The sequence below is a fragment of the Streptomyces sp. M2CJ-2 genome, assembly GCF_016757295.1.
Lineage (GTDB): Bacteria > Actinomycetota > Actinomycetes > Streptomycetales > Streptomycetaceae > Streptomyces.
This window is the reverse complement of record NZ_JAESIF010000013.1, coordinates 1-57,671: the sequence shown is the minus strand read 5'-3', so window position 1 is coordinate 57,671 and position 57,671 is coordinate 1. Positions and strand designations below refer to the sequence as shown.

49 protein-coding genes, 2 tRNA genes and 2 pseudogenes (1 of these 53 running past the window's edge) are annotated in these 57,671 nt (G+C 69.9%); 42 read left to right on the top strand and 11 right to left on the bottom strand.

The window, feature by feature from the left end; translation table 11 throughout:
* Both JL475_RS13360 and rfbC read left to right on the top strand, forming a co-directional pair.
* Window positions 1-479, top strand: partial view of a glycosyltransferase family 2 protein gene (locus tag JL475_RS13360; protein ID WP_202277807.1) — the final stretch only. Its footprint begins 1,501 nt before the window's first position; 479 of the gene's 1,980 nt are visible here — the last part of the coding sequence; the start codon falls outside the window, past its left edge; its stop codon occupies window positions 477-479.
* 11 nt (window positions 480-490) lie between these two features.
* On the top strand, window positions 491-1,084 hold the full coding sequence (gene rfbC, locus JL475_RS13355) for a dTDP-4-dehydrorhamnose 3,5-epimerase (RefSeq protein ID WP_202277806.1): 594 nt from the start codon (window positions 491-493) through the stop codon (window positions 1,082-1,084).
* A 267-nt stretch (window positions 1,085-1,351) separates the two neighbouring features.
* Here the strand turns inward: rfbC and JL475_RS13350 are convergent, their stop codons facing one another.
* Complete coding sequence (locus JL475_RS13350; RefSeq protein ID WP_202277805.1) at window positions 1,352-1,765, bottom strand: Fur family transcriptional regulator; 414 nt, start codon at window positions 1,763-1,765, stop codon at window positions 1,352-1,354.
* Between the two features lie 192 nt (window positions 1,766-1,957).
* Here JL475_RS13350 and JL475_RS13345 point away from each other — a divergent pair, with 192 nt between their 5' ends.
* The 9 genes and pseudogenes from JL475_RS13345 (at window position 1,958) to JL475_RS13305 (ending at window position 12,969) form a co-directional block, all read left to right on the top strand.
* Window positions 1,958-3,421, top strand: coding sequence for a catalase (locus tag JL475_RS13345; RefSeq protein ID WP_109379081.1), 1,464 nt, complete (start codon window positions 1,958-1,960; stop codon window positions 3,419-3,421).
* Between the two features lie 145 nt (window positions 3,422-3,566).
* Window positions 3,567-3,953 carry an ankyrin repeat domain-containing protein gene (locus JL475_RS13340; RefSeq protein WP_202277804.1) on the top strand — a complete coding sequence of 129 codons (387 nt, stop codon included), beginning with the start codon at window positions 3,567-3,569 and terminating at the stop codon, window positions 3,951-3,953.
* A gap of 231 nt (window positions 3,954-4,184) precedes the next feature.
* A complete protein-coding gene (gene rplU, locus JL475_RS13335) occupies window positions 4,185-4,505 on the top strand; it encodes a 50S ribosomal protein L21 (RefSeq protein ID WP_202277803.1) in 321 nt (106 codons plus the stop codon).
* Between the two features lie 14 nt (window positions 4,506-4,519).
* The gene (rpmA, locus tag JL475_RS13330) at window positions 4,520-4,774 is read left to right on the top strand and encodes a 50S ribosomal protein L27 (RefSeq protein ID WP_057615924.1); all 255 of its coding nucleotides are present in this window, start codon (window positions 4,520-4,522) and stop codon (window positions 4,772-4,774) included.
* A gap of 117 nt (window positions 4,775-4,891) precedes the next feature.
* Window positions 4,892-6,328 (top strand): GTPase ObgE, encoded by a 1,437-nt coding sequence (obgE, locus tag JL475_RS13325; RefSeq protein ID WP_202277802.1) that lies wholly within the window; start codon window positions 4,892-4,894, stop codon window positions 6,326-6,328.
* A 198-nt stretch (window positions 6,329-6,526) separates the two neighbouring features.
* Window positions 6,527-7,299: pseudogene (locus JL475_RS13320) on the top strand (PhoD-like phosphatase N-terminal domain-containing protein).
* Between the two features lie 438 nt (window positions 7,300-7,737).
* On the top strand, window positions 7,738-9,234 hold the full coding sequence (locus tag JL475_RS13315; protein ID WP_202277801.1) for a bifunctional cytidylyltransferase/SDR family oxidoreductase: 1,497 nt from the start codon (window positions 7,738-7,740) through the stop codon (window positions 9,232-9,234).
* 185 nt (window positions 9,235-9,419) lie between these two features.
* A complete protein-coding gene (locus JL475_RS13310; protein WP_202277863.1) occupies window positions 9,420-11,507 on the top strand; it encodes a hypothetical protein in 2,088 nt (695 codons plus the stop codon).
* Between the two features lie 232 nt (window positions 11,508-11,739).
* A complete protein-coding gene (locus JL475_RS13305; RefSeq protein WP_202277800.1) occupies window positions 11,740-12,969 on the top strand; it encodes a glycosyltransferase family 2 protein in 1,230 nt (409 codons plus the stop codon).
* 7 nt (window positions 12,970-12,976) lie between these two features.
* Here JL475_RS13305 and JL475_RS13300 read toward each other — a convergent pair whose 3' ends face one another.
* Complete coding sequence (locus JL475_RS13300) at window positions 12,977-15,040, bottom strand: CDP-glycerol glycerophosphotransferase family protein (protein ID WP_237407020.1); 2,064 nt, start codon at window positions 15,038-15,040, stop codon at window positions 12,977-12,979.
* Between the two features lie 1,048 nt (window positions 15,041-16,088).
* Between JL475_RS13300 and JL475_RS13295 the strand changes: the two genes are divergently transcribed.
* The 7 genes from JL475_RS13295 (at window position 16,089) to JL475_RS13265 (ending at window position 23,316) form a co-directional block, all read left to right on the top strand.
* Window positions 16,089-16,754: a trypsin-like serine protease gene (locus JL475_RS13295; protein ID WP_202277799.1), complete on the top strand. Its 666-nt coding sequence runs from the start codon at window positions 16,089-16,091 to the stop codon at window positions 16,752-16,754.
* 237 nt (window positions 16,755-16,991) lie between these two features.
* Window positions 16,992-18,143, top strand: coding sequence for a phospholipase D-like domain-containing protein (locus tag JL475_RS13290; protein WP_202277798.1), 1,152 nt, complete (start codon window positions 16,992-16,994; stop codon window positions 18,141-18,143).
* 178 nt (window positions 18,144-18,321) lie between these two features.
* A complete protein-coding gene (gene proB / locus JL475_RS13285) occupies window positions 18,322-19,428 on the top strand; it encodes a glutamate 5-kinase (protein WP_202277861.1) in 1,107 nt (368 codons plus the stop codon).
* Window positions 19,429-19,561: 133 nt separating this feature from the next.
* Complete coding sequence (locus tag JL475_RS13280) at window positions 19,562-20,029, top strand: hypothetical protein (protein ID WP_307825037.1); 468 nt, start codon at window positions 19,562-19,564, stop codon at window positions 20,027-20,029.
* A gap of 162 nt (window positions 20,030-20,191) precedes the next feature.
* A complete protein-coding gene (locus JL475_RS13275) occupies window positions 20,192-21,478 on the top strand; it encodes a glutamate-5-semialdehyde dehydrogenase (protein ID WP_202277797.1) in 1,287 nt (428 codons plus the stop codon).
* A gap of 49 nt (window positions 21,479-21,527) precedes the next feature.
* Window positions 21,528-22,157: a hypothetical protein gene (locus tag JL475_RS13270; protein ID WP_202277796.1), complete on the top strand. Its 630-nt coding sequence runs from the start codon at window positions 21,528-21,530 to the stop codon at window positions 22,155-22,157.
* A gap of 88 nt (window positions 22,158-22,245) precedes the next feature.
* Complete coding sequence (locus JL475_RS13265; RefSeq protein ID WP_202277795.1) at window positions 22,246-23,316, top strand: hypothetical protein; 1,071 nt, start codon at window positions 22,246-22,248, stop codon at window positions 23,314-23,316.
* Window positions 23,317-23,380: 64 nt separating this feature from the next.
* On the opposite strand, the gene JL475_RS13260 is transcribed toward JL475_RS13265, so the two are convergent.
* The gene (locus tag JL475_RS13260) at window positions 23,381-24,523 is read right to left on the bottom strand and encodes a M48 family metallopeptidase (protein WP_202277794.1); all 1,143 of its coding nucleotides are present in this window, start codon (window positions 24,521-24,523) and stop codon (window positions 23,381-23,383) included.
* 367 nt (window positions 24,524-24,890) lie between these two features.
* Between JL475_RS13260 and JL475_RS13255 the strand changes: the two genes are divergently transcribed.
* From JL475_RS13255 to JL475_RS13215, 9 genes are all read left to right on the top strand, one after another.
* Window positions 24,891-25,055 (top strand): hypothetical protein, encoded by a 165-nt coding sequence (locus JL475_RS13255; RefSeq protein WP_202277793.1) that lies wholly within the window; start codon window positions 24,891-24,893, stop codon window positions 25,053-25,055.
* 106 nt (window positions 25,056-25,161) lie between these two features.
* The gene (nadD, locus tag JL475_RS13250; protein ID WP_202277792.1) at window positions 25,162-25,920 is read left to right on the top strand and encodes a nicotinate-nucleotide adenylyltransferase; all 759 of its coding nucleotides are present in this window, start codon (window positions 25,162-25,164) and stop codon (window positions 25,918-25,920) included.
* Window positions 25,921-25,936: 16 nt separating this feature from the next.
* Complete coding sequence (locus JL475_RS13245) at window positions 25,937-27,784, top strand: LCP family protein (protein WP_202277791.1); 1,848 nt, start codon at window positions 25,937-25,939, stop codon at window positions 27,782-27,784.
* 115 nt (window positions 27,785-27,899) lie between these two features.
* Window positions 27,900-28,358, top strand: a complete 459-nt coding sequence (gene rsfS / locus JL475_RS13240; protein WP_202277790.1) for a ribosome silencing factor — start codon at window positions 27,900-27,902, stop codon at window positions 28,356-28,358.
* Window positions 28,349-29,023 carry a histidine phosphatase family protein gene (locus JL475_RS13235; RefSeq protein ID WP_202277789.1) on the top strand — a complete coding sequence of 225 codons (675 nt, stop codon included), beginning with the start codon at window positions 28,349-28,351 and terminating at the stop codon, window positions 29,021-29,023. Before rsfS ends, JL475_RS13235 begins: the two co-directional genes overlap by 10 nt.
* 93 nt (window positions 29,024-29,116) lie before the next feature.
* A tRNA-Ala gene (locus JL475_RS13230) sits at window positions 29,117-29,189 on the top strand.
* A gap of 237 nt (window positions 29,190-29,426) precedes the next feature.
* On the top strand, window positions 29,427-29,609 hold the full coding sequence (locus JL475_RS13225; protein WP_202277788.1) for a hypothetical protein: 183 nt from the start codon (window positions 29,427-29,429) through the stop codon (window positions 29,607-29,609).
* Window positions 29,610-29,612: 3 nt separating this feature from the next.
* Window positions 29,613-29,846: a hypothetical protein gene (locus JL475_RS13220; RefSeq protein ID WP_015660434.1), complete on the top strand. Its 234-nt coding sequence runs from the start codon at window positions 29,613-29,615 to the stop codon at window positions 29,844-29,846.
* A 104-nt stretch (window positions 29,847-29,950) separates the two neighbouring features.
* A tRNA-Ala gene (locus JL475_RS13215) sits at window positions 29,951-30,023 on the top strand.
* Between the two features lie 140 nt (window positions 30,024-30,163).
* On the opposite strand, the gene JL475_RS13210 is transcribed toward JL475_RS13215, so the two are convergent.
* On the bottom strand, window positions 30,164-31,771 hold the full coding sequence (locus JL475_RS13210) for an NADH-quinone oxidoreductase subunit NuoF family protein (RefSeq protein WP_202277787.1): 1,608 nt from the start codon (window positions 31,769-31,771) through the stop codon (window positions 30,164-30,166).
* A gap of 334 nt (window positions 31,772-32,105) precedes the next feature.
* Window positions 32,106-33,392: a ferric reductase-like transmembrane domain-containing protein gene (locus JL475_RS13205; protein ID WP_202277786.1), complete on the bottom strand. Its 1,287-nt coding sequence runs from the start codon at window positions 33,390-33,392 to the stop codon at window positions 32,106-32,108.
* A 585-nt stretch (window positions 33,393-33,977) separates the two neighbouring features.
* Here JL475_RS13205 and leuS point away from each other — a divergent pair.
* From leuS to JL475_RS13155, 10 genes and pseudogenes are all read left to right on the top strand, one after another.
* On the top strand, window positions 33,978-36,875 hold the full coding sequence (leuS, locus tag JL475_RS13200) for a leucine--tRNA ligase (RefSeq protein ID WP_202277785.1): 2,898 nt from the start codon (window positions 33,978-33,980) through the stop codon (window positions 36,873-36,875).
* 175 nt (window positions 36,876-37,050) lie between these two features.
* Complete coding sequence (locus JL475_RS13195) at window positions 37,051-37,761, top strand: hypothetical protein (RefSeq protein ID WP_202277784.1); 711 nt, start codon at window positions 37,051-37,053, stop codon at window positions 37,759-37,761.
* A 95-nt stretch (window positions 37,762-37,856) separates the two neighbouring features.
* A complete protein-coding gene (locus JL475_RS13190) occupies window positions 37,857-38,702 on the top strand; it encodes a DegV family protein (RefSeq protein WP_202277783.1) in 846 nt (281 codons plus the stop codon).
* A gap of 115 nt (window positions 38,703-38,817) precedes the next feature.
* On the top strand, window positions 38,818-39,858 hold the full coding sequence (locus tag JL475_RS13185) for a ComEA family DNA-binding protein (protein ID WP_202277782.1): 1,041 nt from the start codon (window positions 38,818-38,820) through the stop codon (window positions 39,856-39,858).
* 65 nt (window positions 39,859-39,923) lie between these two features.
* A pseudogene (locus JL475_RS13180) lies at window positions 39,924-41,855 on the top strand (ComEC/Rec2 family competence protein); the annotation flags it as partial.
* A 119-nt stretch (window positions 41,856-41,974) separates the two neighbouring features.
* Entirely contained in the window at window positions 41,975-43,438 is a 1,464-nt protein-coding gene (locus JL475_RS13175) for a hypothetical protein (RefSeq protein ID WP_202277781.1), read from the top strand.
* 130 nt (window positions 43,439-43,568) lie between these two features.
* Entirely contained in the window at window positions 43,569-45,374 is a 1,806-nt protein-coding gene (locus JL475_RS13170) for a hypothetical protein (RefSeq protein ID WP_202277780.1), read from the top strand.
* On the top strand, window positions 45,371-47,470 hold the full coding sequence (locus JL475_RS13165) for an integrase (protein ID WP_202277779.1): 2,100 nt from the start codon (window positions 45,371-45,373) through the stop codon (window positions 47,468-47,470). Before JL475_RS13170 ends, JL475_RS13165 begins: the two co-directional genes overlap by 4 nt.
* Entirely contained in the window at window positions 47,467-47,913 is a 447-nt protein-coding gene (locus JL475_RS13160) for a hypothetical protein (RefSeq protein WP_202277778.1), read from the top strand. The genes JL475_RS13165 and JL475_RS13160 overlap by 4 nt, the downstream gene beginning before the upstream one ends.
* Window positions 47,914-48,078: 165 nt before the next feature.
* Window positions 48,079-48,309 carry a hypothetical protein gene (locus JL475_RS13155; RefSeq protein ID WP_202277777.1) on the top strand — a complete coding sequence of 77 codons (231 nt, stop codon included), beginning with the start codon at window positions 48,079-48,081 and terminating at the stop codon, window positions 48,307-48,309.
* A gap of 47 nt (window positions 48,310-48,356) precedes the next feature.
* Here JL475_RS13155 and JL475_RS13150 read toward each other — a convergent pair whose 3' ends face one another.
* The 4 genes from JL475_RS13150 to JL475_RS13135 form a co-directional block, all read right to left on the bottom strand.
* Window positions 48,357-49,820, bottom strand: coding sequence for a UvrD-helicase domain-containing protein (locus JL475_RS13150; RefSeq protein WP_202277860.1), 1,464 nt, complete (start codon window positions 49,818-49,820; stop codon window positions 48,357-48,359).
* Window positions 49,821-49,895: 75 nt separating this feature from the next.
* The gene (locus JL475_RS13145) at window positions 49,896-50,372 is read right to left on the bottom strand and encodes a hypothetical protein (RefSeq protein WP_202277776.1); all 477 of its coding nucleotides are present in this window, start codon (window positions 50,370-50,372) and stop codon (window positions 49,896-49,898) included.
* Window positions 50,369-51,247: a DUF6083 domain-containing protein gene (locus JL475_RS13140; protein WP_202277775.1), complete on the bottom strand. Its 879-nt coding sequence runs from the start codon at window positions 51,245-51,247 to the stop codon at window positions 50,369-50,371. The genes JL475_RS13145 and JL475_RS13140 overlap by 4 nt, the downstream gene beginning before the upstream one ends.
* Before the next feature lie 161 nt (window positions 51,248-51,408).
* Window positions 51,409-51,681, bottom strand: a complete 273-nt coding sequence (locus tag JL475_RS13135) for a helix-turn-helix transcriptional regulator (protein ID WP_202277774.1) — start codon at window positions 51,679-51,681, stop codon at window positions 51,409-51,411.
* Between the two features lie 166 nt (window positions 51,682-51,847).
* Between JL475_RS13135 and JL475_RS13130 the strand changes: the two genes are divergently transcribed.
* Window positions 51,848-52,858 carry a hypothetical protein gene (locus JL475_RS13130; RefSeq protein ID WP_202277773.1) on the top strand — a complete coding sequence of 337 codons (1,011 nt, stop codon included), beginning with the start codon at window positions 51,848-51,850 and terminating at the stop codon, window positions 52,856-52,858.
* A gap of 76 nt (window positions 52,859-52,934) precedes the next feature.
* Here the strand turns inward: JL475_RS13130 and JL475_RS13125 are convergent, their stop codons facing one another.
* Window positions 52,935-53,288 carry a hypothetical protein gene (locus JL475_RS13125; RefSeq protein ID WP_202277859.1) on the bottom strand — a complete coding sequence of 118 codons (354 nt, stop codon included), beginning with the start codon at window positions 53,286-53,288 and terminating at the stop codon, window positions 52,935-52,937.
* Between the two features lie 393 nt (window positions 53,289-53,681).
* Between JL475_RS13125 and JL475_RS13120 the strand changes: the two genes are divergently transcribed.
* From JL475_RS13120 to JL475_RS13105, 4 genes are all read left to right on the top strand, one after another.
* Entirely contained in the window at window positions 53,682-54,317 is a 636-nt protein-coding gene (locus tag JL475_RS13120; RefSeq protein WP_202277772.1) for a hypothetical protein, read from the top strand.
* Window positions 54,262-55,446, top strand: a complete 1,185-nt coding sequence (locus JL475_RS13115; protein WP_272932922.1) for an XRE family transcriptional regulator — start codon at window positions 54,262-54,264, stop codon at window positions 55,444-55,446. Before JL475_RS13120 ends, JL475_RS13115 begins: the two co-directional genes overlap by 56 nt.
* Window positions 55,447-55,543: 97 nt before the next feature.
* Window positions 55,544-56,053, top strand: a complete 510-nt coding sequence (locus JL475_RS13110) for a hypothetical protein (RefSeq protein ID WP_202277770.1) — start codon at window positions 55,544-55,546, stop codon at window positions 56,051-56,053.
* A complete protein-coding gene (locus JL475_RS13105) occupies window positions 56,050-57,111 on the top strand; it encodes a serine/threonine-protein kinase (protein WP_202277769.1) in 1,062 nt (353 codons plus the stop codon). The genes JL475_RS13110 and JL475_RS13105 overlap by 4 nt, the downstream gene beginning before the upstream one ends.
* Here JL475_RS13105 and JL475_RS13100 read toward each other — a convergent pair.
* Complete coding sequence (locus JL475_RS13100; RefSeq protein WP_202277768.1) at window positions 57,057-57,464, bottom strand: hypothetical protein; 408 nt, start codon at window positions 57,462-57,464, stop codon at window positions 57,057-57,059. The two genes, JL475_RS13105 and JL475_RS13100, sit on opposite strands and share 55 nt — an antisense overlap.
* Between the last annotated feature and the right edge of the window lie 207 nt (window positions 57,465-57,671).

Genomic DNA, 57,671 nt, shown 5'->3' with positions numbered 1-57,671 from the left:
CGGGCAACCTCTCCCTCGACGTCGATCAGCACACCAACAAGCTGGAGCGCGAGGCGGTGGCCCTGATGGACCCGGCCGAGGCCGTGGTCGACGGCTCCACCGTACGGCTCCCGTTGCCGCTGCACGTCGCGGCGGACGCCGGGGACCCGGTGCAGCTCCGCTTCGAGCGCAAGAACGTGGGCAAGTTCCCGGCCGACGCAGAGGTGTCCGGCCGCACCGTGAGCGCCACGCTGCCGTCGGAGAAGCTCACCGGAATGCGCTGGGCCGTCCGGATCGGCGTGCCGTCCGTCGGCCGCGGCGAGAGGAAGTGGACCCGGCTCCCGGTCGACGTGGTGGTCGCCGCCGACGGCACCGCCCGGGTGATCGACCGGCACACCCCGCCGGCCGCGCCGAAGAGGACCGCCCCGCCCCGTCCCCTGTGGCGCCGGGCCGCTGGGCACCTCAAGCGTTCACTGACGAACCGGCCGAAGAAGAACTGAGGACCCCTTTGATGCGACCCCTTTCCCTCTCCGGCGCCTGGGTGCACGAGCCGAAGATCTTCCCCGACGGCCGGGGCAGCTTCCACGAGTGGTTCAAGGCCCCGGTCTTCACCGAGGCGGCCGGCCACCCGCTCACGCTCGCCCAGGCCAACCTGTCCGTGTCCAACCGGGGCACCCTGCGCGGCATCCACTTCGCCGACGTGCCGCCCGGCCAGGCCAAGTACGTCAAGTGCGTGCGCGGCGCGGTCCTCGACGTGATCGTGGACATCCGGACCGGCTCGCCCACCTTCGGCCAGTGGGAGATCGTCCGCCTGGACGACCGGGACCATCACGCGGTCTACCTCTCCGAGGGCCTCGGCCACGGCTTCATGGCGCTCACCGAGGACGCCACCGTGATCTACCTCTGCTCCGAGGGATACGCACCCGAGCGCGAGCACGGCATCCACCCGCTCGACCCGGCGCTCGGCATCGACTGGCCCGAGGACCTCGAGCCGCTGCTCTCCGCGAAGGACGAGCAGGCACCCACCCTGGCCGAGGCCCGGGAGCAGGGTTTGCTGCCCTCCTACGAGGAGTGCGTGGCCTACCGGGAGAGCCTCGGCGGCTGAACCGGCGGGCCGGGCCCGCCCCGGCCGGTTCGGCCCGCGCAGGAACCGGACCGGTCACCGCCGTCGTCCGGGCCACCGCCGGCAGTACACGGCGATCGACCGGAGGCTTTCGCGAGGCGGACCCCACTTCCCCGGCGGGAGGGCGGGTCCGCTTTCGCGTGTCGACCGGGAAACGACCATGAAACGCGCGCATGTCCCCGAGGGCGTGGGCGTCATCGTGCGCATCCCCGCCGAGGGCGCGAGGCCGACGCGATGACTGCTGCGGTGTCAGGCCGTGCAGTCCGGACAGGTTCCGCGGTAGGTCAGCTCGACGTCGGAGACCGCGTACCCGAAGCGTTCCGACTCCGGAAGGTCGGAGAGGGGGTTGCCCGCCGGGTGCACGTCGCGGATGGTGCCGCAGCGGTCGCAGAGCAGGTGGTGATGGCGCCGGTGCGCGTTCGGGTCGTAGCGCGTGGCGCGGTGGTCGGTCGAGACCTCGACGAGTTCGCCCAGTGCCACCAGTTCGCCCAGGGTGTTGTAGACCGTCGCCCGGGAGATCTCGGGCAGCCGCTCCACCGCGCGCGCGTGCACCTCGTCGGCGGTCAGATGGATGTGGTCCCCGCCGAGAACCTCGGCCACGACGCGTCGCTGCGCGGTCAGGCGCCAGCCGCGTTCCCGAAGCCTCTTCAAGAGATCACTCATGTACGTCACCCTAACCAGCGATTGATCCCATCTCAAGAACAGATATGGTTCTGAATGTCGCCTTGACTTAGACCATGTCTAACATAGGGTGGGTCCTGATGCGGGCTGCGGAGCAGTTCGCGCGGACACTCGGACGGCCAGGACCGTCAGGCCTTGACCCCCCGCGAAGAACCACACACCGAGGAGCGAGCTTTGACCGAGAACAACCAGAAGCCGTTGACCACGGCTGCCGGCGCGCCGGTTGCCGACAACCAGAACTCCCTGACGGCCGGTCCGCGCGGTCCGATGCTCCTGCAGGACGTGTGGTTCCTGGAGAAGCTCGCACACTTCGACCGCGAGGTCATCCCGGAGCGCCGGATGCACGCCAAGGGTTCGGGCGCGTTCGGCACCTTCACGGTGACCCACGACATCACGCAGTACACGAGCGCGAAGATCTTCTCCGAGATCGGCAAGAAGACCGAGATGTTCGCCCGGTTCTCCACCGTCGCCGGTGAGCGCGGTGCGGCCGACGCCGAGCGCGACATCCGCGGCTTCGCCCTGAAGTTCTACACGGACGAGGGCAACTGGGACCTGGTCGGGAACAACACCCCGGTCTTCTTCTTCCGCGACCCGCTGAGGTTCCCGGACCTCAACCGCGCGGTGAAGCGCGACCCGCGCACCAACCTCCGCGACGCCGAGAACAACTGGGACTTCTGGACCAACCTCCCCGAGGCCCTGCACCAGGTCACGATCGTGATGTCCGACCGTGGCATTCCCGCCTCGTACCGGCACATGCACGGCTTCGGTTCGCACACCTACAGCCTGATCAACGCCGAGGGCGAGCGGTTCTGGGTCAAGTTCCACCACCGCACCCAGCAGGGCATCAAGAACCTGACCGACGCCGAGGCCGAGGCCCTGGTCGGCAAGGACCGCGAGTCCCACCAGCGCGACCTCTACGAGGCGATCGAGAACGGCGACTTCCCGAAGTGGAAGCTGTTCATCCAGGTCATGCCGGAGGCCGACGCGGAGAACTACCGCTTCCACCCCTTCGACCTCACCAAGGTCTGGTCGAAGAAGGACTACCCGCTGATCGAGGTCGGCGAGTGGGAGCTCAACCGCAACCCCGCGAACTACTTCGCGGACGTCGAGCAGGCCGCCTTCACCCCGGCGAACGTGGTTCCGGGCATCAGCTACTCGCCCGACAGGATGCTGCAGGGCCGCCTCTTCTCCTACGGCGACGCCCAGCGCTACCGCCTCGGTGTGAACCACCACCAGATCCCGGTCAACGCCGCGAAGAACCCGGTGAACACCTACCACCGCGACGGCGCCATGCGGGTCGACGGCAACCAGGGCTCCACCCCGGGCATCGAGCCCAACTCCTACGGCCGCTGGGCCGACCAGCCGGCCTACCGCGAGCCGAGCCTGGCCGTGGGCGCCGTCGCCGACCGGTTCAACTTCCGTGAGGACGACGACAACTACTTCGAGCAGCCCGGGAACCTGTTCCGCCTGATGAGCCCCGAGCAGCAGAAGGTTCTCTTCGAGAACACGGCGCGCGCCATCAACGGCGCCTCGGAGCAGACCGTCGAGCGGCACATCGCCAACTGCACCCAGGCCGACCCGGCCTACGGCGAGGGCGTCCGCAAGGCGATCGAGGCGCTGGCCGCCGGCAACCTCTGAGCCTCGCCGCTCGAGGGAACCGCGGTACATGCCGCACCGCGCCCGGGCGCGGGCCACTCGGTGGCCCGCGCCCGGGCGCGCGCCGTCACCGTCCGGCGTCCTCGCGGACATGACCGGCACCACCACGTGACCAGGAGGGATTCACATGAGCAGGGGTGGTCTGACTCCTGAACAGACGGAACGCGTCGTGGCCATCGCCATGGACCTGGCCCGGAAGGGCGACACCGGGGAACTGGCGGGGTTCGTGGAGCACGGGCTGCCGGTCGACGTGACCGACGAAGCCGGCAACACCCTGCTGATGCTCGCCGCCTACCACGGCCACGCCGACACCGTGCGGGCTCTGCTCCGGCTCGGCGCCGACCCCGACCTGCGCAACGCCCGGGACCAGGCACCCATCGCCGGCGCCCTGTTCAAGGGCGCGGACGAGGTGGTCGAGGTGCTGCGGGAGGCCGGTGCGGATCTGGACTCCGGCACGCCGACCGCGCGGGTCGCGGCGGCCATGTTCGGGCGCGCCCACCTGCTCGCGAGCTGATCCACCGGGCGGGGCCGCCCCCGCCCGGCACGGTGTCCACCGATCGACCGGGCCCGGTTTGACCGGTCGGGGCACGTCCCCGTAACCTTGACCGTCGGCGTGTCCATCGGGACGCCACATCCCCGTAAACCTCTTCCTCCCGGGCGCGGGTCGGCTCGGGAGAGGTTGCCCGTGTGTCTGTCGGGCGGCTGGCCTGCGGGGTGCCGTTCATCGAGTGAGAGAGAGATCCGCGTGTACGCCATCGTGCGCAGCGGTGGTCGCCAGCACAAGGTTGCTGTCGGCGACATCGTTGAGGTTGACAAGATTTCCACCGCCAAGGTCGGCGACACGGTCGAGCTCTCGACCCTGCTCCTCGTCGACGGCGACGCCGTGACCAGCGACCCGTGGGTGCTGGCCGGTGTCAAGGTCCAGGCCGAGGTCGTGGACCACCACAAGGGCCAGAAGATCGACATTCTGCGCTACAAGAACAAGACCGGCTACCGCCGTCGTCAGGGCCACCGCCAGCAGTACACGGCGATCAAGGTCACTGAGATCCCCACGGCTGCGAAGTAAGGGACTGAGGAGAGATGGCACACAAGAAGGGCGCATCGTCCACCCGGAACGGTCGCGACTCCAATGCCCAGCGGCTCGGCGTGAAGCGCTTCGGCGGTCAGGTCGTCAACGCGGGTGAGATCCTCGTCCGCCAGCGCGGCACCCACTTCCACCCCGGCGCCGGCGTCGGCCGTGGCGGTGACGACACGCTGTTCGCCCTGGAGGCCGGTTCGGTGCAGTTCGGCACCAGCCGCGGCCGCAAGGTCGTGAACATCGTTCCGGTCGCCTGATCGGAAGCTTTCGCGAGGCGGACCTCACTTCCCTGGCGGGAAGGCGGGTCCGCCTTTCGCGTGTTGACCCAGGAAACACGTACCCACGTACACCCCACTGTCTCTGGAGGCACCCCCATGACCACCTTCGTGGACCGCGTCGAGCTGCATGTCGCCGCGGGTAACGGAGGCCACGGCTGTGCCTCCGTCCACCGTGAGAAGTTCAAGCCGCTGGGCGGACCGGACGGCGGGAACGGCGGGCGGGGCGGCGATGTCGTCCTGACCGTCGACCAGTCCGTGACCACGCTCCTCGAGTACCACCACTCCCCGCACCGCAAGGCCACCAACGGCAAGCCCGGCGAGGGCGGCCACCGCAGCGGCAAGGACGGCCAGGACCTGGTCCTGCCGGTGCCGGACGGGACCGTCGTCCTCGACAAGGCGGGCAACGTGCTCGCCGACCTGGTCGGGAACGGGACCTCGTACGTCGCCGCCCAGGGCGGCCGGGGCGGGCTCGGGAACGCCGCCCTCGCCTCCGCGCGGCGCAAGGCGCCCGGATTCGCGCTGCTCGGTGTGCCGGGGGACCTGCAGGACATCGTCCTGGAGCTGAAGACCGTCGCCGACGTGGCGCTGGTCGGCTATCCGAGCGCGGGGAAGTCCTCGCTGATCTCCGTGCTCTCCGCGGCCAAGCCCAAGATCGCCGACTATCCGTTCACCACCCTCGTGCCCAACCTGGGCGTCGTCACCGCCGGGTCGACCGTCTACACCATCGCCGACGTGCCGGGGCTGATCCCGGGCGCCAGCCAGGGCAAGGGCCTGGGGCTCGAGTTCCTGCGGCACGTGGAGCGGTGCAGCGTGCTCGTGCACGTGCTGGACACCGCGACGCTGGAGTCGGACCGCGACCCCGTCTCCGACCTCGACATCATCGAGGAGGAACTGCGGCAGTACGGCGGCCTCGACGACCGTCCTCGCATCGTCGTCCTCAACAAGACCGACGTGCCGGACGGCAAGGACCTCGCCGAGATGGTCCGACCCGACCTGGAGGCGCGCGGCTACCGCGTCTTCGAGGTGTCCGCCGTAGCCCACCTCGGGCTGCGGGAACTGTCGTTCGCGCTCGCCGAGTCGGTGGCCCGGGCGCGGGCCGCCAGGCCGCAGGAGGAGGCGACCCGCATCGTCATCCGGCCCAAGGCCGTGGACGACTCCGGGTTCACCGTCACCCGCGAGGACGACGGGCTGTTCCGGGTACGCGGCGAGAAGCCCGAACGCTGGGTCCGCCAGACCGACTTCAACAACGACGAGGCCGTCGGCTACCTCGCCGACCGGCTCAACCGGGTCGGTGTGGAGGACGCGTTGGTGAAGGCCGGCGCCCGGTCCGGCGACGGGGTCGCCATCGGCCCCGAGGACAACGCGGTCGTCTTCGACTGGGAGCCGACGGTGACCGCCGGTGCGGAGATGCTCGGCCGGCGCGGCGAGGACCACCGCTTCGAGGCGCCCCGCCCGGCTGTCCAGCGACGCCGCGAGCGGCAGGCCGAACGGGACGAGTCCGAGCAGGAGTACGACGACTTCAAGCCGTTCTAGGCCGGCCCCGGGCCGGACGGGCCCCAGGACCCGTCGTGCGGAGCGTGCCGGGTTCGCGGCACGCTCCTGACGGATCACGGCGACCGGACCGGGTGGCCGGTGCCGCGGCCCCGTCGTCCGCCGCTCACCTTCAGGACCCGCCCGGGCAACGCGGTGTTCCCGCGCCGGGGCGGGTTTTCCGTCGCCTTTCTTGTTGTCATGTATGCGCATCGTCGTGTTCAGTGCGTTCTGACCGCCGGCGCCGCCGTGCGCGGCGCCGCGGCCTCCGCCCAGCTGTGGCTGCCGACCACCGCTCGGGCCGTGGAGCGGAGACCGTTGCCCGACGGGGTGTTCAGCCTCGGTGTCGCCTCCGGCGACCCTCCCCCGCTGCCTTGAAGGCGTGGGGCCCCCACCCCGACGGGATCGTGCTGTGGACGCGACTCGCTCCCGATCCCCTGAACGGCGGGGGCATGCCGGACCTCCCGGTGTCCGTCGAGTGGCAGCTCGCCCAGGACGCCCGCTTCAAGAAGGCCGTCCGCCGGGGCACCGCCTGGGTCAGGCCCGCCCACGGGCACAGCGTCCACGTCGACGTGCGCGGCCTGCGCCCCGACACCCGGTACCGCTTCCGCGTCGAAGGGCAGCTCTCGCGCACCGGCCGTACCCGTACCGTGCCCCCGGCGCACAGCGCGGGCGGCAGTCCGCGGACCGCGCTCGCCTCCTGCCGGAACCGGCAGCACGGCTACTTCACGCCGTACGCCGACATGCTGGAACAGGACCCGGGCGTCGTCGTGTTCGTCGGCGACTACATCTCCAGCAACGGCGACCAGGACCAGGCCGCCTTCCGTGCGCAGTGGGACCCGCGGCGCGCGGACACCCCGCATTGGAAACTGCTCGACGCCCACCGCGGTCACCACCTGCTCGACGCCCACCGCGAGGGCGTCGACGCACGGGTGAGGGTGGAGGCGGGCCGCCCCGGTGTCCACCTGGTGTGACCGCCGGCCGTCGTCCCGCCCCCGCCGATACCGAAAACCGCCGGATCTTCATATGGAATTCCCACGCAAAGAGCGGGCGGACCAGCCGAATTTCAGGTTGTCGGGCGCTTCATCCTTTGCGGTGCTCCCGCGTACGAAGAAATGGCGCAGTCCCGCCCCCGGAGGGTGAAGATCCGCGGTTCCCGGGCCGGGGCGCGGCCGTCGGCCGGCCCGGCCCGCCGCCGTGCCCGCCCGGGGCGCCCGCCGTGGCAGGCCGGTGACCTGTGCAGTTACTCACAGCAATTTCCGGGGCGTTCGGGGAACCGATGCAGACCACCTGGGGGTCCCAGGTGAATGACAGGTGGCGCGTACATATGCGACGGAGGTCGCTCACCTTGCATTGCGGTAACCACAAGTGGGACCATTTTGCAGTTCCCTGATGCCCAAGGTAGGTCACCTGTGTCACAGCACATAGCCAAGCCCCGTACCACCGCAGTGATTCTGGCCGGTGGCACCGGCCAGCGGGTGGGTCTGTCGATCCCCAAGCAATTGCTGAAGATCGCCGGCAAGGCAGTCATCGAGCACACCCTGACCACCTTCGAGAACGCCGAATCGATCGACGACATCATCGTGCTGATGGCGCCGGGCTACGTGCCCGACGTGGAGAAGATCGTCGCCAAGGCGGGATTCACCAAGGTCACCCGGGTCATCGAGGGCGGCTCGACACGGAACGAGACCACCGAGCGGGCCATCTCGGCCCTCGGCGAGGGCCTGGCCGAGGGGGAGGACCGCAACGTCCTCTTCCACGACGCCGTCCGCCCCCTGCTGTCACAGCGCGTCATCGACGACTGCGTGAGCGCCCTGGAGCGCTACCAGGCGGTCGACGTGGCCATCCCGTCCGCGGACACCATCATCGTCACGCGGACGCACGGCGACGACGGCGAGTTCATCACCGAGATCCCGGACCGCTCCCGGCTGCGCCGCGGCCAGACCCCCCAGGCCTTCAAGCTGTCCACGATCCGCCGCGCCTACGAGGTCGCCGCCGGCGACCCCAACTTCCAGGCCACGGACGACTGCTCCGTCGTGCTCAAGTACCTGCCCGACGTGCCGATCCACGTCGTCGCGGGTGACGAGTACAACATGAAGGTCACCCAGCCCGTCGACGTCTTCATCGCGGACAAGCTGTTCCAGCTCGCCTCCACGGCGGCGCCCGAACAGATCGGTGAAGAGGCCTACCGCGAGCTGCTCACCGGCAAGACCCTCGTCGTCTTCGGCGGTTCCTACGGCATCGGCAAGGACGTCTGCGACCTCGCCGAGTCCTACGGCGCCACCGTGTACCCGCTCGGGCGGTCCACCACCGGTACCCACGTCGAGAACCCGGAGGAGGTCGACGACGCGCTGTCCAAGGCGTACGCGGAGACCGGCCGCATCGACTACGTCGTCAACACGGCCGGAGTGCTGCGCATCGGGAAGCTGGCCGAGACCGACAACGCCACCATCGAGGAGGCGCTGAAGGTCAACTACCTGGCCCCGGTGCAGATCGCCCGGTCCGCGTACAAGTACCTCGTCGAGACGAAGGGGCAGCTGCTGCTCTACACCTCCAGCAGCTACACCCGCGGACGCGCCGAGTACAGCCTGTACTCCTCGACCAAGGCCGCGATGGTGAACCTCACCCAGGCCCTGTCCGACGAGTGGGCCGGCGACGGTGTCCGCGTCAACTGCGTCAACCCGGAGCGCACCGCCACGCCGATGCGCACCAAGGCTTTCGGTCAGGAGCCCGCGGGCAGCCTGCTGTCCTCCGAGGCGGTCGCCCGCACCTCCCTGGACGTGCTGCTCTCCGAGCTCACCGGCCATGTCATCGACGTACGGCAGCAGGACCCGACCGCGGGCGCGGCCCGCGCCACCGGATTCGAGCAGGCACTCGCGTCGGTGCTGGATCGTCAGGACGGCGTGTAATAATCGGCGCAAATAGACCTCGCTGACTCAGGCCTCTGTGACCCCTCCCGTTCACGCAGTTCGCGCGCGGGTGTTCACGGGGGCCTGAATCCTTCACCCACACACTATCTACAGGCGCAAACCGGCACTCACCCCCACAAGAGCAGGTTTATCCGTTGATATCCACCGCTATTCGCGTCGCCCGGGTGGGCAGCGCGGCCGAACTGGCCGCGGCGGTCCTCATGATGCTGGCCTTCCCCTGCCTCATGCTGGCCGCGCTCGTCCCGAGCGTCCCCACCTTCGCGGCAGCGGCCGCCGTGACGTACCTGGCGGATCACTATCTGCACCACAAGGGCAGCTACCTGGTCAACTGCCTCAGCAAGGTGCGGGCGGGCCTGTCGATCCGCTTCCTGATCCGGCAGCTGCTGCTGATCCTGCTGCTGGCCCGCCTGTCGCTCGCGGACAACCTGATCTACTACGGGGCGATCGCCTGCTTCATCGCCTTCTACGGTCTACAGGCCCCGCACGGCGCGCTGACCACGCTGATCCGCAACCGCCGACGCATGCCGGTGGCCACCCGCAACATCGACCTGGCCTCCCGCGTCCACATCCCGGACGCGCCGCCACGCGCACTGATGCACCGCGCCGCCGAGAAGATGCTCCACCTCGACCTCGCGGCGGTCGTCGGCATACTGGTCGCCGCGGCGCTGGACTCGGCCGCCATCGGCTTCGTCGGTATCGGAACCACGGTGCTCCTGGGTCTCCTGTACGTGCTGGCCCTGATGCCCTACGTGCGGGGTCGGCGGATACCGCCGAACGCCGAGCAGGTGCTGGAGGCGGTCGACGGCTGGCTGAGCGACTACCGGCCGGAGACCGTGCTGTACTTCTCCGGCTCCAAGGACTCCGCCTATCAGGTCAACATGTGGCTGGAGACCATGGAGCAGTTGGTCACCCGCCCGATGATCATACTGCGTGAGCGGGCAATAATGAACAACCTGGCTCCCACCAAGGTTCCCGTCATCTGCGTGCCCGGAGGGGTGCACCTGATGAACCTGGACCTGTCCACGGTGCGCGTCGCGTTGTACGCGGCGAACGTCGGCAAGAACATCCACCTGCTGCGCGTTCCCACCATGAAGCACGTCTTCATCGGCCACGGCGACAGCGACAAGATCGCCAGCGTGAACCCGTACAGCAAGGTCTACGACGAGGTGTGGACGGCCGGCCGCGCGGGCCGCGACCGCTACGCCATCGCCGACGTCGGCGTCCGCGACGACGACATCGTCGAGGTCGGCCGCCCCCAGCTGGCCCCCATCGAGGGCGCCCGCGGCGAAGCCGCCGACGGGCACTGTCCGACGGTCCTGTACGCACCCACCTGGGAGGGCTGGGACGACGACCCAGGCAACACCTCGATCCTGCTGGCCGGCGAGAACATCGTGAAGCGGCTGCTCGCGGCCGACCCCGCGGTCCGTGTGCTCTACAAGCCGCATCCGTTCACCGGAACCCGCAGCGCGCAGGCCGAGGCCGCCGACCAGCGGATCACCGCGCTGGTCGAGAAGGCCGCCGCCGAGCGCGCCGCCGACCCCCGCTACACCGCGGACACCGCGGACACGGCGGCCCAGGAGCGGGCCGCGGCCGAGCTGACGCGCATCGAGGCCCGGCTGGCCGAGCTGGCCGACGACTCCGAGGGCGGCGACGAGGCCGAGACCAGCCGCGACGGCCTGGTCGACGTGGCCCGGCACGAGGAGACCGCCCGGCTGCGTGCCGAGTGGAACACCGCGTACTGGCGTTCCTTCCCCGACTGGGAGCACCGCGTCATCACGGGCCCCCAGCCGCGCCTGTACGACTGCTTCAACGTCTCCGACGCGATGGTCTCCGACATCTCCAGTGTCGTCTCCGACTTCATCGCCAGCGGCAAGCCGTACGCGGTGACCGACTCCGCCGGGCTGGGGGCGGAGGAGTTCAAGCGGCAGAACACGGCGGTGCGCGCCGCGGTGATCCTGTCCAACGACGCGGCCGGACTCGACGAGCTGCTCGCCGCCGTCCGGGCTCCCAAGAGCGATCCGCTGGCCGCGGAGCGGGGCGAGCTCAAGCGCTACCTGCTGGGACCGGACGAGCCGAAGTCCATCGACCAGTTCAACGCCGCGGTGGGCCGACTGGCCCGGAAGGCCGAGACGCGCAACCTCGGCCAGGAGTCCCGGACCGCGGTCGGCGGACCGGACGTGGAGCCGGCGGACGCGCTGCCCGCGCAGGCGGCGTCGGTGGCCGGCGAGGCGGAGGGCGCCGGTGCGGGCTGACCCGATCCGGGCACTCGTCCGGCACCCACTCGAACACCCCCCCCACAGGCTCGGCCCCCGAGGAGTTGCTCCTCGGGGGCCGAGCTCTTTCGCGTCGGCCCGCGGCCGGCCGGACTCCCGTGTGACATGGATCACTTGAAGGGTCGTTCGAGGCAACCTCCTGTCTCGAACACCCGTCTAGCAGGTGGCGAATGAGGCGATGCGAGGGAAACGCCTGCAGCAAGGGGGGAGCGTGACCGTGGCGCAGCCTGATGTCACCGTGGTCATCGGGGCGTACGAGGCGATGCCGTATCTGGTCGAGTGCCTCGCCTCCTTGGAGGCGCGGACCATCGACCCGGAGCGCATCGAGGTCATCGTCGTCGACGACGGCTCGACGGACGGCACGGGGGAGTGCCTGGAGGAGTTCGCGGGCCGTGCGCCCATGCCGGTCACCGTGATCCGGCAGGCGAACTCGGGCGGTCCCAGCGGCCCGCGCAACGTCGGCCTGGGCGAGGCCACCGGGCGGTACGTCTTCTTCCTGGACGCCGACGACCGGCTGGGCCACGAGGCCCTGCAGCGGATGGTCGCCATGGCCGACCGGGCCGGCACCGATGTGGTCCTCGGCCGGGTCGAAGGCGTCAACCGGGGTGCCCCGAAGTCCATGTGGGGCCGCACCCTGGAGCGTACGGACGTCCACTCCTCCAACATCAAGTACACGCTCAGCGCGCAGGAGCTGTTCCGCCGCGAGTTACTCGTCCGGCACGGCATACGGTTCGACGAATCGCTGTTCACCGGCGAGGACGCGCTGTTCACCATAAAGGCGTACCTCAGGGCGAACGGCGTCTCCGTGATCGCCGATCACACCTGCTACTACCTGGTGGGCCGCGAGGACGGCAAGCACGTGACCAAGAGCGGGAGTCACACCCCGCGCTTCGAGTCGGCCCGCCGCCTGGCGGACCTGATCGCCGGCCTGGTCCCCGAGGGCCCCCGGCGTGACCGGCTCATGGTGCGGCCCTTGACCGTCACCCTGCTCCCGCAGTTCGGCCCCCGGTTCCTCAGGGACAGCGACCGGGTGCGGCGGCACAAGCTGGAGCCGGCGAAGCCCCTGATGGACGCCCACTGGAGCGACGACGTCGCCCGACACCTGAAGGTCGAGGAACGGCTGAGGCTGCACCTGGTGGCCGAACAGCGGCTCGAACTCCTCCTCGCCGCCGTGACGTTCACGGCGTCGAGGAAGCAGGTGCCGGCCCTGCTGGAGCGGCGGGGCCGACGCGTCTACCTCGTGTATCCGCACTTCCGTGACCGTGCGGCGGGCGTCCCCGACTCCGTCTACCTCGCCTCGCCCCGGGAGGCCCGCACCTTCCCCGGCTACCGCGAGGGCGGCACGGCCACCGTCCTGCGCCGCGCCGCCCACCGGGCCCGCCACCTGCTGGCCTCGCCCGGGAGGCCCGCCCCGGAGTCGAAGACCCCGACAGCGGCATGACGTCCCCCTACCCCTGGCCGCCCCGGGCCCCGGTGTCGGCTCCGGCTCCGGCTTCGGGGCCGGTTCCCGGGTGGGTGTCGGGGTTCTGGCGTGGGGCGGGGAGCAGGGCCTCCTGGGGGAGAGGGGACATGCGCGTCCTGTGGTGCAGCGCGGCCGTGGACAGGGCGCGCAGGGCCGCGTTGCAGCGGTCCTGGGCCGTCGGCTCGTCGGGGCCCAGCAGCCTCAGTTTCAACTCCGCGCGCGCATCCGCCAGCTCGTCCTTCTCCGGGTGCCGGACCGAATCCAGCAGGGCCGGCACCCCGCCCGCGTCCGGCGTCAGTACGGTCGCCGCCGCCACCGTCGGGAACTCCGCTCGGAACGCCTCCTCGGACAGCCCGCCGGTGTTCGCCACCGCGTACGGCTTGCCGCTGGCCAGGAAGTCGCTGATGACGCTCGACACATCGCTGATCAGCAGGTCGGCGACGTCGAAGCAGGCGTACAGGGCGGGCCGTACGCCGGTGACGATCTGGTGCTCCCCCTCCGGCAGCGATGCCCAGTACGCCTCCTCCCAGGCCGCCGTGGCCCTCCTCACCGCCTCGGCCCGGCCCGACGGCGGGGCGGACTGCGCCAGCATCCGCTCGACCTGGTCGGCGCCCGGGCGGACCCCGGCCGCCGTGAGCCGGTCCAGCTCCGCGGTGAGCCGGTCCAGTTCCGAGGTGGAACGCGTGGGCCGGACGGCTCCCGCGGACCGCTCCCGGTTCGCCGCCCGGATCAGCTCCCGGATGCGCTGGTCGGCGGCGCCCGCCCGCGGATCCACCGAACCGGTCAGCGGGTGCGGCTTGTACAGCAGCCGTACGCCCGGGTCCGTGAGCAGCGCCCGTACGAGGTTCTCCCCGGCCGCGAGCACCGAGGTGTTGCCCGGGTTGCCGTCCCAGCCCTCCCAGGTCGGCGCGTACAGCACCGTGGTGTACGGACCGGTCGGCGGGCCCGCGTACGGGCGCACGGCGTCCAGCTGGGGACGGCCGATCTCCACCACGTCCTTGTCCTCGACCCCCACCTCGGCCCGCGCGTACCGCTCACGCGCCTCGGGACCGGCCACCCAGACCTCGTCGTAGGCCTTCGCGTACGGGTTGCAGGACGACAGCTTGTCGCTCTCGCCGTGGTTGACGAAGGCGTGCTTGATCGTGGGGATGCGCAGCACCTGCGAGGTCTTGCCGGAGTTCGACGGGTGGATGAGGACCCGCAGCGAGGAGTGCTCGAGCCGCATCAGGGTGGCCACCTTCGGCAGGCACACGACCGGGATGTCGGTCGCCGCGATCTTCGCCACCATGAACCGCTCACGCAGGATGATCACCGGCCGGCCGTCGAGCCTGCTCATCGTCTCCAGCCACATGTTCGCCTGGTAGGCGGAGGAGACCCCGCCGGAGAAGTACAGGCCGACCGTGGGCCGGTAGTCGTCCAGCCAGGCGTCGAACCAGTCGAGCACCTCCTGTTCGCCCGCCGGCCGCCGGGAGGGCAGCAGGCGCAGCAGCAGTGCGCCCAGGCCCGCCGCCGCGAGTACCAGCGACAACGCGATCCCGGCCGCCGCGGGCAGGGGGGTTTGGGTCACCGCCGTCGCGGCCAGGCCGGCCGTCGTGGGCAGGCCGAGGAGCAGCAGCCGACGGCCGGGGTGGCGCAGCAGCGTGGCCGGGGCGCGGGTCAGGCGCAGGGCCGAGGCGTCGATGTTCCGGGTCACCACGGGCAGCGTGCGGGTGCGGCGGACCAGCACGGAGACCGCCTGGATCGCGCAGTGCAGCGCGTAGAAGGCGAGCAGGCCGGCGACGAGCCACGCGTACTGCGGCTCCCGGCCCTGCGCGGCGAGTTGCAGCAGACCCACCACCAGCAGCAGGTCCCGCAGCACATGGCGGACGGTGATGTCCGCGTGCGCCTTGGCGAGCATCGACAGCATGCCGGGCTGCCACCGGTACAGGGCGCCCTCGACCGCCAGGGACGCGGCGGTCGCGCCGAGCAGCAGCGGAGCGCTCGGGAGCAGGGCTCCGGCGGCCTGCGCCGCGGTGGCTACCAGGAGAGCGGTGGCGACAAGCGCCTTCAGCGCGGCTTGTCGGTGAGGAAGCCCTGCCGTGAACCATCGGTGGGGGAGGGATACGTGCACTGCGGACACTCCAAAGTCGTCACATGAGGACGTCTGGAGATTAACGTGCACTGACCTTCGGACGACACGGGCGTGTCCGCCTGCGGTTCCGGCCGTGAACTGTTATGTCCCGTTATTGCTCCCGTCGGTCGGGGGGAAAAGCGGGCGTACCCTTCCAATAGGCCGTGGTGACCTGGATGTTGATCTCATTTCGGTCCGAGCGGTGAGTGCGGGGCAGGGACAGGGGCGGGAGCGGGGCCGTCGGGCCGCAGCCCGGCGGAGGTGCCGGGCGGGGCCCCGCCGCCGGGCTGCGGCAGGTCGGGGGGACGGGCCGGCCGACCGCCCGGACCGTGGGTGAGGGGCGAACACGGACGGGTAGCCGAGGCCTTCTTCGACCGCCGGTGTCTGCCACCCCTTGAGCGGGCGGGCCGCGGGAATCGATATCACGCGTGCGGCATTGACGTGAGGCCGTCATCCGGCGTCGATCTGTGTCAGGTCCGGCCGATTGGTCAGGGGTGGCGGTTTTCTGCTTCCGGTCCCTTTCTGTCGCGATGTGTTGTGGTAACTCCCTGACTCCCAGGGGATTCAGGTGTCATTTCAATGTGCGTTCAGTAGATCTTCAGTAGCCGATTCGAGTATGTTCATTCACGAAGTTGCGCTGGGGTGAGGGGGGTTGCCCGGCATCAGCAGAATGGGACGCTGCTGTACACGTTTCTTTGCGCGGGCCGGACCTGGTCGGCGGCTGCAGAGGGGCACCCTCGGCGTGCTGCCCTCATGCGGTGAAAAGTTCGGGTGGTCGACTCGCCAGGGGCTTTCAGCGTCTCTCCTCATCTTTTCTTCTCCGACAACAGAAGGATGAGCTTTGAGAATTCGCGCGTTTGTGGCCACGGCCGCCGTCATCGGTGCGACTCTTTTAGGTGTGGGTGCGCCGACCGCCATGGCAGAGGACGGGGGAAAGTTCCGGCCGATCGGGGCGAGTGGTGACGGAGGGGTTGCGACCCCGGCTGTCGTGGACGGCGAAATCGCGGCATCGGCTGATGGCATAGCCGCCATCCTGTACGACAACAATGATGCGGGCACCGGCCGTGGCAATCTGCTCTGCACCGGCTCGATCATCGCCGAACGGTGGATCCTCACGGCGAAGCACTGCTTTGCGGAAACACACGTGAAGCAGGACGCCTCCAAGATTCAGGTCCGCGTCAAGAGCAAGACGTACAACGACGGCGGCGGCGTGATCCAGGTGGACGACATCAAGTGGCGCACCAACCACGACATCGCGCTCCTCCATCTCACCCGCGACGCCAATTCGGAGCATGTGCGCCTGGCGAGCGCCAGCCCTGTCGAGGGCTCCACCAACTACATCTTCGGCTGGGGTACGAGGAGCGGGCCCAGCGGTTCCCCGTCCAAGGAGCTCAGGCGGGCCACGATCAAGGTGGCCGACATCGACGACACGGACGGGTACGGCGTAGGGCGAGGCATCCGCAGCACGAAGGGGAACGGGATCGCGTGCTCCGGTGACTCCGGCGGTCCGCAGTTCAAGCTCGTCGACGGCCTGCGCTACCAGGTCGGCGTGACCTCTGCGGTGTGGGTCAGCAATGACTCCTGCGTCAGCCCGATGTGGGCCGCGACCGTCCCCACCAGTCTCGACTGGATCAAGGGCGTCACCGGCATCTAGCCTTGATCGTGACGGCCCGCCGGTTTCCCGGCGGGCCGTCACGGATGCTCGGGCCGGTGGTCCGGGGAACTCCGGACCGGCTCGGCGCGGCGAGGGTCCGAAAACCGTGTCACAAAGGCTCCGGCGGCCCGCTGTTCGGACCGCGTGATGCGGGGACTTCCGGCAGTTCTCGTGCAGTCGATGCCCGCTGAAGACCGCAGCGCACATGAAAACATCCCCCCTCCTCGTCACGAAAAAGTGAGGTTCGCCGCCATTTCCGCCTCGGTACGCGTACTGAAACGCACCACTCTGGCAGCCGTACTCGCCGGCGCCTTCCTCCTGCCGTCCGTTCCGGCCACGGCGGCCCAGCAGGCCGCACCCGTCAGTACGGGCGCGGTGTTCAACGATCCCAAGGGTTCGACCGCGCAGCAGAACGCGGTGAAGAACCACATCATCACCGCGATCAACAACACGCAGAGCGGCCGGATGATCCGATCCGCGCTGTATGCGCTGAACGACCGGGACTACTCCGACGCCCTCATTTCCGCTCACCGGCGCGGCGTCACCGTGCGGGTGGTCCTGGACGCCAAGTTCGCGTCGTCCGCGGCCGCTCAGAACCTGATCACGGTGCTGGGCACCGACAAGTCCGAGGACTCGTGGGTGCATGTCTGCACGGCAGGAGGAGCCTGCGTCGCCACGGGGCGCAGCAGCATGATCAACCACAACAAGTTCTTCACCTTCTCGCGCATCGGAAACGCGGGGGAAGCGGAGGACGTGGTGATCCAGACCTCCGCGAACCAGACCTCCCTCAACACGGAGAAGTACTGGAACAACGCCTACACGGTCGTCGGGAACACCGCTCTCTACACCGCCTACCGCGGTTACTTCGACGACCTGGCGGCGATGAGGAAGAACGAGAACTACTTCACCAGCGGAAAGGTGGGTGCCGAGAAGTACTACTTCTTCCCGCAGAAGACCGGGGACATCGTGGTGGACGTCCTCGACAATCTCTCGTGCGCCGAGAAAGGCACGGTACGGGTGGCGGCGTTCGCCCTGCACCGGGACGCGGTCGCGCAGAAGCTCAGGTCGATGGCCGACCAGGGCTGCTCCGTGCGCATCGTCTACAACGAAAGCAACGACGTCGGTGAACTCTCCGGGCACAAAAATATCGCGCTGCGCCGGCTGAGTACCGCCGACGGATACCTCGTCCACTCCAAGTACGTGCTGATGGAGGGCGACTACGCCGGGCATCAGGACACGAAATGGACCTTCACCGGATCGCACAACCTGGACGAGTCGTCGCTGCGCGACAACGATGAGGCCATGCTCAGGCTGGAGGGGGCGGGGCCGCACGAGGCGTACCGCCAGAACTTCGAAGGCATGTTCGCCGTTGCCACCCCTGCGGGGTGACGCGTCGGTCGAGGAGCCGGACACGACCCGCAGTGCGGTCCGCAGCGTGGAACGGTGGCGCGCCGCACCGTTCCCTTCCCGTAGATTTCTGGTGAGCGATCGATCGACGTGAACCGGTGATCGACGCGAATCCGATGTGAGGGGACGGGCGGCGAAGGTGGCACGGGCAAGGCAGGCCGTGGGCGAGGCCCGCAGGATCGTCGTCAAGGTCGGATCCTCCTCGCTGACCACCGCGGCGGGAGGCCTGGACGCCGACCGGGTCGACGCACTCGTCGACGTGCTCGCCAAAGTGCGGTCCGGAGGGGAGCGCGAACTCGTCCTCGTCTCCTCCGGTGCCATCGCCGCCGGCCTCGCCCCGCTGGGCCTCGCCCGGCGCCCCAGGGACCTCGCCCGCCAGCAGGCCGCCGCCAGCGTCGGCCAGGGCCTGCTGGTGGCCCGCTACACGGCCTCCTTCGCCCGCTACGGCGTCCGCGTCGGCCAGGTGCTGCTGACCTCCGACGACATGAGCCGCCGCGCCCACCACCGCAACGCCTCCCGCACCCTCGACAAGCTGCTCGCGATGGGCGCCTTCCCGGTCGTCAACGAGAACGACACCGTCGCCACCGACGAGATCCGCTTCGGCGACAACGACCGTCTCGCCGCCCTCGTCGCCCACCTGGTCCACGCCGATCTGCTCGTCCTGCTGTCCGACGTGGACGGCGTGTACGACGGCGACCCCGCGCGGCCCGGCACCTCGCGGATCGCCGAGGTGCGGGGTCCCGAGGACCTCGCCCACGTCGACATCGGCAGCGCGGGGAAGGCCGGTGTGGGCACCGGCGGCATGGTCACCAAGGTCGAGGCCGCCCGGATCGCCGCCGCCGCGGGCCTCCAGGTCGTGCTGACCAGTACCGTCCACGCGGCCGACGCCCTCGCCGGCGTGGACACCGGAACGTACTTCCACCCCACCGGACGGCGCTCCGCCGACCGGCTGCTCTGGCTCCAGCACGCGTCCACCCCGCAGGGCGCGCTCACCCTCGACGACGGCGCGGTGCACGCGGTCGTCGAGCGCCGCATGTCGCTGCTGCCGGCCGGCATCGCGGGCGTCGAGGGCGAGTTCAGCGCGGGCGACCCGGTCGAGCTGCGGGACCGCGCGGGGCGGCCGGTGGCCCGCGGCCTGGTCAACTTCGACGCCAGGGAGATCCCCCGGCTGATCGGCCGTTCCACCCGCGAGCTCGCCCGCGATCTCGGACCCGGGTACGAGCGCGAGGTCGTACACAGGGACGATCTGGTGGTCCTGCACCCGTAATGTCCCGGATCGTCCGCCCCTCGCGGTGGACGTTCCGCAAAACCGCCCCATGACGCCCGGCGGCCTGCTCAACTTTCCTCCAGGGACACATCCGCCCGGCCCGAGGGCCGGCCTGTGCGTGAAGGAGGCCGTCGTGAGACGAGTACGCTCTGGGACGACGGCGTCCCGCGGTGGTGCCGGCTCCCGGGCGGCCGGCGAGGAGCGCGCCCTGACCAGCGTCGCGGCGGGGGACCGGTTCCAGGGCGGCGAGCACCGGGACCTCCCCCGCCTGTGGCACGTCACCCTCAGTGTCTCCGGCAGCCGGGCCCCGGTCGCCGAGGTCCGCCGTGCCCTGGAGCAGCTCGCCCACGACCACCCCTTCCTGCTGACCAGCCGGTACGCCGACGACCACGCGGAGATCCGCTACTGGGAGGAGGCCCGGGACCTGCACGACGCGGCCGCCGTGGCGCTGCGGCTGTGGGGCGAGCACCGGCAGACCGCGGGCCTGCCGCCCTGGGAGATCGTCGGCCTGGAGGTCATCGACCGGGCCACCTACCACCAGCGCGTCGCCGCGGGCCACGGCCCGGCCCCGGCGACCCCGGTGGGGGTACATCCGTTCTGACCCGACCACGCGCCGCACCCACTGATGGCGCTCACGCACCGCGACCATCGATCGAGCAACCCCTACGGCGCGTCACCGCGTCCGCGAGAGCGGCGCCGGTTCAGACGCAAAGGGGGCGGCCGCCCCGCCCCCGGCCTTCTCCGGCCGCATTATCCTTCCCCCATGACCACGCTTTCGCCTTATGACTCGATGTCCCCGGTCAACCAGGCCGCCTACCGGGCCAAGGGCGCCGCCGCCACCCTCGCGCCGCTGCCGCGTGCCGCCAAGGACGACGCGCTGCTCGCCATCGCGGACGCGCTGGAGGTCCGGGCGAGCGAGATCGTCGAGGCCAACGCCCAGGACGTGGCCAAGGCGCGCGAGGCGGGCATCGGCGAGGGCATGATCGACCGGCTCACCCTCACCCCGGAGCGGGTGCGCGCGATCGCCTCCGACGTACGGGACGTGGCCGCGCTGCCCGACCCGGTCGGCGAGGTCGTCCGCGGCTCCGCCCTGCCCAACGGCATCGACCTGCGGCAGGTCCGGGTGCCGCTCGGCGTCGTCGGGATCGTCTACGAGGGCCGCCCCAACGTCACGGTCGACGCCGCCGCCCTGTGTCTGAAGTCCGGCAACGCGGTCCTGCTGCGCGGCTCGTCCTCCGCGTACCGGTCGAACACCGCGCTGGTGCGGGTGCTGCGCGACGCGGTGGGCGGCGCCGGGCTGCCCGCCGACGCCGTGCAGCTGGTGCCCGGCGAGAGCCGGGACAGCGTGCGCGAGCTGATGCGCGCCCGCGGCCTGGTCGACGTGCTCATCCCGCGCGGCGGCGCCTCCCTGATCAACACGATCGTCCAGGAGTCGATCGTCCCGGTCATCGAGACCGGCACCGGCAACTGCCACGTCTACGTCGACGCCTGCGCCGACATCGACACCGCCGTGGAGATCCTGGTCAACTCCAAGGCCCAGCGGGTCGGCGTCTGCAACGCCGCCGAGACCCTCCTGGTCCACCAGGACATCGCCCCCGCGTTCCTGCCGCGCGCCCTGGACGCCCTGGCGGACGCCGGGGTCACCGTGCACGCCGACGAGCGGGTGATGGCGTACGCCAAGGATTCCAAGGCGACCGTGGTGGAGGCCACCACGGAGGACTGGGAGACCGAGTACCTCTCCCACGACATCGCCGCGGCGGTCGTCGACTCCCTGGACCGGGCCGTGGAGCACATCCGGCTGTGGACCTCCGGCCACACCGAGGCCATCGTCACCACCTCGCAGCAGGCCGCCCGCCGGTTCACCCAGTTGGTGGATTCCACCACCGTCGCCGTCAACGCCTCCACCCGGTTCACCGACGGCGGTCAGTTCGGCTTCGGCGCGGAGATCGGCATCTCCACGCAGAAGCTGCACGCCCGGGGGCCGATGGGCCTGCCGGAGCTGACCAGCACCAAGTACATCGTGACCGGCGACGGACACGTCCGCCGCTGAACCGCGGGCGCTCGGGCAGACGGATGAATTTCCATACCGTCTGCCCAAATTGACCCCTCAGGTCTACTCTGGAGAGGTGCCGGAGGACGTGGGGGGCATGCCGTTCCCTGACGGCGGGGAGCCCGACGACGACCACGACCGCGGAGTGTCGGACGACGCGTTCGACTCCGTGGTCTTCGACGAGGCGTTCATCGGTGCGGCCGTGGTCCACGAGCCGACCGCCGTCGAACGCCTCCTGGCGGCCGCCCAGGCCAGAGCCGAGGCGTCCGAGGCCGAGGCCCGCCGCACCCGCCCGAAGACCGAGCGGTACGAGGACGGGTACGGCGGATACGGCGGGTACGGCGGACACGACCGCCACCGCCGCCGGGGTGACGCCTTCGACGACGTGGACGACGACTCCGACGGCCCCGACGCGCCGGAGGACGGGTACGGCTCCCCGGGGCCGTACGGCAGACAGGTCCGCTGGCACCGTCCGGTCGCCTGGATGCTCGCCCTCGTGATGGGCGTCGGCATGGTCGCGCTCGCCTTCTCGGCCGTCTACCGAGGAGCCTCCTCCCAGCGTCAGGACCCGGCTCCGACGCCCGCCTCGACCGGCCCGGAGCAGGGCGGCGGCGTGACACCGTCCGCCTCCGCGGACTTCTCCCGACCGACCGTCCCGGTGATCCCGCCCAGCCCCTGACGGTGGGGGTCGGACCTGGTGAGAACCTGTCAGAACTTGTCGTGCGGCAGGGCGTTTACGGGGGCTTCCCGCGACCTACTCTGAAGATATGGCAGGGCCAGCGGACCCCCCCGGAGGGACTCCTGAGGGTGCCCCCTCGGGCGGCGAGGACGAGTACCGGTCCGTCGTCTTCGACGAGTCCTTCGTCCGTGCTGCCCGCCTCCAGGAGTTCTCCGCCGAGGAGCGCATCACCGACCACGCCCCCGCGGTACGCCGCCGTCCGCGGCGCCGCCGGGGTCTGTCCCGGCAGGTGCTGGTGCTCGTGGTCCTGATCGCCCTGGCCTTCGGCACCGCGGTCTACATGGGCGTACAGCACCCCTACCGGGCGGCCACCGCCGGGGAGACGGTCGAACCCCTGCGCATGACCGTGCTCCCGCTCGAGCCCGAGGGCAAGGTGCCCGGCACCACCAGTGTCGAACGGTTGTACGTCAGGAGTCCGGCGGCGCAGTTCCGCGTCGGTGCCGAGGGGGTGCCGCTCCCGGCGTCCCGGCGCACCGCGCACTTCTCGGACGGGCAGGTCGTGGCCGCGCTGCTGACCGCGAAGGACTACGTCGTCCGGTCCGCGCTCGACCCCGCGGTGCTCACCGGCGGGGAGACCCGCTCGGTACGCGTCCTGCTCGACGCCGACCAGCAGAAGCAGTTCGACCGGAGCTTCACCCGGCCGACCGCCGACGGGCGGCACGCGCCCACCGGATGGCTCGTCCGCTTCGACCCCTCCCGCGCGGAGCTGGCCGACCGCAGGATCCGCGTCCGGGGCACCCTGCAGGCCGCCGAGGCCGACCCCTCCACCCTCGAGGTCACCGCGGACCACACCTCCGTGTACGCGCTGCGGCCGGCCGGTGCGGAGAAGGGCGCGGAGGCGTCGCTGTTCACGGTCCGGCGCGAACTGCGCTTCCGCTTCGACCGCGAGGACCTGCGCCTGCACCAGGCACAGCTCGCCGTCTCGTACATCCAGGCCGGCCCGCTGTCCTGCGCCGAGGACTCGGCGGGCCGGCTGCGGCCCCTGCTGGCGGGCGCCACGGCCGAGGAGGGCGGCCCCGCCGGCACCGACCCCTACGCCGCGGGCGGCACCGCGGCCCTGTGCGGCTCGCTGGCGGCGGGGGCGCAGCCCAGGCTGTGACGACGACGCGCCCCCCGGTGGCCGCGCAGCCGCCCCCTCGTGGCTCCTGTGCCTCAGGTGTGCCTCACGTGGCGTCGCGCGGCGGGCGCTCGTCCCCGGAGCCGGAGTCCGAGCCGGAGCCCGACGAGGGCTTCGACCCCGACGACCCCGAGGTTCCCGACGACCCCGACGACGTGAAGCCGCCGAAGCCGCGGCGGACCCGGCCGCCCAGATCACCGGCGCCGCCCGCGATGTCGCTGACCAGCTTCATCAGCGGATCCTTGGAGTTCTTCACGTCACCGGCGTAGCTGCTCGCCGACTCGCGCCAGGAGTCCCGCACCGAGGCGTCCTTGTCCTCGTCGCGGCGCGGGTAGTGGCCGTCCATGAGCCGCTGGTAGTCGCGGGACTCCGCCCACTTCTTCAGCTCGGCCGCCCGCACGGTGGTGAACGGGTGGGAGCGGGGCAGCACGTTGAGGATCTTCAGCACGGAGTCGCGCAGATCGCCCCCGGCGTCGTACTCCTCGGCCTGCTCCAGGAACGCGTCGACGTTCATCTCGTGCAGATGGTTGCCACCGGCGATCTTCATCAGGCCGCGCATCGAGGCCTGGAGGTCCTGGCCGACCAGCAGCCCCGCGCGGTCCGCGGACAGCTCAGACTTGCGGAACCACTCGCGCAGCGCCGTCACGATCGCCATGATCGCGACACTGCCCAGCGGAATCCAGGCCACCCGCACCGCGAGGGAGGTCAGGAACAGCAGGATGGTCCGGTACACCGAGTGCCCGGACAGCGCGTGCCCGACCTCGTGGCCGACGACGGCCCGCATCTCCTCCTCGTCGAGCAGCTCGACCAGCCCCGTGGTGACCACGATGATCGGCTCGTCCAGGCCGATGCACATCGCGTTCGGCGTCGGGTCCTGGTTCACGTACATCGGCGGGACCTTCTCCAGGTCCAGGATGTAGCAGGCGTCCCGCAGCATGAGGTTGAGGTGCGCGAACTGCCGGTCCGAGACGCGCACCGAGTCGGACAGGAAGAGCAGCCGCAGGCTGCGCTCGGGCAGCAGACCGCTCAGCGCCTTGAAGACCGTGTCGAAACCGGTCAGCTTGCGCAGCGCCACCAGGGCGGAGCGGTCGGCGGGGTGTTCGTACGCACGCGAGGAGATTCCGGGGAAGCGCCTGCGCTGCCTGCTCGGCACGTTCTCGTGCCCGTTGTGCTGATGGCCGTCGGACATGTGTCCCCCATGTGCGTCTGTGTGACCTTCGCGGTCCCCTTGGCGGTCCCTTGCCGGTCCTCCGTGCGGTCCCTGCTTCGTCCGCTGCCCGCCCCGGGGCGAAGCCCAGCCTAGGCGGAGACGGTGTGGACCGGCAGACCGGATGTGAGCCGTGCGGCTCCCCGAGAAGGACGGCCCGGGCGGCGGGATGGTTGCCTGCCGGGGCACCCGCCGCGCTGCCCGCCGTGGAGGCCCGGCGCCCACCCGGAAAGCGGCCGGGAGGGCCGCCGGGCCCGCAACGGCGGAGTCGGGGTGATCGTCGAGAAGGTGCCCGCTTACGATGAGCCGAAGTCTTTATCCCGCCCACACGCGATAGGTACTGCCGAAGATGAGCTTCCACAGCGCCGCTGCCCAGTTGGTCACCCTCGCCGCCGAGGGCGGAGCGAACAGTGGCAACCACGAGAGCCTCAACCCCTACCTCGTCGGCGGCTGTGTCCTGGCCGCCCTGCTGGTCCTGCTGTGGATCACCACCCGCTTCAACCGCGACCGCTAGATCGTTCCGGCATGAGCCGCCGGACCGGCCCCGGGCCGTCCGGGGCCGGCCGGAGGGCACACCTGGCCGTCGGGGTCGCCATGTTGGGCCGGTAGGGTCTGCACGCATGGGAGAGCAGGACATGCCTGTCGGTCCGGCGAAGGACACGGGCGGGGAGTCGACCGAGGCGATCACCGAGGTCACGACCGGGTCCGGGGCCGAAGGCACGGCCGCGCGACCGGCGAGCGGCGCCGAGCACCGTCCGGCGCCGCGCCGGGGCGGCGGCATGGTGCGGCCGGGCAAGCGCCGGCTCGGTGTCATGGGCGGCACCTTCGACCCGATCCACCACGGGCACCTGGTGGCGGCCAGCGAGGTCGCCGCGCGGTTCCACCTCGACGAGGTGGTCTTCGTCCCCACCGGGCAGCCGTGGCAGAAGAGCCACCGGGTGGTCTCCGCGGCGGAGGACCGCTACCTGATGACGGTCGTCGCGACCGTCGAGAACCCGCAGTTCTCGGTGAGCCGCATCGACATCGACCGCGGCGGGCCCACCTACACCGTGGACACCCTGCGCGACCTGCGCGCGCTCAATCCCGACACGGACCTGTTCTTCATCACCGGCGCCGACGCCCTCGCCCAGATCCTCACCTGGCGGGACAGCGAGGAACTGTTCTCCCTGGCGCACTTCATCGGCGTCACCAGGCCCGGCCACCATCTGACCGACGCGGGCCTGCCCGAGGGGGGCGTGTCGCTCGTCGAGGTCCCCGCCCTGGCCATTTCCTCGACGGACTGCCGTGCGAGAGTCGCCAAGGGGGATCCCGTCTGGTACCTGGTGCCGGACGGGGTCGTGCGCTACATCGCCAAGCGCGAGCTGTACCGCGGCGAGTGAGCCGAGAGGGGCACCGGTGAACGACCGATACGAGGCGGGACACGGCGACGGCGGGGAGGACCCGTACGGGCTCGTCGGCTACGACGAGTACGGACGGCCCGTCTACCGCCAGGACCAGGCCCAGCAGGCCCCGGGGCAGCCGTACGACCCGTACGGGCAGCAGGGGCACCAGGACCAGTACCAGCAGTACCAGGGCCAGGACCAGTACGGGGGCGGCCAGGGACAGCAGGGCTACGGCTACGACCCGTACGCCACGGGCGGCCCGCAGCAGCCCCAGCCGCCGTACGACCCCTACGGGGCCCAGGACACCACCGCCCCCGGAGCTCCCGGCACCTACGACTCGTACGACCACCCCTACGACACCTACGACACCCCGCAGAGCGGCGGGACGGCACCGTCGTACGACCCCCACGGGGACTCCTACGGGCAGACCGCGCACGGCGGCACCGGCCGGCAGCCCCGGACCGCCGAGCAGACCGTGCACATCCCGCACCAGCCCGGTCCTGCCGACGACGAGATCGGCCGGACCGACGGCCGGACCGATGACCGGTCCGGCCCCGCCGACCTCCCCGCCGACTCCGAGGCGCCCGAACAGGACTACCGCACCGAGCAGTTCGCCTTCGTCGAGGAACCGGACGGTGACTCCGAGGACGTCATCGACTGGCTGAAGTTCACCGAGAACCGCACCGAGCGCCGCGAGGAGGCCAAGCGCCGCGCACGCAGCCGGATCGTCGCCCTCGTCGTGGTCTTCGCGCTGGTCGCGGCCGGCGGCGTCGGCTACCTCTGGTACGCCGGGAAACTGCCCGGCACCGGCTCCGACGCCGACACCGGCGGCACGACGGCCGCGGGCGCCCAGAAGCGGGACGTCATCGTCGTCCACCTGCACGACACCAAGGGCGGCGGCACCGCCACCGCGCTGCTCGTCGACAACACCACCACCAAGCAGGGCACCACCGTCCTGCTGCCCAACTCCCTGGCCCTCGCCGCCGAGGACGGCACCACCACCACGCTCGCCAAGTCGGTCGAGGACGACGGCTCCGGCGGGACCCGGACCGCGCTCGACACAGCTCTCGGCACAGACATCGAGGGCACCTGGCGGCTGGACACTCCCTATCTGCAGAACCTCGTCGACCTGGTCGGCAACATCGACATCGACACCGACGCCGACGTGCCGGACCCGGACGCCAAGAAGAAGGGCGAGGCCCCTCTCGTCAAGAAGGGGAAGAGCCAGACCCTCTCCGGCAAGATGGCCGTCGCCTACGCCACCCACCGCGGCTCCGGCGAGGCGCAGGACGCCCAGCTGGAGCGGTTCGGGCAGGTCATGCAGGGGGTGCTGCGGAAGATGACCTCCGCCCCGGGCGCCGCGACGACCACCATCCAGACCCTGGGGCAGATCATCGAGCCGCCCCTGACCGACAAGGACCTCGGCTCCTTCCTCGCCCGGCTCGCCGACCTCGCCAAGGGCGGCGACCACAGGACCGCGCTGCTGCCCGTGCAGGAGGACGGCACGCTCACCGCCGAGACGAGCGACAGCGTGGTCAAGGAGGTGCTCGGCGGCACGGCGAAGAGCCCCGACAAGGACGCCGCGGTCAGCGTCTCGGTGCGCAACGCCACCGGTGTGGAGGACAACACCGAGAAGGCCCGCGTGGTGCTCCTCAACGGCGGCTTCACCTTCCTGAAGGGCGGCACGGCCACCGCGGAGGCGACCTCCGAGGTCGTCTACGCCGACGCCGCCGACAAGGAGAACGCCGCCGAGGTCGCCAAGACCCTGGGACTGCCCACCTCCTCCGTCACCAAGGGCGAGGTCTCCGGGAACGCCAGGGTCTCGGTGCTCCTCGGCCAGGACTACGAGCCCGGCAGCTGACCGGGCGGGGGCGCCACCGGCGGCCCCGGCCGGGCGCGCCCCCGAAACGCGTGGGGCGTGCCCGGCGGTCCGTGAGACCCTTGGAGGCAACCGACCTCCGAGCGAAAGCCTTGCAGTGACCGCAACCGACCGTTCCATCGAGCTCGTCACCGCCGCCGCCCAGGCGGCCGCCGACAAGCTCGCGCACGACATCGTCGCCTACGACGTCAGTGACGTGCTGTCCATCACCGACGCCTTCCTGCTTGCCTCCGCGCCCAACGACCGCCAGGTCAAGTCGATCGTCGACGAGATCGAGGAGCGGCTCAGCAAGGAGCTCGGCGCCAAGCCGGTGCGCCGCGAGGGCGACCGTGAGGCCCGCTGGGTCCTGCTCGACTACGTCGACATCGTCGTCCACGTCCAGCACAGCGAGGAGCGGGTCTTCTACGCCCTGGAGCGGCTGTGGAAGGACTGCCCCGAGCTGGAGCTGCCCGCGGACGCCGTGGCGACCCGCGGCAAGGCCGCGGAGCACGCCCGGCGGCTGGAGGCCGAGGAGGCCGCCGCGCAGGCCGCGGAGCCGGGTGGTGAGTGGCGGTGAGCACCTCCGGTGAGGTGTTCGGGTCCGGTCGCCGGGGCCGCCGCATCATCCTGTGGCGCCACGGCCAGACCTCCTGGAACGTGGAGCGCCGCTTCCAGGGCAGCACCGACGTGGAGCTCACCGAGACCGGCGTCGCCCAGGCCCGCCGGGCCGCGCGCCTCCTCGCGGGACTCAAACCGGACGCGATCATCGCCTCCGACCTGAAGCGGGCCGCGCACACCGCCGCGGAACTCGCCGCGCTCACCGGTCTGGAGCCGGTTCACGACGAGGCCCTGCGGGAGACCTACGCGGGCGTCTGGCAGGGCCTGACGCACGACGAGATCATCGCCAGGCACGGCGACGAGTACACCGCCTGGAAGCGCGGCGAGCCGGTGCGCAGGGGCGGCGGCGAACTGGAGACCGAGGTCGCCGACCGCGCCGCTCCCGTGGTGCTCCGGCACACCGAGAAGCTCCCGGACGACGGCACGCTCGTGGTGGTCAGCCACGGCGGCACGATCCGCACCACCATCGGCCGGCTGCTCGGGCTGGACCCGCGCAACTGGGAGGGCCTCGGCGGGCTCACCAACTGCTGCTGGTCCGTCCTCGGCGAGGGCGCCCGCGGCTGGCGGCTGCTGGAGCACAACGCCGGCACCCTGCCGGAACCGGTGCTCGGCGACGACGACTGACCGACGGACGACCGACCGGGGGCCGGATTTCACTTTCCGGCAGGTCGCAGGCTAAAGTTCTTCTTGTTCGCCCGCCGAGCGGGAAGAACACTCGGGGCTATAGCTCAGTTGGTAGAGCGCCTGCATGGCATGCAGGAGGTCAGGAGTTCAATTCTCCTTAGCTCCACAGAAGGGGTGGTGGATCGAGAGATCCACCGCTTCACCCGACGAAGATCCCGTCCTCGGTGCGAGGGCGGGTTTTTTCGTTGTTCCTGGTTGAGCAGTCCGGGGCCGGTGGGCGTATACCTCCACGAGGCGCCGATCCGTGTCTTGAACGGTACCCGGGCGTCGCTGACCGCATCGGTCCGGCCGTGGCAGAATCAAACGGCCGGAAGGGGGCGCGGCCCGACGGGAGGGAGTTGTGATGCCTGCGAGCATCCTCGGGGAGGTCGACCACCTCCCCGGCGGGGTGTCGACACGACGGATCCCGACCCGCCACCGCTGCCCGTCCCGCGGCTTCGCGCACGTCGTTCGAGTCCTCGGCGTCCTCGGCGACAACGACGCTGCCTCCTACGTGTGTACGGCCTGCGGCCACAGCTGGAGCTGAGTGATGGGTGCGCACAGGCGAAGGTGTGACTGGTGCGGCAGCGGGACGCCGATCGTCCGGGACATGGAACCGGTCAATCCCGACTACCAGTACTGGTGCGAGGAGTGCGCGCGGGCGCTGATCATAAAGGGCGACCCGATCGAGACGTACCGCGAACTCGAGGGCGAACCGATCTACGGCCGGCTCCTGGAGGAGCACTGCACGCTCAAACGCTTCTATTCGTTCGTGACCGCGTGACAATGCGGACGGAACCGGGCGCAACGGAATCGATTTGGTGTTGGACCCCGATGACCGTGTAAAGTTGGCGTCGCCGCCGGGGAAACCGGGCGGGAGCAGGACCTGGGGCTATAGCTCAGTTGGTAGAGCGCCTGCATGGCATGCAGGAGGTCAGGAGTTCAATTCTCCTTAGCTCCACAGCAGTAGAGGGCGGACCATCCGAAGAGATGGTCCGCCCTCTACGCGTTGTGGGAACGGTGGGCCGTGGGGACGGTGTGCGGCGGCCCGGAGAGGGGCCTGTGCGGGGCGCCCCGAGAGGCGCCCCGCACAGCCCTGTGTCAGCGGCCCAGTGCGCGCCGGCCGCGCCCCGGGGAGAGGACCGGCAGATTGCGGGAGGGCGCCTTGGACGAAGCCCCCTCCTCGATGCGCAGGGCCAGTGCCGGGCAGCGGCGCACCGCGCGCAGCGCCTTGTCCTCGGCGCGGCGCGGCACCTGGGCCTGAGCGACCGTCGGGAAGCCGTCCGCGCCGAGCTGGAAGACCTCCGGGAGGAGGTCCGCGCACAGCCCGTGGCCCCGGCACAGCGTCCAGTCGACGAAGATCTTCTGGCGGCTGGGGCCGTTCTCCTCGCCACCGCCGCCCGGGATGCCCGTAGGGGTCTGGCCGCCCTCGAAGAGCGGCAGGACGCCCTCCACGGGCCGCCCGCAGCCGTTGCCCATGACATGGGCGGTGAGGTCGTCGGTGAACGCCTTGATGGTCGACTCCAGGAACATCGCGGAGCCGTCCGGATGCGAACACGCGCCGCGCCGCTTCACGTTCTTGGCGACCTGCTTGACCGCCTCCAGGGCGGCCGGGCCGCCGCCGTTGAGGATGTCCTCCAGGCCGCGTGCGGCGGCCGGCAGGCCCAGGTAGCACGGGCCGCACTGGTTGGCGCTCTCCTCGGCCAGCCACTTCGCCACCATCAGTGACTCGCCCAGCGGGCAGGTGTTCTGACTGATCGGCAGGATCGCCCCCGCGCCGAGGGCGCCGCCCACCGCGTCCAGGGAGTTGCGGGAGACGATCGCCTCGTTGACGGTCGCCGCGTCGATCCACTTGCCGTGGTAGCCGCCGGTCAGCACGCCCTGCGGCACCGGTGGCGCACCGGCGAGCTGCAGGACGTAGCGCAGCGGTACGCCCGTGGGGACCTCGACCACCATGGGGCGGGCGACCGCCCCGGACACCGTGAGCATGACGGTGCCGGGTTCGTCGTACAGGCCGGTGTTGCCGTAGCGCTCCGGGCCGATGCGGGCGGCGATGGCGAGCTGGGCGAACGTCTCGGCGTTGGACAGCAGGGTGGGTGCGCCGCCGACGCCGTTCTTCGAGGCGCTGGTCTTGCGGCCCGGCGGGATCGCCGGACCGCCGTCGATGGAGCGGATCAGGGAGGCCGCGGCGCCCGTGACCATCCGCACCGGGTTGCGCTGCACGCGGGCGCGCAGCACGGACCGGCGCCCGTTGTTGAGGCCGCGTTCGGCCAGCGCGGCCTCCATGGAGCGCTGGGTGGACTCCCGGGTGACCCCCACCACGAGCGTGCGGGCACCCATGGCCTCGGCGCACAGCAGCGCGCCGTCCAGGATGAGGTGCGGGGCACGGTTGATCAGCACCGTGTCCTTGCGGCAGGCCGGTTCGTCCTCGCTGCCGTTGACGACGACGACCGGCCGGACGCCGCGCTTGATCGCCGTCTCGGCGACCGAGCGCAGCTTCTTGTGGAAGGGGAAGCCCGCGCCGCCGCGGCCCCTGAGGTTGATGCGTTCAGCCAGCTGGGCGAGCTGCTCGCCGCCCAGGGGTTCGAGCGGCCCGTGCACCTTGAGGTGCATGGGGAGATCGAGCCGGTCGACAAGGTCGAAGCCCGACGTGAGCTGGGGAAGTCCGACGACGCGGACTTCGGGTACGTCGGGCAGAGCCTCGTTCACCTGACCTCCTTCGAGGATGCCCCGGCCTTCAGGCCGAGGCGGTAGTGCTGCCCGCTTGTGGAGGAGATTCGAACCTTTGCGGAGCAAGGCAAGAACGGCGTTTCGCCTCTACGGCGGAATACCGCCCATGTGATTCGGTGAGGTGCCTGCCGTGCGTTGCGAGAACCGAGCGGGCACACCGTGCCGATCGAGAACCAAGACGGCGCATCCGAGCTTTGCTCGACACACCGGGCAGGTTCCGTGCCGGCCGGTGTTGAGGGAGTGGGACCTCTCAGGTCGCTGACCTGTGAGGCTTCCTGAGCCAGGAACCCCCCTGCTTCAGCTGGGGGAGGGTTCAATTGAAGCCTCCGGAAGGCGTGTTCCAAGGTTCACCCGAACCCGGTGCGTCGAAGTCGTACGACGCACCGGGAGATGGATCAGTGGCGGGACCGCTGTTGTACGTGTCACTCGGGTTGTACGTGCCGTGGAGGGGGTTCGACTCACCGGTGTCGCGCACATCACTCGCGCCGTAGCCCGGTGCGGTCGAATTGTCGTAGGTCGGGATGTTGTATCCGGTGTCCTGGAGCGGGTCGTAGGCCGACGGCGGGGCCTCGCCGACCGGTGGCGGGGAGGGGACGGGCCAGTTGCCCGAGGTGCTGGAGGGGCCGTCCACACGTGCCGCGTCCATGAGGGGTGCGTCCACACGCGGGACGGCCTGCGTGGGCTGCATGTCCAGGGGCAGCTCCATGCGGGCGGTCTGGTCGGCGTAGAGGGGCTGCTGCGGCTGGGGCGGGGCGGACGGGGGCGAGACCGCGCGGTAGGCGGCCGCGAAGCCGTTCGCGGGCTCCGGGGCCGGGGTGACGCGTTCGGCTGTCTCGTAGCGCGGCCGGGCCGGCTCGGGGCGCTCGGAGCGGGACCGGGAGGCCCGTCTGCCGCCGTCCTGGTAGTTGGGGGGCCCGGGGGGCGTCTCCCCGGCCGACCGGGAGCGGCTCTTCTCCAGGACGTCGCGGCCCGACTGGTCGGTGATGCCGAGCAGGCCGGTGACCTGGTCGGCGACCTTGCGCTTGACCGAGGCCGGGGAGACGCGCAGCACCAGGACGGCCATGACGCCGAGCACGGACAGGCCGTACAGGATCAGGAAGATCGGCTTGGCCGTTCGACCCGCGTAGAGCCCGTGCACCAGCGCGGCGCACCAGGCCGGGTAGGCCAGCATGTGCATGGCGCGCCAGCGTGCCGCGACGGGGGCGGGCGAGGCGAAGCGGTTGCGCAGGATGCCGGTGATGGCCACGAAGATCATCAGCATGCCGGCCAGCGTGCCCAGGCCGATCAGGAAGCTCCGGCCGGCGACCACCTCGTCGTCGGTGAGGAGCAGCCCGAAGGGCAGTACCGCGGCGATCCAGGTGGTGTGGTCCAGGACCAGCTTGATGACTATGTGCACCAGCAGGAAGACGACCGAACCGACCGCCGTGGTGCGGTGCACGGCCTGCGACAGGATGCGCTCGCGCGGGCCGAGCAGCACCCGGTCCTGGGCGACGAGCCCCCAGATCACCGAGCAGCTCAGGCAGACGAGGGACAGGACGCCCGCGCCGAAGTTGAGGAACTCGAGGAACCAGTCGTCCGCCGTGCTGTCGTCCGGCCTCACGCCCTACCTCCCCACGTCACGACGGAGAGCACGACGGCGAGCGGGTACGACTGACCGGCAGCCGACCGGCCCTGAGCGGGCGGTGGGCTGCTGTCTGGACGAGGGTTCATGGGGGAACTCCGAACGTTCGGGAGAAGCGGTCCCGGGCCGCACTCTAAACCTCCTGCGTACCGGGGAGTACAGGTTTGAGTTATTGCGCTGTTATCAAAGGACGATCCGGTCGGGGGGATGCCCCATAGGGGGCGTTACGCGAAGTAATCTTTGACCGGGATTCAGGGGTGTCGGTGGGGCGGGAGCCCTCCCTGCGGGCCCGTCGGCGGTTCCCGGGGGCCCCGTGGGGCCGGAAAGCGCGTCGCGGCGCGCCGCGGGCCTGCGGTACCCTGGCGCCATGCGTGCCGTACGCCTTCTGCTTAGCGAGCCGCGCTGATCAGTCCCGACCACGGTCGTACCAGGTGGTCGGAATCGGCGCGGCGTCCCCTCCTGTGCGAGGGGATTTTTCATTTCCGGAAGCCCGAAGGCCCGGAGGCCCGAAGGCCTGAAATGCCGCAGCCGAAGGCGCAGACGATCGATGGAGCTTTGAGGATCATGAGCGAGACGAACCCCGCGGCCACCGCCCCTGTGTCGGCGGAGGCCGCGCCGCACCGCTACACGGCCGCCCTGGCGGCCGAGATCGAGGCACGCTGGCAGGACTTCTGGGACGCCGAGGGCACCTACGCCGCGCCCAACCCGAGCGGTGACCTGGCGGACGATCCGGAGCTGGTCGCCCGGCCCAAGAAGTTCATCATGGACATGTTCCCCTACCCCTCGGGTGCGGGACTGCACGTCGGCCACCCCCTGGGATACATCGCCACCGACGTCTCCGCCCGGTTCCAGCGCATGACCGGCCACAACGTCCTGCACACCCTGGGCTTCGACGCCTTCGGACTGCCCGCCGAGCAGTACGCCGTGCAGACCGGCACGCACCCGCGGGTGTCCACCGAGGCCAACATCGAGAACATGAAGGCCCAGCTGCGCCGGCTGGGCCTGGGCCACGACAGGCGCCGGTCGTTCGCCACGATCGACCCGGAGTACTACAAGTGGACCCAGTGGATCTTCCTGCAGATCTTCAACTCCTGGTACGACGACGAGGCCGACCGGGCCCGCCCGATCACCGAGCTGATCGCCGAGTTCGAGTCCGGTGAGCGCCCCGTACCGGGCCACGCGCGCGCGTGGAGCGAGCTGAGCGAGGCCGAGCGCGCCGACGTCCTGGGCGAGTTCCGGCTGGCCTACGCCTCCGACGCGCCGGTCAACTGGTGCCCCGGCCTGGGCACCGTACTGGCCAACGAGGAGGTCACCGCCGAAGGCCGTTCCGAGCGCGGCAACTTCCCGGTCTTCAAGGCGAAGCTGCGCCAGTGGAACATGCGCATCACCGCCTACGCCGAGCGGCTGCTGGCGGACCTGGACGCCCTGGACTGGCCCGAGGCCATCAAGCTGCAGCAGCGCAACTGGATCGGCCGCTCCGAGGGCGCCCGCGTCGACTTCCCCATCGACGGCGAGCGGATCACCGTCTTCACCACCCGCCCCGACACCCTGTTCGGCGCCACCTACATGGTGCTGGCGCCCGAGCACCCGCTGGTCGAGAAGTTCACCCCGGCCACCTGGCCCGAGGGCACCCACGACATCTGGACCGGCGGCCACGCCACCCCGGCCGAGGCCGTCGCCGCCTACCGGGCGCGGGCCGCCTCCAAGTCCGACGTGGAGCGGCAGGCCGAGGCCAAGGACAAGACCGGCGTCTTCATCGGCTCCTACGCGACCAACCCGGTCAACGGCGAGCAGGTGCCCGTCTTCATCGCCGACTACGTCCTGATGGGCTACGGCACCGGCGCGATCATGGCGGTACCGGCCGGTGACCAGCGCGACTTCGAGTTCGCGCGCGCCTTCGAACTGCCGATCCACTGCATCGTCGAGCCGACGGACGGCCGCGGCACGGACACCGCCACGTGGGAGGACGCCTTCGCGTCGTACGACGCGAGGATCATCAACTCGTCCAACGACGAGGTGAGCCTGGACGGCCTGGGCGTCGTCGAGGCCAAGGCGCGCATCACCGAGTGGCTGGAGCGCCGGGGCGTCGGCGAGGGCACCGTCAACTTCCGGCTGCGCGACTGGCTGTTCAGCCGCCAGCGCTACTGGGGCGAGCCCTTCCCGATCGTCTACGACGAGGACGGCATCGCCCACGCGCTGCCCGAGTCGATGCTGCCGCTGGAACTGCCCGAGGTCGAGGACTACTCCCCGCGCACCTTCGACCCCGACGACGCCGACAGCCGGCCCGAGACGCCGCTGTCGCGCAACGAGGACTGGGTCCACGTCACCCTGGACCTGGGCGACGGCCGTGGTCCGCGCCGGTACCGGCGCGAGACCAACACCATGCCCAACTGGGCCGGTTCCTGCTGGTACGAGCTGCGCTACCTGGACCCGCACAACAGCGAGAAGCTGGTCGACCCGGAGATCGAGCGGTACTGGATGGGCCCGCGCGAGGGCATGCCGCACGGCGGCGTCGACCTGTACGTCGGTGGCGCCGAGCACGCCGTCCTGCACCTGCTGTACGCGCGCTTCTGGTCCAAGGTGCTGCACGACCTGGGGCACGTGTCGTCGGCGGAGCCGTTCCACAAGCTGTACAACCAGGGCATGATCCAGGCCTACGTCTACCGCGACAGCCGCGGCATCGCGGTGCCGGCCGCCGAGGTCGAGGAGCACGAGGGCGCCTACCACTACCAGGGCGAGCGGGTCTCCCGGCTGCTGGGCAAGATGGGCAAGTCCCTGAAGAACGCGGTCACTCCGGACGAGATCTGCGCCGAGTACGGGGCCGACACCCTGCGCCTGTACGAGATGGCGATGGGCCCGCTGGACGTGTCGCGGCCGTGGGACACCCGCGCGGTGGTCGGCCAGTTCCGGCTGCTGCAGCGGCTGTGGCGCAACATCGTCGACGAGGACACCGGCGAGGTGACCGTCGTCGACGCGGGGGACTCCGGTATCGACGAGGAGACCCTGCGCGCCCTGCACAAGGCGATCGACGGGGTGCGCCAGGACCTGGAGGGCATGCGCTTCAACACCGCCATCGCCAAGGTCACCGAGCTGAACAACCACCTGACCAAGCGGGGGGATGCGGTGCCGCGTCCGGTCGCCGAGTCCCTGGTGCTGCTGGTGGCGCCGCTGGCCCCGCACATCGCGGAGGAGCTGTGGCGCGCGCTGGGCCACACCGACTCGGTCGTCCACCAGGACTTCCCGGTCGCCGACCCGGCGTACGTGGTCGACGAGGCCGTCACCTGCGTGGTCCAGGTCAAGGGCAAGGTCAAGGCCCGCCTGGAGGTGTCGCCGTCGATCTCCGAGGAGGAGCTGGAGAAGGTGGCGCTGGCCGACGAGAGGGTCGTCGCGGCGCTGGGCGGGGCCGGGATCCGCAAGGTGATCGTGCGGGCACCGAAGCTGGTGAACATCGTTCCGGCGTGACGCCGGGACGATGTGGCGCCGTGCCGTCCTAGCGCTGCGGGCCGGCCGGGTTGCCGGGTCGCCGAACGGCGGGCTCGGGGTTCTTCCGGAACTCCGCGCCTGCCCGTTGCGTTTATCTTTGAAGAGCGGCGCGGTGTGTGTGGCGGCAGGCCCCAGGGCCCGGAGGAGGAGTCTCGTGGAAGCAGTGATCGCAGTGTTGGCCCTGCTCTTCGTGCTCTTCGTCGTGCTCGGCGCGTACGCCACCGTGAAGGTCGTCGGTGCCGCCAAGCGCAGCGCGGACCGTCACATCACCCAGGCCCGCCGCACGGTCGAGGACCACACCCTGAAGGTCAAGTCCTTCGCCCAGTCCGGCCCGGCCGGCGAGATCGCCCAACTCCGGCTCACACTGCGTACGTCCATGCGCGCCACCCAGGACGCGCTGAAGGCCGGCGCCGCCGAGGACCAGTCCCTCAAGGAGTCCCTCGCCCTCTTCGAGCGGCTCAGCGCGCACGGGCACGAACTGGAGGGCGAACTCAGGCGCCTGGAGTCCGAGCCGGACCGCGGCACCCTCGGCAAGCGGCTGCCCGAACTGCGTGAGCGCACCAACCGCATCACGCGGTCGGCGGACTCCCTGCGCTGGGCGGCCCGCGACCGCGCCCGCCACTTCGCGGACGACGACCTCGACTCCCTGAGCAGCCAGATCGACATGGAGACCGGAGCCCTGCGGCACTGGACGACCACCGAGCAGCAGTCCGCCTCCACCTCCGCCTCCGCGTCCGTGCCCCGGTCCGCAGCACCGGCCGAGGACGCCCCGGCAGCCGGACCGGCCCGCCCCGCCATCACACCGCCCGGACCGCGCCCCACCTACCCCTGGCAGAAGAAGGCCCGTCCGGAGAGCACCACTTGATCCGGTCGTTCCGATCGCCGTGATCCGGACACGGTCCCGTCCGGCGCGCCGGTCCGGGCTGCCGAGGAGGCCGTACGCCAGGTAACCTCCAGCCCATGTCCCGCCATGTCGCCATCGTCACCGATTCAACGGCCTACCTTCCGGCCCGGACGATGGAGCGGCACGGCATCACCGCGGTACCCCTGACCGTGGTCCTGGGGGACCGCGCGCTGGAAGAGGGCACCGAGATCTCCACCCGTTCCCTCGCCGAGGCACTGCAGAAACGGCGTCCGGTGACGACGTCCCGGCCCGGCCCCGAGATCTTCGCCGAGACCTACCGCAAGGCCGCCGAGTCCGGCGCCACCGGCATCGTCTCCCTCCACCTCTCCGCCGAACTCTCCGGTACCTACGACGCGGCGGTCGTCGCGGCCCGCGAGGCGCCGGTGCCGGTGCGGGTGGTGGACACCGGCATGATCGCCATGGCGCTCGGATTCTGTGCCCTCGCCGCGGCACTGACCGCGGAGGCGGGCGGCACCGTGGACGACGCGGTCACGGCCGCGGAGAAACGGGCGGCGGGCACCTCCGCGTACTTCTACGTCGACACCCTGGACTATCTGCGCCGCGGCGGACGCATCGGAACCGCGCAGGCCCTGCTGGGATCGGCACTCGCCGTGAAACCGCTGCTCCAACTGGCGGGCGGCCGCATCGAGCCCCTGGAGAAGGTGCGCACGGCGTCGAAGGCCATCGCCCGCCTGGAGGAGATCGCGGCCGAGCGGGCGGGCGCCGCCGAGGTCGACATCGCCGTCCACCACCTCGCCGCGCCGGACCGCGCGTCGGCCCTCGCGGACCGGCTGCGCACGCGGCTGCCCGGCCTGGCCGACCTGCACGTCAGCGAGGTCGGCGCGGTGATCGGCGCGCACACGGGACCCGGCCTGCTGGGGGTCGTGGTCTCGGCTCGGTGAGGGGCTGCTGCCGGGCTGGCGCGTCAGGGTGACGGAGTTGTCCACAACCGGCCGGTAGTCCACCGAAATCAAGCAAGATCATCGCGGATGCGGTGGTGTGCCCGATCCTGCCGACATGGCACTTCGATCACGTTCACACACAGCGACCGCGACCAGCGGGCCGGGCCGTGCACCCGCCTCCGACGGCCGCGCCCGCCACCGTCGGCCGTCCGCCGCCGGGACGGGGTCCCGCTCCGGCGGCGGACGGGTGCGGCACGAGCACCGGCACCGGGACCGTGACACCTCGGCGGAAGAGCTTCGGCGCCGGGCGGAGGCGCTGTTCGGGGAGCGGGGCGGGGGCCTCAGGGACATCAGGGGCGCCAGGGTCGTACCGAGTTGGGCCGTGGGCGGTACGGGTCCGGACCCGGTGGCGGATCCGGACCCGTCGGCTTCGGGGGAGCGGCGGCCGGCCGGTCGGACGGTGCTCGCACTGCGGGAGCGGTTGCCGCTGTGGGTGCGGACGCGGTGCGGGCTGGAACGACGGAGCGTGATCGCGTTGTCGGTGGTGCTCGTGGTCGCCGTGGGGTTCGCCGTACAGCACTTCTGGGGCGGGCGGACCCAGCCGGTGCGGGCACCGGAGGTGGTGGGGGCGGCCGTGCTCCACGAGGAGAACCGACCTGCCGCCCCGGCCGGGGCCGGCGAACCCGCCGACACGGGTACTGCGGGGGCGGCTCCCGAGATCGTGGTCGATGTCGGCGGCAAGGTGCGTGACCCGGGCGTTCACCGTCTCCCGGCCGGCTCACGGGTCGCGGACGCGTTGCGGGCGGCGGGCGGAGTACGCCCCGGGACCAGGACCGACGGCCTCAACCGGGCCCGCTTCCTCGTGGACGGCGAGCAGGTGATCGTCGGCGGCCCGGCACCGGCGGCAGGCCCGGAGCCCGTGGCGGGCGGTCCGGCCGGGCCGGCGGCGGGAGCCGGGCCCACGGCACCGGTGTCCCTCAACACCGCCACCTCGGACCAGCTCGAGACCCTCCCGGGCGTCGGCCCCGTGCTGGCCCGGCACATCATCGAGTACCGCACCCGAAACGGCGGGTTCCGCTCGGTGGACGAACTGCGGGAAGTGAACGGCATCGGCGACCGCCGCTTCGCGGACCTGCGGAACCTCGTACGTCCATGAGGGGCCGGACGGCGGCGCCCGCCCTCACGGAACCCGCCGCCGCGGGACCCGCCACCCGACTGCCCGTGCACGCCTCCTCCGGGAAGCGGCTCGGCGCCGCCCACCCGCGGCAGGAAGGGCCGGCCGACCTGCGGCTCGTCCCACCCGCGCTGGCGGCCTGGATCACGGCGGCGGTGATGCTGCACGCCCCGCCCGACAGGGTGCTGGGCACCGTGATCGCGTCCTTGGCGCCGGCCGCCGTTCTCCTCGCCCTGCGAAACCGCCGGGCGGGACCGGGGCGTGCGGGACGGGGACGTGCGGGCCAGGGACACGCGCGCGTCTCCGGAGCCGCGGTACTGCTCTGCGTCGCCGCTGCCGCCTGCTCGGCGGGCCTGCACGGCGCGGATCTGCGGCGCGGCCCGGTGCCGGAGCTGGCGCGGGAGTACGCCGCAGTGACGGCCGAGGTCGAGATCACCTCCGACCCCCGCCTGAGCCGGCCCAGGAGCGGCGGCAGCCGGCCGGCCCCGACGACGGTGCTCATCGAGGCCGACGTGCGGCGGGTGGAGCGGGCCGGGCGGGGAGCTGCGGTGGCGACCCGGGCCCCGGTGCTGATGATGGTCGACGCGCGTCCGACCGGGGGCGGTGCGCCGGACGGACGAGTACGCCCGGCCGAGGAACGCTCGCCGTGGCTCGGACTGCTGCCGTCCACCCGGCTGCGGATCGAGGCCCGGCTCGCGCCCGCGACGGCGGGCGGTGACCGGTTCGCGGCCGTGCTGCGGGTCGAGGGCCGGGACGGGCCGGAGACGGTGGGGGAGCCGACGGGGCCGCAGCGGCTGGCGGGGCGGCTGCGGGCCGGACTGCGGACGGCGACCGACGGGCTGTCGACGGACGCGCGGGCCCTGCTGCCGGGGCTGGTCGTCGGCGACACCGCACGCGTCACCCCGGAACTCGAAGAGGCGTTCAGGGAGACCGACCTCACGCACACTTTGGCTGTTTCCGGGGCGAACTTCACCATCCTCCTCGCCCTGCTCCTCGGTCCGCCGGGCCTGGCGCAGTACGCCGAGCGCCGTGGTCTCGCCGCGCGCCTCGGCATCCCCCTGCGGACGACCGCGCTGCTCGGCGGGGTGATCTCGCTCGGGTTCGTCGTCGTGTGCCGGCCGGATCCGAGTGTGCTGCGGGCCGCGGCCTGCGGATCCGTCGCGCTGCTCGCGCTCGCCACCGGCCGCCGCAGATCGCTGATCCCGGCTCTGGCGACGGCCGTCCTGCTGCTGGTGCTCTACGACCCGTGGCTGGCCCGCACCTACGGCTTCCTGCTCTCCGTGCTGGCCACCGGCGCCCTGCTCACGCTCGCCCCGCGCTGGAGCATCGGCCTGCGACGGCGCGGAGTGCCGCCACGGCTCGCGGAGGCGCTGGCCGCCGCGGGTGCCGCGCAAGCGGTGTGCGCGCCGGTGGTCGTCGTCCTGTCGGCGCGGGTGAGCCTGGTGGCGGTGCCGTGCAATCTCCTCGCGGAGTTCGCCCTCGCACCGGCCACCGTGCTGGGCTTCCTGGCGCTGGCCACCGCCCTGCCGGCGATACCGCTGGCGAAGGCGCTCGCCTGGTGCGCGAGTTGGCCCGCGGAGTGGATCGCGCAGATCGCCCGGACCGGGGCCGCGCTGCCCGGCGCCGGAGTCGACTGGCCGGGCGGCTGGGCCGGGGCGGCACTGCTCGGGGCGCTCACCCCGGTCGTGCTGCTGGCCGGCCGGAGGCTGCTGGGGCACCCCTGGTGGTGCGCGATCTGCGCGCTGCTCCTGGTCCTCCTGGTGGTGCGGCCACCGCCACTCACCCGGGTGATCACGGGTTGGCCGCCGCCGGGCTGGCGGCTGGTGATGTGCGACGTGGGCCAGGGCGACGCGATGGTGCTGGCGGCGGGCGAGGACACCGGGGTGGTCGTGGACGCCGGCCCGGACCCGGCACTGGTGGACCGCTGCCTGCGTTCCCTCGGCATCACCCGCGTCCCGCTGGTCGTGCTGACCCACTTCTTCTTTCCGCTGTTCAGATCTGTCTCATGAGATCTGTGGTTCAGTCTCGATCTGTTGTGGTGGTACGAGACAGGTGAGCTGACGGGAGTTCCTCCCGGGCCCCTGGGGAGGGAGCGAAGGTGGATCTTTCCTTCGTACAGTCCGGGCTGCTGGAGAGGTACCTGGACAGTGATGTGATCTCCGCAGCCGAGGTGGCCGCGCTGCTGAAGCGGCGGGGAGTGCTTGATGGGACGCCGGTGTTCCTTGACGAAGCGACGCAGATGCCGGTTCCGCCCCTGTGCGAGTACGGCAGGTACCTTTCGACGGCGTTGCTGGACGAGACCACGCTGAAGGACTATGGGCGAGCGGTTCGCCGCCTGGATGACCACCTCGCGGGCTTGGGCAGCGACGTGCTGTCGGCGGTGGAGTCGGATCTCGTTTCGTACCGCGACCAGCGGACCCGGTGGCAGAAAAAGCCGATCGGCTGGTCAGCCTGGAGCAAGGAGTCGTTTGTCCAGGACGACCTCTACGGGTTCCTCATCGACCGGGGAATCTTGTCGCACCGGCCGGCGAGGGTGGCGGCGCGGGGACGCAACGCGCTGGCCCCGCGCGTCCGGTCGAGCATGGACATCCGGCACCTGACCTTTGAGCAGTACCGGTACCTCCGGGATGTGGGGCTGGGCGGGCAGCTGCCCAACGCCCAGGTGGATCCGACCTTCCGCGGGTGGTCACCGCTACGCAACCGGGCGGGCTCTGACATCGCCCTGGGGTCGGGATCACGCTGGGGCGAGTGGTCGACGCTGTTGCTTCCCGAGATCGGGCTCTGGCCCGGGATGCCTGGCGGGGCTGCCGAGTACACGGTCCAGGCCTGCGCGAAGTACGGCAAAGCCCGCACGGTCTACGTCCCCGAGGACGCTGTCGCCTCCGCTGACCTGTTCTGCCTGCTGGAGCGGCCGGACATCGTCCGCAGGGCCGCCCGGACTCTGGAGCGAAAGGCCCGCGACCTGTTCGTGGTGGGTGAAGTCGATTTCGCCGGCGGGCGGGTGCGGGGTGTCCTGGATGGCGTCGTGCGCGAGTTCCAGATGTCGGCCATGCCCGCCAAGATGCGGCGGATCACCGTTTATGAGGGCGAGTTCGGCCTGGAGGCTCTGTCCCTGTTTGTCTGCCGCGGCGGTCTGATGCCCGGGGCGGACGCCTGGAAGAGCTATCGCCACCGGGCCTGGACGCGCATGAACGCGCTCGCCGACGAGACCACCCCGCACCTTCCCGCCCGGCGGTGGAGATGGCACGACCTCAGGCACACCTACGCTCTGCAGCTGCTGACCTATTTGGAGAACCTCATGGACGGCGAGGAGCCAGACCTGCAGGCCCGTCGCCGTCGGCACCGCTCCTACTTGACCGGGCACATCCGGCACAATCCACTGCTGATCGTCAGCCGCCGACTCGGTCACTCGAGCCCAGAGACCACTTTCGACTACCTTCAGTACACCGATGACCTGATTAACGAGTTCGAGGCGGCGTTCTCCAGCTGGGTGGGCGACGAAGAGTCGACCTATGCCGACATCGCCGCTCACGCACTGTCCAACGCGAAGGGCGGCCGCTGAGATGCCGCGGACGAGCAGGCCGGGTCCTCGGACCAAAAAAGAACGCGAGCGGTTGCTGGCGGTCCTGGCAAATCCGGTTCCACCGGGTGGTGTCGGTCCTCGGGTAGTCAGTGTCGACGGACGCATCCTCGTGGTCGCTCCGGCGGACTTCCGCTGTTCGTTGCTGGTGATGCAGTTGGCGGACGAGTGGGTTGAGTACGTGGCTGCCACGGCTATCACGGCATCTGCGCGGGTCTACCGGACGGCGATCAACCGGCTTTGTGCATACGTGGACAAGGCGTTGGGGTCAGAGGCGGAGGAGGCGAGCCTGGCTGACCCGGGGCTCTTTGACGCGCTGGTGGACTGGGAGCTGTCCTTGCCCGAGGACTACGCTCCGAGCTCGACGCATCCCGCGGTGCTTGCCGCGGCCGTGCGCGTGTTGATCGTGCGTAGGGACGACCACGCTGACCGCTCGGTTGCCCCGGAAGTGGCCCGGCTGGCTCGCGGTCCTGGGCTTCTGGGCAGCGGGGAGAAGACGCAACGGGACGAGTTCACCCTGAAGGAAAAGCGGGCTCTGGTCCGCGCCGCCTGGCAGAGTGCCCACGCGACCCGCCAACGCCTGGACGAGGGCTGGGCCCTGGCAGGGCGAGGATGTCACCCCAGTCTGGGCAGCTGGACCAGCATCACCGACCTGCTCTGGGGCCTGGCCCACGAGCAGATCACCCCTGACGACATCCGCCAGCAGATGCCGCATCCCCGGCATTGGCCTCCGGAACTGCGGGATTTCGCCTCAGGCCCAACCGGAAGCCTCCCACCGCAGACGGCGCGTCGCCAGCTGCTTTCGCGGCTGTTCGCGACGTTGTACCCCACCACCCTCGACCTGCACTCCTTTCGTGTCCTGCTGATGGACGCTACCGGCTACACCTCCGAGGAAGTCACCGGCTTCGGAGAGACAGAGATCGAATTTCTTCCCAAGGGCGTCCGTCTGACCCTGCTCAAGAACCGGGCCAGATGGCTGCGACACCGGGCCTTTCGAGACCGGGCCACACCCGGTGAGCTTGCTGCGGACGACGACACTGATGAGCGACTCATCGTGAACTGGCCACGGCGCGAGGCCAGCGAAGTGGTCCGCCAGTTGTTGGACCTCACCGCCCGGACACGCGCCAAGGCCCCGCACATCACCGACACCCTCTTCGTCCGCGCCGTCGTCCGCAACGACTTCACTCCTCTGTTCGACCGCTGGATCCCCGAGGCCAAGACAACGTCGTTCGGCAGCTGGCTGGACATGATGGACGTCGAGATCAAGGGAGATCGGCACATCGGCCGCATGCGTAAATCGGTCAAGGTCGAGAAGGCCATCGTGACCGAAGGACGCATCAGCGCGGCAGCGGACGACCACACCGAGGAAACCTTCGCTGGCCACTATGCGCAGGGCACCACGCTGCGAATACTGTCTGGCCGAACGATCGCCACTGCTCAACAACACTGGTTCGACAAGGCGCTCGACCGCGTCGACGGTCCCACCGTTGTCTCCAAAGAGGTCGTAGATCATGGCGTGCTCACGGACGCAGGGCTGTCCCCCGAGGAAGCCGAGGACATCATGACCGGCCAGCTCGACATGGGTGTCTCCCACTGCAAAAACCCCTACGAGTCACCCTTCAGCCGCCCCGGCGAACTCTGCGCGGTCGCCCCGCTGCGATGCCTGGAATGCCGAAACGCCTGGATCCTGCCCTCCAACCTTCCCCAGCTTCTGCTCTTCCACGATCATTTGGAAAAGCTCCGTTACCGGCTGAGCCCGACGGTCTTCACCCGGCTCTGGGGGCAGAGCTGGGTGAACCTTCGCGCCGTCCTGGACGACCGCCCGGCTGAGGAACTCGCCCACGCCCGCAAGCACATCGAAGCCGGCCAGGCCATCCTGGACCTGCCGCTGGCCGCGAACACGGAGTTCGACGCATGATCTTGCCTTTGCCCCAACAACGACGCTCCCCCCTGTTCCGGGACGACGCGCCAGTTGTCCAGGGCCGCGCTCTGCTGCCCGAGGCCCGCAAACCCGGGGCCCGCGTCCCCCGGCTCGGCGACACTCGCATCTGGGACTTCAACGGGGTCCTCAAGCGCCCCGCCAACGTCAACGCCAGCGACTGGAAGGTCCATTTCAGCCAAGGGCTGGAAAATCCGTACTGGAACATGCTGGCACGCGAGTTCATGATGATCGTCATGAACCGGCGGCACCCCGTGGTCCTCAAGAGCGGGATCGTCCTCGAAGGCTCTGGCACCCCTACGACCTTGAGCCACATCGCCTCACGGCTTCGAGCGGTGGCGCGCTGGGGACGCGAGAACGGACGTCCTGCTCACCCGGATGCCTGGACCGCCGAAGACCTGCGACAGCGCATCACCGACCTGGCCGCGGAGGGAATGAGCCCGGAAACGGTCAGAAGCCACGTAGGCACGTTGAAGAACTTGGCGATCGCTGAGCCCGCGCTGAGCCTGCCTTGGCCCGTCGGGGACCCCTGGCCTGGTCAGAGCGCCCGTGATGTCGCCCGGTCCCGGCCCAGCAAAGCAATCACCACCCCGACGGTTCCTCCAAAGACGTGGTTCCCGCTGATCCGCGCAGCCTGGGCCTACATCCACGATTTCGCCCCCGACGTCCTGCGCGCTGACTCTCGCGTTCGAGAGCTGAAAGCAGACGCCCGCCTCTCTGTGATCGGCATCGATGCACGACTTGAGCAGTGGTTCGCCGAACCTGAGAACAAGATCCCTGTCCATGTCGCATCTGCTGGTGGCCAGGACCCAAGGGTGAACTGGAACCTGTTGACGCTCCTGCTGGGCTACGAAGCAATCCACAATTCGGCGTTCGCCGCAGATGCTCGCAATCCGCTGAAGACACGGCGACGTGAACTGGTCCAGAACACCGCGGCCGAGGGCCGGACCACGACCCACGCTTTGACCGGAGAGCTGGTACAGGTCACCCGACCGGATGGTGCCACGGGCCCCTGGCACCCAGGCATCGACCTTCGGGCGCTGACCGACTTGAAGACGGCATTGCGCAACGCCGCATTCACCCTGGTGGTGGGCCTGTCGATGATGCGTGACTCGGAGATCCACGAAATCCTGCGGGACCCCGTTGTCGAGCACTACAACACTCCTGCCATCGCCTCCACGAAGATCAAGGGCACCACCGACCGCCCCGGCAAGCACTGGTGGATCGCCGGCCCCCTCGTTGAAGCACTCGCAGTCGCCGAGGCCGTCTCCCTGCACCCCGAGCGCGTATTCGCACCGGTCCATAGTTCGAATCAGGACGGCACCATTGACGGCGCCTTGATGCTCGCGTCGTTCGTGAGGTTCGTGAACGCCAACCGGGTCTGGACCGGACTCGACGCGATCCCCGCCACCTACATCCGACCACACATGTTCCGCCGGACGATGGCGATGCTCACCGACCAGTTCCCCGGCTCCGAAATCGCCACCGGCATCCAGCTCAAGCACCTCGCCACACGGGCCCTCGCCAACGCCACCACTCGCGGCTATGCCGCCTCCGACGCTGAGTGGGCCAAATACCTCGAGGACGCTCTCGACAATGTCAAGTTCCGCAAGATCAAGGACCTCTACCAGCGTCATACCGCAGGCGAGGAGATCGGATTCGGGCCCGGCGCCGAACGCATCAAGGATGCCTTTGACCAGGTCACCGCTACCGTAAAGGCCCGCAACGGTGACGCCCGCACCGCCGATACCCTCTTGCGCACCACGCGGATCCACATCCGCTTCGGCATGCTCAACAACTGCACCGCCGACCACACCAACCCCGTCGGCGCCGTCTGCCTTGAGAATGCGATCGTCCCCGAAGGACACACCGGCCCCCTTGACGAACGCTGCCGACCGGACCGATGCGCCAACAGCATGATCGGCTTCGAACATCTGCCGATCTATGACTCTCACCAGCGGAAACAGCTCGAGCTCATTAACAGCCCTGCTGTTCCAAGGTGCCGCCGTGACCTTGCCGAACGCGAACTGGACATCACCCGCAACGTACTCAAAATGGCAGGTGAGGCCCAGTGAGCCATCCAGACTCCGCCCCTGAAGACCAGGTCAGCCCCAAGACTGCCGCCGCGCTGCGGGCAGCGATGGCTCGGCTCTTTGACGGCCGTCCGCAACGGACCGACGGTCGGCTCACGAAGGAAAATCTCTACAAAGAAGCCCAGGTCAGCCGCGCGACCATGAACCGCGCGCATGCCATTTTGGCCGAGTGGGACGCCTACCTTGCCACGCACGGCAAGGTCATCCCCGGCGAGGCCAAACGCGACGCGACCATCGCTGACCTCAAGAAGCGACTGACCAAGAAGACCCAGGAATGCACGCTCCTGGAGAACAAACTTAAGGCCGCCCACACCGCGATCGCCGCTCTCTTCCACGACAACGAAGCCCTCCGGCAGCAACTCCACAGGGACGTCTCAACCACCGTCACGCCCATCCGGCCCCGCGGCCCCCGAAAACGCCGCTGAATGTCCCGCTTCCGTCTCCAGACCTCTGGAGGGGGCAGCCCGCCGGGTCGCTCTGTAGCCTTTGTTTCTGACCTCCTCGTCGAGTGGTTATCCACAGGCCTGCACGTGAGCAGCCCCTGGCCCGTACGGTGTGGACCTCCATGATCACGAGCACGGGGGTGCGCAGTGCCGTACGAGGTCGACCTGGCGGTCCGGGTGGAGGACGCGCTGGATGAACTGCCGCTGGAGGGGCGCAAGGAGGTGATGGAGACGATCGCCGCTGTTCTGGTGCGGCCGAGTGAATGGCCGCAGCCCGGTAGCTGGCACGCCGCGCTGGTCTTCGGGTCTCGCTCGTGGGTGTGGTTCACCGCCTTTCTCGGCGGCATCGAGGTGATCGATGTTGGCTGGGCGGGCTGACCCGGCGGGCGGCCTGCGGTGCTGGACCAGAGGCCGCTCTGTGGGGTTCATCCGCTTTCTGTCGGCTGGGCGGGTGTAGTCCATGCCAGGCCGCCGAGGTCGAGTCGATGGCGGGCACGGGTGACGGCCACGTAGGCGAGACGAGCGTCCGTGTTGCTCACTTCAGGAGTCTGGCCAGCTGTGGGTGCGCCGGGATCAGTGTCCTTCGGTTGGGGAAAGTCGTTGCCGATCCTGACAGTCGGCCATTCGCGGCCTTTGGCCTTGTGGGCGGTGGAGACGGTGACGTCGGCGTGAGCTTCCTCGGCGAGTTGCGACACGGCGGCGAGAATGGCGTCGGGGCCGTAGGTGTCGACGAGGTCGACGAAGGGCTGCAGGTCGCGGCCAGCCGGGTCGAAGGCGGCGTAGTCCTGCAGATCGCCCCAGGACGCGAACAGCACGAGTTCGGGGTGGTGAGTGCGGCGTCCTTCCTTCAAGTCGCGTGCAGATACAGCGAGTTGAGCCAGCTGATGGCTTCCCCGGGTGAGGGCGACGCGATGTCCGTCGCCAAGCAAGCGCATGACCTCCGTCATCGCGCCGATGTTGGTCCGGCACAGTACGGCGTCGGGATGGTCGACGCTGCTGACCTCCGCGCGAATGCCGGTGGTTCCCGTCAAACGGATGGGGGCATCGGCGAGCGCGAGCCACCGGTTCGCCTCGTCGGCGATTTGTGGCCCGAAGCGGAACGAGCGGGTGAGGGTGAGCTGTTCGGCGTCGAAGCCAGTCATCACGTCGGCTGCGCCGCGCCATCCGTAGATGGCCTGGGCCGAGTCACCGACCATGACGAGCTGAGCATGGTTCCGTTGCGCGGTGAACACTTGCTCCAGCACGGGGTTGGTGTCCTGGGCCTCGTCGAGAAAGAGGAAGTCGGCTTCGATGGTGGGTTCGGTCAGGGCCCACATTTTGAGGTAGTGGTCGTGCTCAAAGCGCACCATGCCGTGGCCCGGGTGCTGCAGGTCTGCCCAGGCTTTGATCGCGAAGGGGAGCACGAGTTCGGCAAACTGCCGGTGGTCGGCGGGAGCGTCGAGGCCGCGCAGGCTCGGCACGTGGTGGCGTGCGAGGACACTGTCGGCGGAGTGGCAGAAGCGGGTGACGGTGCGCAGCACGTTGTGGGACAGGGTTCTCTGGCTGATCTCGTGGCCAGCGATCCGCGTGGGGTGCAGGATGCCGAGGGCCTGGCCGGCCTTCCAGGCCGGCTGGCGGGGGCTGTTGAGCCGGTCAGCGTAACGGTGGCCGAGTGCGGCGAAGGCCGTGGCGTGGGCGGTGCGGCACTGCACCGTGGATGGAAAGCGCGCAGCGGCGTCACGCGCGATGTCCTTGTTGAAGGCCATGTAGCGGCCGCGGCGTTGGGTGTCGGCGGCGAGCAGGCGCAGTGTGCTCGTCTTCCCGGTCCCGGCTCCGGCCTGCAACGCGAGGTGCTGGCCAGAGCGGAAGGTGTCCGCCGCGTGGACCTGTTCGGGGGTGGGGGTGTGCAACAAGAACTCCATGGATGGGAACGGTCGAACCGAGGCGCAGATGGTGCCGTGGCCGCCGAGGGAACGGTGGCCAGTTCAGTAGTAGGGCGGCCATGCCTGGAAAAGACGACCTGCGGCGCAGGCCAGGACTTCTTCCGGAGTGTGGTGGGAGAGCAAGCGGCGCAGCTGTGACTCAAGACGGTGATGCCGTTCGCGTTGTTCTCGCGCGAGGCTGGCGGTGATCCGCTCGCGCAGGACCTCTCCGGGGCGCTCGCCGCTGGCGGACGCCTCCTGGCGAACCTGCGCGTGGATGCGTCGGTTGAGGACGACGTTGAGTAGGACGCGGCCGTGGCGGTCAGGGTAGTGCGTCGTCAGCACGTCGATCGGCAGGACCGAGTCCAGTCGGCGCCGCAACCGGTGCAGGGCGCGGCCCGGGCTCTTGTCGCTCTGCACTGCCATCAGCCGGGTGCGCTCCGCGTTCGCGGCGAACGCTAGGCGGTGACGGGCCCGGTGAAGTTCCCGGGCGGAGGCGGGTCGGGTCAGCACGATCTCGACGGCGTACTGATGTGTCACGACCGGTCCTGTCGTAGTGCGTGGCCGCCGGGGCGGCGTTCGTGCAAGGGCAGGCGGGTGCGGATGTGCTCGGGGTGGCGGAACGGGTTGAAGGGCTCCCAGGCCGCGACGGTGAGGTCACCGGCCGCGGTGGCGGCATGCTGCTCGCACCGCTGGGCGCGCCAGCGCAGCTGTTCTTGATACGGCAGCGAGGACAGGCTGTAGACGGCCATGACATCCGACGGCAGCGTGAGCTGACCGTGGTGCGCGCTCACCGGCACCAAAGTCCACACGCCGTGCAGAGCGCCAGGGCCGAGGACCTTGGCGGTGCATCGGGTACGGCGTACGGTTTGGGCGACGCACTGGATCTCGTCGACGGGACGGGAGGCCAGGTAACGGACGAACAGCAGCTGCACGACGGGCCGGGCCGGACGGCAGGATGTCTCACCGGGCGGCGGACTGTCGGCTGGTGTGGCAGGCGGAGTGAGGACTCCGGCGTTGAGCAGACGGCGCGTGCGCAGGGCGAGAGACCGGCGCAGCCCGGACAACTCCGATGCGGCTGGCGGCCCCGGGCGGGCGGGGCACAGCAGTGCGTGCGCGAGCCGACACCAGCTGCTCCCATCGCCCGCGGGATGGGCGACGCCGCGGCTGACGTGCCAGCGGCAGGACTCCGGCACCTGAGCCGTGGGTAGTTCGCGCGGGTGCAGCTGCACTGGGCGATCGTCGACGCGCAGGTACCACTCGACGGGATTGCCACATTCGCGGCAGGAGGCGGTCTGGCCGCAGCGCAGCAGGCGGCTGGTGCTGTCGGGGGCGATACGCAGGGACCGCCGCCGGGGCGCGCTCGCGCGGCTGCCGTCCCAGTGCCGTCCACAAGGAGAAGGTGAGGAGTGCATGCGGGTGAACCTGCCAGCCGACACACAGCACCGGCGGCACCTGGCCCGGATGATCCCCCGAGGAGAGCAGAACAGGGCGACAGCAGTACGAACGACTGATCACGTATTCGATACAGCGTTGCCGGATCGGGTGAATCGCTACCGGTGCCGGACGCCCTGAATCAGCTGTCGGAACTGGCGCCGGCTCCGGGCAGGTCGTGCTCGTGGCAGAGGATGGCGAAGAGCTCGTCGAAGGGTGTGTCCAGGGCGTGTGCGAGGGCGTGCCACGTCTTGAGGGTGCCGATGGTGCGGCCCTGCTCGATCTCGATCACGGTGCGCCTGGCCAGGCCACTGCGGGAGGCAAGCTCGTCATAGCTCCACCCGCGCTCAGCCCGCAGGCGCCCCAGCTCCCTCCGGAGCGCGTCGAGGTCCGGATCAGGCGGCAAGATCGTCACCCGACCATCCGACGGTGCAGAACCCTGCCCTGTCAGTGCAGACCTCTGCCCTATTTCACCCAGTGGCTCCCGGCGGGAGGGCAGGAGTCTGCACTACGGTGTCGGCCGCCCCGCCGCACGGTGCGGTAGGGCTGGCGCCGGATCAGGAAAGGAGGGACACACGCCCATGAGGCTGCGCACCGTGTGTCCTCAGGCGCCGCGGACCTGGACAGTGGAACTGAGATGCCTGACCGGCGGGCTCGTCCTCGTCTGCCAGCACTGCCCCCAGGACGCCTGGCGGGTGACCGCGGAGTCCGCACGCTCGGCAGCCCTTGCCCACCTTGCCCGGCACGCCCGCAGTGATCTCCGCGCGCCTCACCTGCGGACCTGCCAGTGCCATGAACGCGGCTGCCGCTGGCACCGCCGCCACCGCGGGTGCGCCGGGCCCATCCGTCTGCTCCTGGCCTGCGAACGTGGCGGCCGCATCTGGCGCCTCGCCGACGCCTGCGGCGCCTGCGCCGCGGCAACCGCCCAGGCCGCCATCGTCCCCGATACCGTGCTGGCCGCACCCCTCCACCTGCCTTCTGGGCGACCGCGTCGCAGCCGGCGGCCCAGGGGGCCGGGAGAGCGCGTCCGCGTGGGCGAGATCCTCAGCTACCTGGCCGTGGCCCTGCCCGCGGACGTCTCTGCCGGGGCCAGACTCCTCGCCCTGCAGTGCGCACTGCGCATGAACGCGTATATGCATGTCGAACTCCCCGCGGGTCTGCTGCGCGGTCTTCGCATCGACACCGGGTGGACATGCCACGAGTTGGAGCGGGCGCGGTGGCTGAACGTGGTGAACGGTCCCGGAGCGGCCGGGGTCGCCGCGGAACTTCGCGATGCCACGCTGCTCGCCCAGTCACCGGCCTGCCCCGACCGGCGGCGCGCGGCCGACTGGGCACTGCGTACCGGATGCCCTTCCCGGATGGGGGAGACCGAGCCCCGGTTGCGATTGCCGGGCGTCTATCTCTCGGCGCACAGCGATCCGTCCTCGGGGGAGGGGCGGAGCGAATACGACCGGATCATCCGTGACTGTGGCCTGCATGATCAGGGGTTTCACGGTGCGCTGACTCGCCTGACGGCGACCGGTGTCCTGGAGGGGTGGCGGATCTGCCCGGACTCAGGTGACGTGCACTGGATGCTTGCGCAGGGGCACTGACGGCCGGGCCGCCTTATGGACCAGCACAGGGGCGTGAACGGAGTCCGAGGCGTGAACTGCTCACGGGGCGGCGCCGTCAATCGACGGGCGCGGCAGCCTGCACCAGTTCGGGAAAGGTGCCTTTCCATGCCTCGCGGACGTGACGGCTGATCGGCTTGCGCAGGACGGGCCACTGCTCGACGAGCAGCCCGTGATCGAGGAACGCCATCAGATCGCCCTGCTGGCCCTCGGCGAGCGCGATCCGGTACAGGCCCATCCGCGATTCGGGCCCATCTAGGGCAAAGCTCATACGCCCCGACCAGGCCACATAGAGAGAAAGTGCCACAACACCGCTGGTGGGGCCCGCCAGATCCGCGAGCCGCTCGGGCAGGCGGCGATAACGCGCCCGAAGGATCTCGCCGATGGACGCCGGATCGGGTGGAGTACCCATGTTCACGCCTTCAGTATCTGTCGGACCCCGCTGGCGTGAAGCGGACCACTGGTGCGGCGGGCCAAGCCCAATATCCATCGGCATGCCAGCCGGCCGCTGCGGCACGGCTGCAGGCCGAAGCGCCGAGCAGTCGCACCGTTCAGGCTGCGGCGGACCGCGACAAGGCGGACACACGGGCCGCCTCTCAGCCAGAGAAGAGCGGAAGTCCGCCGAAGCGGGATGATCATGAGCGTGCCGCCGCACCTACCGTATGGATGCCCGGTCCCAGGCGGACGTCCGCCTGGGACCGGGAAGATGACATATTCGAACTGAGATGCGATGATGATCGTGGTTTCAAAAACGCCACCTCGAATGAGGTATGGTTTTTGAAACCCGCGGTTGTCTGGAGGAGCTGTGCAGAACCTGGATCCCGAGTGGCGCGTGCAGCGGCTCGCGCAGCTCGACTTCTCGAACGGCCTCTTCCATGGGGCGCTCGATCTGGCGGCGGCTGATGTGCGTAGTTGCACCGACTTCGATGCGCCGGCCATGGCCGGGTTCACGTTCTGGAGCCGCACCAACCGGTACCTCGCCGAGGCGCTCCACCCGGACGGGTGGAGCCACACCTCGCGGGACAGCATCCTCCGGATGATCCACCCCAGCATGAGTCACGCGGTCACGGCGATCAGTGCCCAGGGAGGCATCGGCGATCTGAAGGCTCGGGTGAAGTCGAAGAACCCGAAGGGCCCTGCCATGGCCCGCCTGGTGGAGAGGAACGGCCAGTTAGCGTTCCTCAGCCACGACGAGGTGCTGTACGGCCGTGAACTCGACCAGATCCCGACGTGGTGCCTGCTCTACAAGTGGGACAAGGGAGTGATCTCCGCCGAGCTGTCGCTGCCGATCAAGATGAACGGGAAGTTCGTCGATGAGTGGCAGGAACGCATCCCTCTGGTGCTGCCTGACCTGAACGACCCCGGTACGGACATTGCGCTGTTGGATGATCCGGGTGACGACAGCGGCCCGGAGGTTGTCGTGGAGCTGCTGGGGGGCTGACCGAAGTGTAAGAGTGCGGACGTGGGAGCTGAGGAAAGTGTTCACCCCTGAACGGTTGGTCCTTGCCCGTAAGAGGCGACGGATGACGTTGGCCGAACTGGCCCGGCGGTCGGGGTTCTCGGCGCAGAGCATCACTGCCTTCGAGAACCACCGCAGGCCACCGTCACCGGAGACGCTTTCCTCCCTCGCGGCCGCACTTCACTATCCGGTCGCATTCTTCGAGGCCCCTCCGCCCACTCAACTGCAGTTGGACGCGGTCAGTTTCAGGGCGCCGTCCAAGATGACAGCCGCTGAGCGTGACAGCGCGTTGAGCTCAGGGGCCGTGGCGGTGGCGCTCAATACTTGGCTGGCAGGGCTGTTCAAGCTGCCGAAGCCGAACGTGCCGACCTATCCCCATCTCAAGCCGGAGGCAGCCGCCGAGCAGGTACGCGCCGCGTGGGGCCTAGGGGAGGCTCCCGTCCCCAACACCGTGCATCTGCTGGAGGCCAACGGCGTACGTGTGTTCTCCCTGCCGTCGGACTGCCTGGACATTGATGCTTTCTCAACCATCAACGCAGGCACCCCTTACGTCTTCCTCAACACGCGCAAGACTGGGGAGCGTGGCCGCTTCGACGCCGCCCACGAACTCGGGCACCTCGTACTGCACTGCGAACACCGCATCCCCCACGGGCGGGACTCCGAGGGCGAGGCCAACGACTTCGCCTCCGCCTTCCTCATGCCGCGTGCCGGCATCCTCGCCCAGAGACTCAACAACGCCTCTCTCGACCGGATACTCAGCGCCAAGCGTAAATGGGGCGTCTCCGCCATGGCGCTGACCTATCGACTGCGCAAGCTCGGACTGCTCTCTGAATGGCGCTACACCCAGACCGTTAAGGAGCTTGCGCACCGCGGGTACCGCCGCGACGAGCCGGGCTCCTCCCTCGTCCGCGAGAGCAGCCAGTTGCTCGCAAAGGTGTTCGAGGCCCTGCGTCAACCCCTGAACATGTCTCCGGCAGATGTCGCAGCCGAGTTGAACATCTATCCTGAGGAACTCAATGAGTACGTCTTCGGACTCGTACCCATCGGCGTCGACGGAGGCGGCAGGCAATCGGCGCCAGTGCGGCCTGACCTGCGGCTGATCAAGGGGTAGCTGGCGCGGCTGACCGCCGCATGCGAAACAACGATCCGCTCTCAACCCGGCCTGTCCGCAGGCGTACAGGCCGGTACTTCCCGGAAAGAAGTGACGTATGAAGGTCCTGGGTGTGGCTGTCTCATCAGGTGCGATCCACTACGGCGCGCTCACTGCCGCCGAAGACACCCAGGACATCTCCCACACACCCGGCGCCCCCGAACGCCTCATGCCCGCAGTTGGCCTGACGGGGACGCAGCGACTGGGAGACACCCATCAGAGGATTGCCCAGGACCTCCGCGTGCTGCAGCCTGACGCCGTGATCATCGTGGCCACCCGCAAGAACAACCAATGGGTGTACCGCGAGGCCTTCGACCGCATCTCGCTGATCTCGGCGCTCATGCTGTCCTGCGTCGAGCAAGGGATCACATGCGAAGAGTGGAATACGGAGCGCATCGGTAAACTCGTCGGCGTCTCCGCACCCAAGCTGGCCTTATTCGACTGCAAAGAGGTCGGGTTCACCCAGCCCCCCTTGTACTGGACGGCGGGGCGCGGACCGGCATTCGCCGCAGCCAAGGCTTACGCCGTCGAGATGTCCAGGGAGAGCAGCGAAGGACAAGGGTTGTGAACGAGCGCGAGAGACCGCTCATTCTGGACTACGAGTGCCTCCACAGCATGCCGAGCGGTCTGCGTGAGGTGCGCGTGTGGCTGGATCCCGTCCTGGAGACGTGGCTGGTCGGTAAACGCATCGACCTCTCCGAAGTCCAGGGCGCGGACCTGGTGGAGCCTCGTGTCATGGAAATGATCACTCATCCGAACGTGGTGAAGGTGCGCTCGGTCGCGACCGTCCCCAGCTTCAAAGCTCCCATGCAAGTCGTCGAGGTGTTCATGCCCTATTACGAGAAAGGCAGCATCACCGACGCGATGCTGAAGGGCGAGCACTTCACAGCAGCCGAGGCGCTGCGGATCATCCGTGCGGCCCTGCGGGGTCTGACCGAGATGCACGAGCGGTACAACATTCTGCACCGTGACGTGAAGAGCCCGAACCTGTTCCTGACCGGCGACGCCGACACAGTCAAGATCGGCGACCTGGGCCTGGCTGGCGCCATGGACGACACCGGCCAAGCGCCTTGCGTGAACGCGCCCCACCTGTACGCTCCGCCTGAGTTGCTGATCGCGGACGGGCTGACTCGTTCCTCCGACCTGTACTCCCTCGGCGTGGTTCTGATCGAACTGCTCAGGGGGAGATTCGACTACGCCTCGTACTCGACCACAGACGTCGTTGACGCGCTCCTGGCTGGTCGGCCCCCTCTGCGTAAAGAAGACGCAGTCCTGCCCCCATGGGTGTGCAAGTCGCTGCGGAAACTGGTGCAGAAAGCCACAGACCCTGACCCGGCCCGCCGCTTCCAGACGGCCCGAGAAATGAGCGACCAGATCGCCAGAATCCGCATCGCGGACTGGCAGAAGACCGAAGAACAGACCTGGGAGGCACCGTTCCTCCGCAAACCCAAGACACGCGTGCGCATCACGGCCAAGCCCTCCAAAGAGGGAGGGGTCACACTGGCCACTCACTGCAAAAAGACGCTCTCATGGCGCCGGGTGGATAAGGACGCAACGGCCCCCAACCTGGATCATAGTGACGCGCGTGATGTTTTCGAGAGGGCCAACAGCCTGGCCGTCAGCTGACGCACAGCGAAGTCGACGACCTGCCACTCTTGCGGTGACAGACCCTCGGCGGCCATCCTCTCGGCGAAGTCCGCCGTCTCGTACTTCGCAGTGTTTCCCGCACCGACCGGCACCAGGGCACCCGAACGTGCGAGTTCCCAGATCTCGGCCCGCACCCGCCGCGCATCAACACCCCCTTGCCCAATCATTGGAGCAAGCACCTCATGCCACGTGTCGGTGTGGCTGGCGGGCGAGCCTGCCCAGAGCTGCTCGACGAGGACTTCGGCCGCCCACGCATGTCGTGGCAGGGAACGCTCGGGCAGACGGGAAATACACGACACGAGCAGAGCGCCTTGAGGCGAGAGCGCTTCCACGGCTGGCTCCTCCTCAGTAGCAGCGGCATTGCTCGGTCAACAGTCTGCGGAGGACTTGTCCTTTCAGCGTGCCGGACAGGCTGCAGACACGCAAGACTCACCCCCATGACTTATTGCACGCGCGTTCGATTTCCCGACTTCATCAGTAGGTAGGCACACGTGGTCGGCGGATTCGCGGGCTGGCCTGCGAGAATGGCATGAGGAGCC

Excerpts from the sequence above, each read along its gene's own strand:
- JL475_RS13275 (WP_202277797.1), top strand. The coding sequence starts at position 20,192 with ATGACCACGCTTTCGCCTTATGACTCGATGTCCCCGGTCAACCAGGCC.
- rfbC (WP_202277806.1), top strand. The coding sequence starts at position 491 with ATGCGACCCCTTTCCCTCTCCGGCGCCTGGGTGCACGAGCCGAAGATC.
- JL475_RS13185 (WP_202277782.1), top strand. The coding sequence starts at position 38,818 with ATGGCACTTCGATCACGTTCACACACAGCGACCGCGACCAGCGGGCCG.
- JL475_RS13265 (WP_202277795.1), top strand. The coding sequence starts at position 22,246 with ATGGCAGGGCCAGCGGACCCCCCCGGAGGGACTCCTGAGGGTGCCCCC.
- JL475_RS13190 (WP_202277783.1), top strand. The coding sequence starts at position 37,857 with ATGTCCCGCCATGTCGCCATCGTCACCGATTCAACGGCCTACCTTCCG.
- JL475_RS13220 (WP_015660434.1), top strand. The coding sequence starts at position 29,613 with ATGGGTGCGCACAGGCGAAGGTGTGACTGGTGCGGCAGCGGGACGCCG.
- JL475_RS13255 (WP_202277793.1), top strand. The coding sequence starts at position 24,891 with ATGAGCTTCCACAGCGCCGCTGCCCAGTTGGTCACCCTCGCCGCCGAG.
- JL475_RS13125 (WP_202277859.1), bottom strand. The coding sequence starts at position 53,288 with ATGGGTACTCCACCCGATCCGGCGTCCATCGGCGAGATCCTTCGGGCG.
- rpmA (WP_057615924.1), top strand. The coding sequence starts at position 4,520 with ATGGCACACAAGAAGGGCGCATCGTCCACCCGGAACGGTCGCGACTCC.
- JL475_RS13165 (WP_202277779.1), top strand. The coding sequence starts at position 45,371 with ATGATCTTGCCTTTGCCCCAACAACGACGCTCCCCCCTGTTCCGGGAC.
- JL475_RS13225 (WP_202277788.1), top strand. The coding sequence starts at position 29,427 with ATGCCTGCGAGCATCCTCGGGGAGGTCGACCACCTCCCCGGCGGGGTG.
- JL475_RS13115 (WP_272932922.1), top strand. The coding sequence starts at position 54,262 with ATGATCCGGGTGACGACAGCGGCCCGGAGGTTGTCGTGGAGCTGCTGG.
- JL475_RS13130 (WP_202277773.1), top strand. The coding sequence starts at position 51,848 with ATGAGGCTGCGCACCGTGTGTCCTCAGGCGCCGCGGACCTGGACAGTG.
- JL475_RS13110 (WP_202277770.1), top strand. The coding sequence starts at position 55,544 with ATGAAGGTCCTGGGTGTGGCTGTCTCATCAGGTGCGATCCACTACGGC.
- nadD (WP_202277792.1), top strand. The coding sequence starts at position 25,162 with ATGGGAGAGCAGGACATGCCTGTCGGTCCGGCGAAGGACACGGGCGGG.
- JL475_RS13350 (WP_202277805.1), bottom strand. The coding sequence starts at position 1,765 with ATGAGTGATCTCTTGAAGAGGCTTCGGGAACGCGGCTGGCGCCTGACC.
- obgE (WP_202277802.1), top strand. The coding sequence starts at position 4,892 with ATGACCACCTTCGTGGACCGCGTCGAGCTGCATGTCGCCGCGGGTAAC.
- JL475_RS13140 (WP_202277775.1), bottom strand. The coding sequence starts at position 51,247 with ATGCACTCCTCACCTTCTCCTTGTGGACGGCACTGGGACGGCAGCCGC.
- JL475_RS13260 (WP_202277794.1), bottom strand. The coding sequence starts at position 24,523 with ATGTCCGACGGCCATCAGCACAACGGGCACGAGAACGTGCCGAGCAGG.
- JL475_RS13340 (WP_202277804.1), top strand. The coding sequence starts at position 3,567 with ATGAGCAGGGGTGGTCTGACTCCTGAACAGACGGAACGCGTCGTGGCC.
- leuS (WP_202277785.1), top strand. The coding sequence starts at position 33,978 with ATGAGCGAGACGAACCCCGCGGCCACCGCCCCTGTGTCGGCGGAGGCC.